This window comes from Alloalcanivorax xenomutans (assembly GCF_900217905.1).
Lineage (GTDB): Bacteria > Pseudomonadota > Gammaproteobacteria > Pseudomonadales > Alcanivoracaceae > Alloalcanivorax > Alloalcanivorax xenomutans.
On sequence record NZ_OBMO01000012.1, the window covers coordinates 115,344 to 172,518 of the forward strand.

The 57,175-nt window shown below is 61.8% G+C and carries 44 protein-coding genes, 1 tRNA gene and 1 pseudogene; 25 read left to right on the forward strand and 21 right to left on the reverse strand.

Annotation, left to right across the window (positions count from 1 at the left end; genetic code table 11):
- Window positions 1-48: 48 nt before the first annotated feature.
- From dusA to CRO06_RS11370, 3 genes are all read left to right on the forward strand, one after another.
- Window positions 49-1,038: a tRNA dihydrouridine(20/20a) synthase DusA gene (gene dusA / locus CRO06_RS11360; protein WP_097058467.1), complete on the forward strand. Its 990-nt coding sequence runs from the start codon at window positions 49-51 to the stop codon at window positions 1,036-1,038.
- A gap of 108 nt (window positions 1,039-1,146) precedes the next feature.
- Window positions 1,147-2,103: a transaldolase family protein gene (locus CRO06_RS11365; protein WP_022994258.1), complete on the forward strand. Its 957-nt coding sequence runs from the start codon at window positions 1,147-1,149 to the stop codon at window positions 2,101-2,103.
- Window positions 2,100-2,537: a tellurite resistance TerB family protein gene (locus CRO06_RS11370; protein WP_026949223.1), complete on the forward strand. Its 438-nt coding sequence runs from the start codon at window positions 2,100-2,102 to the stop codon at window positions 2,535-2,537. Before CRO06_RS11365 ends, CRO06_RS11370 begins: the two co-directional genes overlap by 4 nt.
- Window positions 2,538-2,550: 13 nt before the next feature.
- Here the strand turns inward: CRO06_RS11370 and CRO06_RS11375 are convergent, their stop codons facing one another.
- From CRO06_RS11375 to CRO06_RS11415, 9 genes are all read right to left on the reverse strand, one after another.
- On the reverse strand, window positions 2,551-3,549 hold the full coding sequence (locus CRO06_RS11375; protein ID WP_244902815.1) for an MlaA family lipoprotein: 999 nt from the start codon (window positions 3,547-3,549) through the stop codon (window positions 2,551-2,553).
- A 110-nt stretch (window positions 3,550-3,659) separates the two neighbouring features.
- A complete protein-coding gene (locus CRO06_RS11380) occupies window positions 3,660-4,418 on the reverse strand; it encodes an HvfC family RiPP maturation protein (protein WP_097058468.1) in 759 nt (252 codons plus the stop codon).
- Complete coding sequence (locus CRO06_RS11385) at window positions 4,415-5,278, reverse strand: HvfB family MNIO-type RiPP peptide maturase (RefSeq protein ID WP_097058469.1); 864 nt, start codon at window positions 5,276-5,278, stop codon at window positions 4,415-4,417. The genes CRO06_RS11380 and CRO06_RS11385 overlap by 4 nt, the downstream gene beginning before the upstream one ends.
- A 30-nt stretch (window positions 5,279-5,308) precedes the next feature.
- Entirely contained in the window at window positions 5,309-5,638 is a 330-nt protein-coding gene (locus tag CRO06_RS11390; protein WP_022994263.1) for an HvfA family oxazolone/thioamide-modified RiPP metallophore, read from the reverse strand.
- A 216-nt stretch (window positions 5,639-5,854) separates the two neighbouring features.
- The gene (locus CRO06_RS11395; protein ID WP_097058470.1) at window positions 5,855-6,625 is read right to left on the reverse strand and encodes an SDR family NAD(P)-dependent oxidoreductase; all 771 of its coding nucleotides are present in this window, start codon (window positions 6,623-6,625) and stop codon (window positions 5,855-5,857) included.
- Between the two features lie 59 nt (window positions 6,626-6,684).
- Complete coding sequence (locus CRO06_RS11400; RefSeq protein WP_097058471.1) at window positions 6,685-7,464, reverse strand: SDR family NAD(P)-dependent oxidoreductase; 780 nt, start codon at window positions 7,462-7,464, stop codon at window positions 6,685-6,687.
- Window positions 7,465-7,468: 4 nt separating this feature from the next.
- The gene (locus tag CRO06_RS11405) at window positions 7,469-8,719 is read right to left on the reverse strand and encodes an acyl-CoA dehydrogenase family protein (RefSeq protein WP_022994268.1); all 1,251 of its coding nucleotides are present in this window, start codon (window positions 8,717-8,719) and stop codon (window positions 7,469-7,471) included.
- Between the two features lie 21 nt (window positions 8,720-8,740).
- Complete coding sequence (locus CRO06_RS11410; RefSeq protein ID WP_022994269.1) at window positions 8,741-9,517, reverse strand: enoyl-CoA hydratase-related protein; 777 nt, start codon at window positions 9,515-9,517, stop codon at window positions 8,741-8,743.
- Between the two features lies 1 nt (window position 9,518).
- A complete protein-coding gene (locus tag CRO06_RS11415; RefSeq protein ID WP_097058472.1) occupies window positions 9,519-11,318 on the reverse strand; it encodes a class I adenylate-forming enzyme family protein in 1,800 nt (599 codons plus the stop codon).
- 318 nt (window positions 11,319-11,636) lie between these two features.
- Here CRO06_RS11415 and CRO06_RS11420 point away from each other — a divergent pair, with 318 nt between their 5' ends.
- The 3 genes from CRO06_RS11420 to CRO06_RS11430 all read left to right on the forward strand — a co-directional run bounded on the left by CRO06_RS11420 (window position 11,637) and on the right by CRO06_RS11430 (window position 16,603).
- On the forward strand, window positions 11,637-12,716 hold the full coding sequence (locus CRO06_RS11420; RefSeq protein WP_022994271.1) for a phosphotransferase family protein: 1,080 nt from the start codon (window positions 11,637-11,639) through the stop codon (window positions 12,714-12,716).
- 683 nt (window positions 12,717-13,399) lie between these two features.
- Window positions 13,400-14,596 carry a TAXI family TRAP transporter solute-binding subunit gene (locus CRO06_RS11425; RefSeq protein WP_022994272.1) on the forward strand — a complete coding sequence of 399 codons (1,197 nt, stop codon included), beginning with the start codon at window positions 13,400-13,402 and terminating at the stop codon, window positions 14,594-14,596.
- Window positions 14,597-14,677: 81 nt separating this feature from the next.
- Window positions 14,678-16,603: a TRAP transporter permease gene (locus CRO06_RS11430; RefSeq protein WP_055099946.1), complete on the forward strand. Its 1,926-nt coding sequence runs from the start codon at window positions 14,678-14,680 to the stop codon at window positions 16,601-16,603.
- A 173-nt stretch (window positions 16,604-16,776) separates the two neighbouring features.
- Here CRO06_RS11430 and CRO06_RS11435 read toward each other — a convergent pair whose 3' ends face one another.
- A complete protein-coding gene (locus CRO06_RS11435; RefSeq protein WP_097058473.1) occupies window positions 16,777-17,481 on the reverse strand; it encodes a TetR/AcrR family transcriptional regulator in 705 nt (234 codons plus the stop codon).
- A gap of 90 nt (window positions 17,482-17,571) precedes the next feature.
- Complete coding sequence (locus CRO06_RS11440) at window positions 17,572-19,035, reverse strand: NAD-dependent succinate-semialdehyde dehydrogenase (protein ID WP_097058474.1); 1,464 nt, start codon at window positions 19,033-19,035, stop codon at window positions 17,572-17,574.
- Between the two features lie 182 nt (window positions 19,036-19,217).
- Here CRO06_RS11440 and CRO06_RS11445 point away from each other — a divergent pair, with 182 nt between their 5' ends.
- Window positions 19,218-20,300, forward strand: coding sequence for an alcohol dehydrogenase (locus CRO06_RS11445; RefSeq protein WP_022994276.1), 1,083 nt, complete (start codon window positions 19,218-19,220; stop codon window positions 20,298-20,300).
- Window positions 20,301-20,351: 51 nt separating this feature from the next.
- On the opposite strand, the gene CRO06_RS11450 is transcribed toward CRO06_RS11445, so the two are convergent.
- From CRO06_RS11450 to CRO06_RS11460, 3 genes are all read right to left on the reverse strand, one after another.
- A complete protein-coding gene (locus tag CRO06_RS11450; protein WP_022994277.1) occupies window positions 20,352-21,482 on the reverse strand; it encodes a beta-ketoacyl-ACP synthase III in 1,131 nt (376 codons plus the stop codon).
- A 224-nt stretch (window positions 21,483-21,706) separates the two neighbouring features.
- On the reverse strand, window positions 21,707-25,570 hold the full coding sequence (hrpA, locus tag CRO06_RS11455) for an ATP-dependent RNA helicase HrpA (RefSeq protein ID WP_097058475.1): 3,864 nt from the start codon (window positions 25,568-25,570) through the stop codon (window positions 21,707-21,709).
- 178 nt (window positions 25,571-25,748) lie between these two features.
- Window positions 25,749-27,542 carry a M61 family metallopeptidase gene (locus CRO06_RS11460; protein ID WP_179746574.1) on the reverse strand — a complete coding sequence of 598 codons (1,794 nt, stop codon included), beginning with the start codon at window positions 27,540-27,542 and terminating at the stop codon, window positions 25,749-25,751.
- A 110-nt stretch (window positions 27,543-27,652) separates the two neighbouring features.
- Between CRO06_RS11460 and CRO06_RS11465 the strand changes: the two genes are divergently transcribed.
- A complete protein-coding gene (locus tag CRO06_RS11465) occupies window positions 27,653-28,561 on the forward strand; it encodes an alpha/beta fold hydrolase (protein ID WP_022994280.1) in 909 nt (302 codons plus the stop codon).
- 202 nt (window positions 28,562-28,763) lie between these two features.
- Here CRO06_RS11465 and CRO06_RS11470 read toward each other — a convergent pair whose 3' ends face one another.
- The 3 genes from CRO06_RS11470 to CRO06_RS11480 form a co-directional block, all read right to left on the reverse strand.
- The gene (locus tag CRO06_RS11470; protein WP_244902816.1) at window positions 28,764-30,833 is read right to left on the reverse strand and encodes an MltF family protein; all 2,070 of its coding nucleotides are present in this window, start codon (window positions 30,831-30,833) and stop codon (window positions 28,764-28,766) included.
- 214 nt (window positions 30,834-31,047) lie between these two features.
- The gene (locus CRO06_RS11475) at window positions 31,048-32,460 is read right to left on the reverse strand and encodes a thrombospondin type 3 repeat-containing protein (protein WP_097058477.1); all 1,413 of its coding nucleotides are present in this window, start codon (window positions 32,458-32,460) and stop codon (window positions 31,048-31,050) included.
- Window positions 32,461-32,479: 19 nt separating this feature from the next.
- Window positions 32,480-33,565 carry an OmpA family protein gene (locus tag CRO06_RS11480; protein ID WP_022994283.1) on the reverse strand — a complete coding sequence of 362 codons (1,086 nt, stop codon included), beginning with the start codon at window positions 33,563-33,565 and terminating at the stop codon, window positions 32,480-32,482.
- A gap of 274 nt (window positions 33,566-33,839) precedes the next feature.
- Here CRO06_RS11480 and CRO06_RS11485 point away from each other — a divergent pair, with 274 nt between their 5' ends.
- From CRO06_RS11485 to CRO06_RS11515, 7 genes are all read left to right on the forward strand, one after another.
- Entirely contained in the window at window positions 33,840-35,855 is a 2,016-nt protein-coding gene (locus tag CRO06_RS11485) for a neutral/alkaline non-lysosomal ceramidase N-terminal domain-containing protein (protein WP_097058478.1), read from the forward strand.
- A 49-nt stretch (window positions 35,856-35,904) separates the two neighbouring features.
- Window positions 35,905-36,555, forward strand: coding sequence for a hypothetical protein (locus tag CRO06_RS11490; RefSeq protein WP_143247740.1), 651 nt, complete (start codon window positions 35,905-35,907; stop codon window positions 36,553-36,555).
- Between the two features lie 46 nt (window positions 36,556-36,601).
- Window positions 36,602-37,234, forward strand: coding sequence for a peptide-methionine (S)-S-oxide reductase MsrA (msrA, locus tag CRO06_RS11495; RefSeq protein ID WP_022994286.1), 633 nt, complete (start codon window positions 36,602-36,604; stop codon window positions 37,232-37,234).
- 5 nt (window positions 37,235-37,239) lie between these two features.
- Entirely contained in the window at window positions 37,240-37,674 is a 435-nt protein-coding gene (gene msrB / locus CRO06_RS11500) for a peptide-methionine (R)-S-oxide reductase MsrB (protein WP_080531040.1), read from the forward strand.
- A gap of 249 nt (window positions 37,675-37,923) precedes the next feature.
- On the forward strand, window positions 37,924-39,186 hold the full coding sequence (locus tag CRO06_RS11505) for an MFS transporter (protein WP_022994291.1): 1,263 nt from the start codon (window positions 37,924-37,926) through the stop codon (window positions 39,184-39,186).
- A complete protein-coding gene (locus CRO06_RS11510; protein WP_080531042.1) occupies window positions 39,183-39,602 on the forward strand; it encodes a PaaI family thioesterase in 420 nt (139 codons plus the stop codon). Before CRO06_RS11505 ends, CRO06_RS11510 begins: the two co-directional genes overlap by 4 nt.
- Window positions 39,603-39,681: 79 nt before the next feature.
- Window positions 39,682-39,757, forward strand: a tRNA-Thr gene (locus tag CRO06_RS11515).
- A 100-nt stretch (window positions 39,758-39,857) separates the two neighbouring features.
- On the opposite strand, the gene CRO06_RS11520 is transcribed toward CRO06_RS11515, so the two are convergent.
- Both CRO06_RS11520 and CRO06_RS11525 read right to left on the reverse strand, forming a co-directional pair.
- On the reverse strand, window positions 39,858-40,550 hold the full coding sequence (locus CRO06_RS11520) for a hypothetical protein (protein ID WP_097058479.1): 693 nt from the start codon (window positions 40,548-40,550) through the stop codon (window positions 39,858-39,860).
- 209 nt (window positions 40,551-40,759) lie between these two features.
- Window positions 40,760-41,890 (reverse strand): DUF418 domain-containing protein, encoded by a 1,131-nt coding sequence (locus tag CRO06_RS11525; protein WP_097058480.1) that lies wholly within the window; start codon window positions 41,888-41,890, stop codon window positions 40,760-40,762.
- A gap of 104 nt (window positions 41,891-41,994) precedes the next feature.
- Between CRO06_RS11525 and CRO06_RS11530 the strand changes: the two genes are divergently transcribed.
- Window positions 41,995-42,573, forward strand: a complete 579-nt coding sequence (locus tag CRO06_RS11530; RefSeq protein ID WP_097058481.1) for a TetR/AcrR family transcriptional regulator — start codon at window positions 41,995-41,997, stop codon at window positions 42,571-42,573.
- Window positions 42,574-42,601: 28 nt separating this feature from the next.
- On the forward strand, window positions 42,602-43,405 hold the full coding sequence (locus CRO06_RS11535; RefSeq protein WP_097058482.1) for a hypothetical protein: 804 nt from the start codon (window positions 42,602-42,604) through the stop codon (window positions 43,403-43,405).
- A 257-nt stretch (window positions 43,406-43,662) separates the two neighbouring features.
- On the opposite strand, the gene CRO06_RS11540 is transcribed toward CRO06_RS11535, so the two are convergent.
- Window positions 43,663-44,112 (reverse strand): TraR/DksA family transcriptional regulator, encoded by a 450-nt coding sequence (locus tag CRO06_RS11540; protein ID WP_014994870.1) that lies wholly within the window; start codon window positions 44,110-44,112, stop codon window positions 43,663-43,665.
- A gap of 186 nt (window positions 44,113-44,298) precedes the next feature.
- Here CRO06_RS11540 and CRO06_RS11545 point away from each other — a divergent pair, with 186 nt between their 5' ends.
- The 4 genes from CRO06_RS11545 to CRO06_RS11560 are packed head-to-tail and all read left to right on the forward strand — an operon-like array spanning window position 44,299 to window position 50,987.
- Entirely contained in the window at window positions 44,299-46,251 is a 1,953-nt protein-coding gene (locus CRO06_RS11545) for a TonB-dependent receptor domain-containing protein (protein ID WP_244902817.1), read from the forward strand.
- A complete protein-coding gene (gene cobN / locus CRO06_RS11550) occupies window positions 46,251-50,171 on the forward strand; it encodes a cobaltochelatase subunit CobN (protein WP_097058483.1) in 3,921 nt (1,306 codons plus the stop codon). Before CRO06_RS11545 ends, cobN begins: the two co-directional genes overlap by 1 nt.
- Before the next feature lie 7 nt (window positions 50,172-50,178).
- Window positions 50,179-50,679, forward strand: coding sequence for a MotA/TolQ/ExbB proton channel family protein (locus CRO06_RS11555; protein WP_022994303.1), 501 nt, complete (start codon window positions 50,179-50,181; stop codon window positions 50,677-50,679).
- Entirely contained in the window at window positions 50,679-50,987 is a 309-nt protein-coding gene (locus tag CRO06_RS11560) for a DUF2149 domain-containing protein (RefSeq protein ID WP_022994304.1), read from the forward strand. The genes CRO06_RS11555 and CRO06_RS11560 overlap by 1 nt, the downstream gene beginning before the upstream one ends.
- 6 nt (window positions 50,988-50,993) lie before the next feature.
- Here CRO06_RS11560 and CRO06_RS11565 read toward each other — a convergent pair whose 3' ends face one another.
- Complete coding sequence (locus CRO06_RS11565; RefSeq protein WP_097058484.1) at window positions 50,994-51,809, reverse strand: DUF6694 family lipoprotein; 816 nt, start codon at window positions 51,807-51,809, stop codon at window positions 50,994-50,996.
- Window positions 51,810-52,119: 310 nt separating this feature from the next.
- Here CRO06_RS11565 and CRO06_RS11570 point away from each other — a divergent pair, with 310 nt between their 5' ends.
- The 4 genes and pseudogenes from CRO06_RS11570 to CRO06_RS11585 form a co-directional block, all read left to right on the forward strand.
- On the forward strand, window positions 52,120-53,073 hold the full coding sequence (locus CRO06_RS11570) for an endonuclease (RefSeq protein WP_097058485.1): 954 nt from the start codon (window positions 52,120-52,122) through the stop codon (window positions 53,071-53,073).
- Window positions 53,074-53,219: 146 nt separating this feature from the next.
- Window positions 53,220-53,960, forward strand: a complete 741-nt coding sequence (locus CRO06_RS11575; RefSeq protein WP_097058486.1) for a GntR family transcriptional regulator — start codon at window positions 53,220-53,222, stop codon at window positions 53,958-53,960.
- A complete protein-coding gene (gene leuA / locus CRO06_RS11580; protein ID WP_097058487.1) occupies window positions 53,957-55,669 on the forward strand; it encodes a 2-isopropylmalate synthase in 1,713 nt (570 codons plus the stop codon). Before CRO06_RS11575 ends, leuA begins: the two co-directional genes overlap by 4 nt.
- Window positions 55,670-56,479: 810 nt before the next feature.
- A pseudogene (locus CRO06_RS11585) lies at window positions 56,480-57,175 on the forward strand (aromatic hydrocarbon degradation protein); the annotation flags it as partial.

A 57,175-nucleotide genomic window follows, 5' to 3' on the forward strand; every position in this document is an offset into this window, starting at 1 on the left:
ACCGGCACCGTGCGATAATGCGCCCCCTGCAGTCGTTGCCACCGTCCCATGCCCACATCCCAACGCCTTGCCCCCGGTCCCGACCGGCGCCTTTCGGTGGCGCCGATGATGGACTACACCACCCGCGACTACCGTTATCTGGCACGGCTGATCAGCCGTCATACGCTGCTGTATACGGAAATGGTGGTGGCCCAGGCGGTGATCCATGGCGACCGCGAGCGGCTGCTGGGTTTTGACGACGCCGAGCACCCGGTGGCGGTGCAGCTCGGCGGCAGCGATCCGGCCCAGTTGGCGGAAGCCGCGCGGATCTGCGCCGACTACGGCTACGACGAGATCAATCTGAACGTGGGCTGTCCCTCGGACCGGGTGCAGCAAGGCAAGATTGGCGCGGTGCTGATGGCCGAGCCGGATCTGGTGGCCCGCTGCGTGGAGGCCATGGCCCGGGTCAGCCCGGTGCCGGTCACGGTGAAGACCCGCATTGGTATCGATGATCAGGACGACTATCCGTTCCTGCAACGCTTCGTCGCCCGCATGGACGCCGCCGGCTGCCGCAGCCTGACCATCCACGCCCGCAAGGCCATCCTCAGCGGCCTGTCGCCGAAGGAAAACCGGGAAATTCCCCCGCTGATCTATGAACGGGCCTATGCCATCAAGCAGGCCTTCCCACATCTTGAGATCATTCTCAACGGCGGCCTGCGCGATTTGCCTTCCGTGCTGCACCATCTGGATCAGGTGGATGGTCTGATGATAGGCCGGGAAGCCTACGGCAACCCCTGGTGCCTGGCCGGTCTGGACGCCACCGTGTTCGGTGATCCCGCGCCCCAACCGGATCGTCATCAGGTGGCACGGGCCTTCCTCTCTTATCTGGAGCAGCGCTACGCGGGAGGCTGTCATCCCAAGCACGTGCTGCGCCACGCCCTGAACCTGTTCCAGGGCCAGCCCGGAGCCCGCGCCTACCGCCGTCATCTGAGCGAGAACATGCACCAGGCGGATACCACCCCAAAGGTGTTCGAGGAAGCGCTGGCGCTGGTGGGTTAGGTCGGACGCCGGACGTCAGACATCGCCCCCTTTTCCCACTGGCAAGAACCTTCCTGGGTTCTTATGCTCTAAGCCTCACTCACTTGTTTTTGGTTAATGGGACGGATCATGGCGAATCAGCGGCAGCAACTGGAGCAATGGACCACCGTGGTGGCGGACACCGGCGATATGGAGATGATCGCCGCCCTGGCCCCCTGTGACGCCACCACCAACCCCTCTTTGCTGTTGGCGGCGGCGCGGGACAGCCGCTATCAGTCCCTGCTGACCCAGGCCCGGAGTCTGGCCACGGAGATGGGCCGTGGCCACGACCTGACCTGGTGCAGTGACGCCTACGCCTGTCTTGCCGGACAAGCGGTGCTGGAGCACGTTCCAGGGCTGGTTTCCACCGAGGTCGACGCCCGCCTGTCCTTTGACACCCGCGCCACGGTGGAGCGGGCTCGGCGGCTGATGGCGCTGTACCGGGAACTGGATGTGGACCCGGATCGCATCCTGATCAAAATCGCCGCCACCTGGGAAGGCATCGAGGCTGCCCGTATCCTCGAAGAGGAAGGTACCCGCTGCAATCTGACCCTGGTGTTCTCCCTGGCCCAGGCCCTGGCCGCCGCCGAAGCCGGCACCACGCTGATCTCCCCGTTCGTCGGCCGGATCCAGGACTGGCATGTCAAACGCGGCCTCGACATCCAGCACATCGACGACGATCCCGGCGTGCAGTCGGTATGCGGCATTTTCCGCACGCTCAAGGCTCGGGGACTGGAAACCATCGTCATGGGCGCCAGCTTCCGCAACGCCGATCAAATCCGCGCCCTGGCCGGCTGTGACCGTCTCACCATCAGCCCGGCCCTGCTGGAAACCCTGGCCGCCGACGAGAACCCGTTGACCCAGGCCCTGGACGCCGCCGACGTGGAACCGGACGAAGACTGGACACCGATCAGCGAGGCGGGCTTCCGCTGGGCGCTGAATCAGGACCCCATGGCCAACGACCTGCTCAGTGACGGCATCCGCCGCTTCGCCGCGGATCAGGTCGCACTGGAAACTCTGTTAAGCGAAGAGGAACGTGCCGCGTGAATTGGATTGCCCGCCTGTTCGAACCCCAGACCACCCGGGAACCGGTCACGGAACTGGATTTGCACCGGGCCGCCGCCGCCCTGCTGCTGGAAGTGGCGCGCACCGACGGCCGCATTGATGATCGCGAAAAACAAAGCCTGTTCAAGGCGGTGCGCCAACGCTGGCAATTGGACAGCGACGAACTGGAAGAGATTGTCGCCGAGCTGCATGAGCGGGTGGAAGGCGCCACCGATCTGTATGAATTCACCAGTCCGTTGCGCGAGCATTGGGGCCCGGAACCCCGGGCCCGTCTGATCGAGGACATGTGGGCCGTGGCCGCCGCCGATGGCAAGGTGGACGTGTACGAAGAGCATTTGATCCGCCGCGTGGCGGACCTGCTCTACGTGTCTCACGGCGATTACATTCGAGCCAAACTCGCTGCCACCGGCGAATAGTGACCCGCGCGGATCACCATTGCGGTTCTGATTCCGTCCCCTGTTCCTCCGCCGGCGCCGCTTGCCCTTCGGCCTTCGGCGCCGGTCCCGGCACCCGGCTCAGCCCTTCCCCCTTCATGCGCTGAGTGATGTAGAAATTGCGAAGGAAGGTGTAGCGGTCGCCGATAATGTTGCGCTCCAGGTCAAGCAGATCGGCGCGTAGATCCACCGCGTAAACCGCGCTGAAGATGAGACGGTCCGTGGTGTCTTCCAGCAAATAGTGAGACAGCCGCATATAGTCTTCCGGCCAGATAGTGGCGGCGTCCCGGACCGTGGACGGGCCGAACAGCGGCAATACCAGATAAGGACCGGAGTCCACGCCCCAACGCGCCAGCGTCAAGCCCAGATCGGTCTTGTGTTTCGGAATGTCCAGCTCCGACGCCACGTCGAACAGGCCGGCCAGCCCCAGCGTGGTATTCACCGAGAAGCGGCCGAAATTATCCCGCGCCTGTCCCCAGCGCCACTGGAGCACATTGTTCAAGCCGCTGCGGAAATCCTGCAGGTTGGCGAAAAAACGCGTGAAGGTATCGTCCAGCCATTGCGGAGTAATGAATCGATAGCCCTTGGCCGCCGGCTTCAGCGCGTAACGATCCACGAACTCATTGAAGCCGAACATTTTGCGGTTGAAGCCCTCCCAGGGATCGATCTCCTCCCAGTCCATGGCAGGGCCGGCAAAGGGATCATCCAGGTCACCGGAACCGGAGGCGGCCCAGTCATCGCCGCCGTCGCCCCAGCCATCATCCTCGGCCGGAGGGCTTTCCCCCCAATCGTCCCCGCCATCAACAGCGGTGGCATTGGCGGGCAAGGCGTCCGGAGCGTCATCAACGGTGTTTTCCACGGCGCCTTGTTCGGCATCAGCGGTACTCACCGCCTCCGGCGGCGCCAACGGCGCCCGGGCTTCGCTGTCATCCCGGGGCGTCTGCGCACACCCAACCACCAGGCCAGCGAAAGCCAGCAGAATCCATTTACGCACAAGCAATCCTCTGTTCGTTGGTGAGCGCATTATAGGCACGTCCGTGCTATCACTCCCAGGATCTGATCACAGCCCCTTCACCGGGAAGTCACATCGGCCAGGAGCCCGATTCAGCGTGCTCCCAGGATCACGTCCTTGCCGCGCAGTTGCTCCAACAACTCAACGGCGAAACCATGCAGCGCACTCTGGTCGGCAAAGTTCAACTCTTCCGCCAGTCTTGTCAACACAGCCTCGCCCTGCTCTTCAGGGCTGGCCTCAATCAATTGCAGCATGCGGGCGGTGGCGGGGTTCAGTTCGGTGAAGCGGACCCGATCGTCCCGATCCCGGTGAATAAGCAGCCACACCGGTTCCGCCAGGGGCCGGTCAGGACGATAATCCGGACCAATCCGGTGGACCGGGAAGCGATATCCCTGCAGTACATGCAAAGGATTGAGCACCGGCACCCCGGCGAGCAGATCGCCATCGGGATCATAGCCCCGCTGGGGAATCTCCTCGGTGGCGGTATCGAGGACCACCTCCATCCACTCGTAATGGGCCAGTTCCGCCAGATAAGGCGGGTCCTGGGGATCGGGCTGATACTCCCCGGCCAGGAAAGCAACGAATTCGCCGGGGATTTGCAGAAAATAGGGAGAATGGCTGCGGTGGCCATGAAAAAAAGCGCGCACCAGAGCCCGCCAGCGGTCTTCCGGCAAGACGCCGTGCAGGACCGGAAAGCCCTGGCTCAGGATGCCCTGCACATTATTGAAAAAGAGATCGCGGTATACCGCCAGCCGGCGATCCTCCAACCCCTCCGGTGCCGCGTGCCGGTCCGGGTCGCGCAGATGGGCGGCAAAACGCCGCTGCACGGCAACAAAATCCGGCTCGCTCATGCGGAGCTCCTGTCCGGCTTCCGGGCCTGATCTTCCACCTGCCGCTGGGTATCGCCGATACGGCTCAACTCCGCGAACAGGGTATCGTTGTCGGGAAAGTTGAAATCCCGCTCCAGCAACGTCGGCAGCACCCCAAAGCGTCGATAAGCGTGTTCCAGCAATGACCACACCGGCTCGATCACGGCGCTGCCGTGGGTATCCACCTTGAGATCCTCGGCCTCGTCGTAGTGACCGGCGATATGCACATAGCAGATCCGCTCGCCGGGCAGGCCATCAATGAAGCTGTACGGGTCGTAACCGTGGTTGATGCCGTTCACATAGGCGTTGTTGACGTCCAGCAACAGACCGCAATCGGCCTCCTCGAGCACCGCGCGAATGAACTCCAGCTCGGTCATCTCCGCGGGACCGCCGGGTGGCGTGTAATAACTGACGTGTTCAATACCAATGGGGCGTTCAAGAAAGTCCTGCACCCGCCGGATACGATCGGCGACGTAACGCACCGCCTCACCGGTAAACGGTATCGGCATCAGATCATAAAGATGGCCGCCGTCACTGCAGTAGCTCAAATGTTCGGTATAACAGCGGATTTGATGTTCATCGAGAAACCGTTTGACTGCGGCCAGCAGCTCGAAATCCAGCGGATGGGGTCCACCCAGGGACAGGCTCAGACCGTGGCAGACGAACGGGAAGCGTTCGGTGAAACGACGGAATTCCCGGCCCAGGCGACCGCCCATGGGGATCCAGTTTTCCGGCGCCACCTCCATGAACTGGAACGGCACGGTCTCGCATTGGGAAAGCGGGCCCATCAGGGCCCGCCGTAATCCCAGACCGGTCCCTTCGACCGGAGTAAGGGCTTTCATCACGGCACTCAGTCAGGCAGGGGTTGGAGATCAGGCGGCGCCGCCGCACTTGCCTTCGCCACACTTACCTTCGGCGCCTTTTTCCTTGTCCTCGCCACACTTGCCTTCGGCTTTCTTGTCACCGCCACAGCTGCCTTCCGCTTTCTTGCCGCCACAGCTGCCCTCGGCTTTTTTACCGCCGCAACGCCCTTCAGCGCCTTTCTCTCCGTGATTGTCAGCAAGTTGATAGCCGGCTCCGAGATCGGAGGCGGCGAAGGGATTTTCAACCGCCTGCGCGGTCACCGGCAGGGACATCGCCGATGCGACAAAGGCAGCGCCAACGGTGGCCGCCAAAGGATTGAGTTTATTGGTTTTAGCCATGTCATCTTCTCCTGATTCGCTGATGGGGTCGAAACACCACCGGGACCCGGAATGGTCCGGTTCATGATTTCGACACTATAGTGATGCACGGCGGGAGTAAACGTTACAGAGGGATATCAAAAAAGAGACATCGCCGGCAAGTCAGCTTCCCACGGAGGGACTCGCGGAGTCGCTGTGGGAAGCTGGCTTGCCAGCGAATGCAGGACACCGGTGGTCTTAAACCGGATTATTATAACGTCGGTTCAGCTTGCGCATACCACCGATCCAGCGGTCATAGTCCGCGGTTTTGTTGCGCATGTATTCCAGCACTTCCGGGTGCGGCAGAACCAGGAAGGTCTCCTCCTGGATCGCTTTCAGGCAAGCCCGCGCCACCGGTTCCGGCTCCATCATGCCATTGATACTGGCGACGCCATCTTCCTTGCCCTTGGTCATGGCGGTGCGCACCGCCTGCGGGCACAGCACCGATACCTTGATGCCGTCATCGCCATAGGTCAGCGCCAGCCATTCGGCCAGCCCCACGGCGGCGTGTTTGGTCACCGCGTAGGGAGCGGATCCCACCTGGGACAGCAGCCCGGCGGCGGAAGCGGTGTTTAGCAAATAGCCGCCGCCACGGGCGGTCATTCTCGGCACCAGGTGCCGCGCCGCGTAGACGTGGGCCATGACATTGATGTCCCAGATTCTCTGCCATACGTCGTTGCTCACTTCCGGCCCGCCACGGGTGGAGATGCCAGCGTTGGAGCAGAACAGATCGATCGGCCCTTCGTTGGCTTCCACCTCGTCGATCAATGCCTGGATCTCACTTTCCTCGGCGACATTGACCCGCCGGCCGATACCGCCGATGGCGTCGGCGGTGGCCTGGGCGCCTTCGCCGTCCAAGTCGGCGCAGATGACACGCTTGGCGCCGGCCTCGGCGAAACACTCCGCCAGCGCGCGGCCGATACCACCGGCGGCGCCGGTGACCACGACTATCCGGTCTTTAATTTCCATGCCTTTGCTCGCTGTTTGTTATCTGGAAAGGACCCGACCGGAATCGGGTCCACTCACCCTCAGGCCCACATATGCGTACCGCCACAGACGGTCAACGCCTGCCCCGTCATATAACGGCTGGCATCGGAGGCGAGGAACACCGACAGACCACTGAAATCCTCCGGCTCACCCAAACGGCGCAGAGGAATTTGCGAATTGGCGCGGGCTTCCGCTTCCGGGTTGTCCCACAGCGCCTTGGCGAAATCGGTGCGCACCAGGCCCGGACAAATGGCGTTGGCGCGAATACCTTGCGGTCCATATTCCAGCGCCAGGTTACGCACCAGGCCGATCAGCGCCAGTTTCGAGGTGCCGTACAAACCCAGCGTATCGGAAGGTTTGTAGGCGCCGACGCTGGCGGTGAACATCATCGAACCGCTGCCCTTGGCGACCATGTCCGGTGCCACCAGACGCGCCAGCCAGAGGTTGGCCTGCACGTTGGTTTTCATGGTTTTTTCGTAGGCGTCGTCGGGAATCTCGGAAATCTTGCCGTAGAAAATATTGACCCCGGCATTGCCGACCAGAATGTCCACCGGCCCGGCAAGCTGGTGGGTTTTCTCCACCAGCGCTTCCAGTTCTTCCTTGCGGCCGGCGTTGGCCGCCACCGCGTGCACCCGTTCCGCGCCCACCGCCTGATTGATATCAGCGGCGGCCTGGTCGAGAGTCTCCTGCTTGCGCGCGGAGATCACCACGGTGGCACCGTGGGCAGCGAGGGCTTGCGCCATCGCCTTGCCCATGCCCTTGGAGGCGCCGGTCATCAGCGCCACCTTGCCGCTCAGGTCGAACAGTGAGGTATCGACCATGGCATCAACCCCCGGATTGGTTGTAGCGGGTAACCTCGTTACGGGCGATGACGTTGTGATGCACTTCATCCGGGCCATCGGCGAAACGCAGAGTGCGCTGCTGCATATACATTTCGGACAGCGGAGACCATTGGCTGATACCGGTGGCACCATGGATCTGCATGGCCTGATCGATGATCTGGCAGCATTTCTCCGGCACCATCGCCTTGGCCATGGATACCCAGATACGCGCTTCCTTGTTACCCATCACGTCCATTGCCTTGGCCGCCTTGAGCACCATCATGCGCATTGCCTCGATTTCGATGCGGGCGCGGGAAATGGTTTCCATGTTCTTGCCCAGATCGATGATCTTCTTGCCGAACGCCTCGCGGTTCAGGCCACGTTCCATCATCAGATCCAGGGCCTTCTCCGCCGAACCGATGGAGCGCATGCAGTGGTGGATCCGGCCCGGGCCGAGACGGACCTGGGAGATCTCAAAGCCACGGCCTTCGCCCCACAGGATGTTTTCCTTCGGCACCCGCACGTTTTCCAGTTTGATGTGCATATGGCCGTGCGGCGCGTGGTCATGGCCGAACACGCACATCGGGCCGACAATGTTCACCCCGGGGGTGTCCATGGGCACCAGGATCTGCGACTGCTGACGGAACGTCGGCGCGTCGGGGCTGGTTTTGACCATACAGATCATGATCTTGCAGCGTGGATCGCCGGCGCCGGAAATGTAGTATTTCTCGCCGTTGATGACCCACTCATCACCGTCCAGCACCGCACTGGTTTCGATGTTGCGGGCATCGGAAGACGCCACTTTCGGTTCGGTCATGCCGAAACAGGAGCGAATCTCGCCATTGAGCAACGGCTTGAGCCATTTTTCTTTTTGCTCCGGAGTGCCCACGCGCTCGAGCACTTCCATGTTGCCGGTATCCGGGGCGGAACAGTTCAAAGTCTGGGACGCCAGCGGGTTTTTGCCCAGTTCGAAAGCAATGTAGGCGTAATCCAGGTTGGACAGGCCTTCCCCGGTTTCCGCGTTCGGCAGGAAGAAGTTCCACAGACCATTGGCCTTGGCCTTGCTTTTCGCTTCTTCCAGCAACTCCAGCTGCCCCGGCGCATAGCTGAAACGCTCGGCGCGGCCTTCGCCGAGACGGTGGTATTCCTCGGTGATCGGATCAACATTCTCACGAATATGTTTTTTCACCGCGTCCAGCAGCGGCTGCGCCTCTTCGGACATGGCGAGATTGTTCAGATTGGTATCGTTACCCATGGTTTTACTCCTCGATGTAATTCAGCGGTTCTTCCACTGCGGCGGGCGCTTTTCCACGAAGGCGTTGACGCCTTCCTTGAAGTCCTCGGTATGGCGCAAATCCTCGATCACCTCGCGACTGTACGCCAGACTTTCCCGCAGACGTTCCAGTTCATCCAGATGATTGAGAACCCGTTTGGTCGCCTTCACCGATGACGGCGATACGGCACAGATTTCCTCGGCCTTGGCCAGGGCCGCGTCCATCAGTTCATTTTGCGGATAGACCGCATTGACGAAGCCCAGCTCCTTGCCCTCGGCGGCGCTCGCCTGACGGCCGGACAGCATCATCTCCACCGCCTGTTTACGGCCGATCTGCCGACTCAGGCGCTGTACACCGCCGGCGGCGGCGAACAAACCGACCTTGACTTCCGGCAAAGCGAAGCGAGCGGTGTCGGCGGCAAGCAGAATGTCACAGCACAAGGCGGTTTCGAATCCTCCGCCCATGGCAAACCCGTTCACCGCGGCGATCAGCGGTTTTTCCAGATCGAAGCGCGTCGACAGGCCGGCGAACCCCGTGGGCGGTGGCGTGCCCTTGCCGCCCTGGGCGGTGTACTTGAGATCGTTACCGGCGGAAAACGCCTTGTCGCCGGCCCCGGTGAGTACCGCCACCCACAAATCATCGTCGGCGGCGAAGTCGTCCCATACTCGGGACATCTCATTGTGCATGGGCGCGTGCACGGCGTTATACACTTCCGGCCGGTTCATGGTGACGATCAGAATCGGGCCCCGGCGTTCGGTTTTGACAAATTCATAAGCCATGTCAGTTTCCTTGAGCGGCGGTCGCCGCCGTACTTTTGTTGGTATCAGACTTATCGGTATCGGAGTGGCCGCTATCCTGCATGGACAGGCAGGCGGCGCGAATCGCGCGCCGGTCGATCTTGTCGGTGGCGCCACGGGCCAACGGACCGCTCTGCCACCAGAACCGTTCCGGCACCTTGAAATGGGCAAGGTGTTCGGCGACGCAGGCTTTCAATTCCGCCTCGTCCACCGAGCCCTCCTGTTTCAATACCACCATGGCGCCGACGATCTCGCCCAGGCGCTCGTCCGGTACCGAGAACACGCAGGCTTCGGCGACCTCGGGGTGCTGATACAAGGCGTCTTCCACTTCCAGGCAGGCGATATTCTCACCGCCGCGAATGATGATGTCTTTTTTGCGGTCGACGATATAGACCAGCCCGTCTTCATTGGCGCGGGCCATGTCACCGGTGTACAGCCAGCCATCACGCATGGCCGCGGCGGTGGCTTCCGGCTGATTCAGATAACAACGCATGTTGGCGGCGCTGCGTACCAGCAACTCACCCACCTCGCCCGGCGGCAGCGGCCGATCCTGCTCATCGACGATGCGCATCTCCTGCAACGGCGGCGTCAGGCGGCCGGCCGCTTCCGGGTTCTCCACATAGGGGTCACCGGAAATAATGATGCCGAGCGCGTTGGTCTCGGTCATGCCCCAGCCGGAAGCAATGCTGGCCGCGGGAAAAGCACTGGCCAAACGTCCCACCTGGGCGGCCGGACGTTTGGCGCCACCACCACCGATGAATTCCAGCGACGGCAACGGTTGATTCAGACGCCGGGCGGCCTCCATCAATTCCGCGGACTGGGTCGGCACGCCGACGAAACGGGTCACCTGCTCGGCGTTGATGATGCGAATCGCCTCCTCGGGATCCCATTTGTACATCAGGTTCAGGGTGGCACCGGCGGCCAGCCCCTGAATCAGATTCGAATTCAGAGCGGTGACATGGAACAGCGGCGTCACCACCAGGGAACAGGGCGGCCGCGTCGGCACCGGCTGCTCCGGATCCATCAACGCCGGCAGTAACCGCAGCATGATCAATGAATAGACCGCCGACACCAGTCCCCGATGAGTCAGCACCACTCCTTTGGGACGGCCGGTGGAACCTGACGAATACAACACCGCGAAATCATCGTCGGTATCGATCGACACCGTCGGCCAGGACGCCTCCGGTACCCGCGCCAACAGATCCGAATAGTTGTGTTCACCCTCCACATCACGAACCGCGAACAGCGACAGCCCCAAGCGTTTCGAGAACGGCTCGATACGCTGGTAACGGTCGTGGTCGGCGAACACCACCCGGGCGCCACAATCCTCCAGCGCGAACGCCAGCTCCTCACCGGACCACCAGGCGTTCATCGGCACCACCACCGCGCCAACGGCGGTGATCGCCAATAGCAACAATGGAAATTCCGGATAGTTGCGCATGGCCAACGCCACTCGATCACCGGGCCGCACACCAAGCTCACTGAGGGCCCTGGCGAGCCGATTGACCTCGTTGACCAGACGCGGGTAGTCCCAGCGTTCGTCGCCATAGACCAGCACATCGCGGTCGCCATAAACCGTCTCCACCGATTGCAGCACCTCGCGCAAGTGCGCCGGCGCGTTGGCGAAAACCGGATACCGTTGTCCGCGAATGTCCGCTTCGGTAACGGCGAAACGTGGGTCCGTGCTGGTGATATGGTCCACCGCCTGCTCCAGAGTCAGCGCCGGCGTATCGGTACCCGGGGCCCCCTGGGCGACGGTCTGGTTATTGTCCCATCCTGACATTTTGTTGTTCTCTCTCTGCTCTCCCGGAGGGGCCCTTCCGCATCCCGCGGCCCGAAGGTCGCGGGCTGACGTTTGTCAGGGAAACGCTACGGCGGATGCGAAGGTGATGTCAAGCGCGACCCTTGTACCCGGCCGAAGAATCATCCGAATGCATTGACCCGGGCGCCGTCCGTTTCTAGTATCTCATCCTGACAAACGTCAGCCGTGATTGCCGGACCGGCGGCACGGTGCCGTTTGGTATCGAGACACAGGCGTTCAATCCCGATCGCCGTTCGATGCCTTATCGATTCAAAGGCTCCCTATTGGAAGGAAAGGGATATGAATAACAACGCCACCACCGCGGGCCCGCAGCTGGTCGCGCCCCTGCCCGCCCACCGCATCGACGCCGAAGCGCTGGCAAACTGGCTGCGCGACGCCTTGCCGGAGGCCGCCCAGGGCCTGACTGTCGAGCAATTCCAGGGCGGCATGTCCAACCCGACTTACCTGATCACCAGCGCCAGCGGCAAACGCTACGTATTGCGCAAGAAGCCCCCCGGCAAACTGCTGCCCAAGGCCCACGCGGTGGATCGCGAGCACGCGGTCATGCATGCGCTGGCCGATACCGGGGTGCCGGTGCCGCGCATGCTGGCCTACTGCGAGGATCCGGAAGTAATCGGCGCCGAGTTCTTCGTCATGGAGTTCGTGGAAGGCCGTATCATTCCACCGCCCTCCATGGACCCGGTGGCCCGGGAAGAGCGCCCGGCCATTGCTCATGCCCTGATCGACACTCTGGCGCAGCTGCATAGCGTGGACTGGAAGGCCGCCGGCCTTGAGCGTTTCGGACGGCCGGAAGGGTATCTCAAACGTCAGACCGCGCGCTGGGCGGGACAGTACGAAGGCGCCAAGGAAGCGCTGCCAGCGGACTTCGACTATTCACAGATGGACTGGCTGCGGGACTGGCTGCTGGAACATACCGATGTGAGCAACGAGACCGCCATCGTGCACGGCGATTTCCGGCTCGGAAACATGATCCTGCACCCTGAAGAGCCTCGCGTGATCGCGGTGCTGGACTGGGAATTGTCCACACTGGGCCACCCGTTGGCGGACCTCGCCTATCTGTGCATGCCCTACCACACCTCAGGCAGCGAGCCGGATGCCCGGGATCTGCTTGAAGCCGGTCTGCCGCCGGAACAACAATTGCTGGACCGCTATTGCGAACGCACCGGGCGGGACGGCATTCCGGAATGGCCGATTTTCATGGCGTTTTCCTGCTTCCGTAGCGCCGCCATTATTCAAGGGGTGGCGGCCCGCGCCGCCCAGGGCAATGTCAGCAGCGCCAGCGCCGATCCGGTCCGGGATGGCGCCCGGGCCCGCCGGGTGGCGGAAGTCGGCGCCCGGATAGCACGCTCACTCGGCTGATTCAGTAACCGACCATCACGCTCCGCGTGCCAACTCGCTGGCACGCACCACGCCACCCCCAAGGCCCGCTACCGGCCTTGGGGAGATGAAGTCAGAGCAACCACGTCATGCCGGACTTTATCCGGCATCTCCCGCTATATCTTCATCTCCCTGTCTCCCGCCGCCTTCTTCTCCGGAAAGCCTACAGCCCTCCACAGGGAGATCCCAAGTCAGGCCCCGGGATGGCCGGTGGTTTAAAAAAGCGTGTCACCCTTCGGGTCGTCGCTGCCGCGACGTCAAAAATCGCTCCCGGCGATTTTTTGTGACCACCGTCCATGGCAGTCACCCTTCGGGCCGTCGCTACCGCGACGTCAAAAATCGCTCCCGGCGATTTTTTAAAACAGGTAAACAAAGTCGACCTTCTTTTTAGTAGGTTTTTAATAAAACAGGGCTTTTATCGCTTGAAATTTCGATTATCGGCGGTTTAACCTGACATACGTCAGGCGGACAGCCCGAATCCGGGCCCGCGTAAAAAAGCCCTTTTAAAACAAGGTATTCATAGGAGCACACAGCCCCGGCAAACAACCGGCGACGGCCATCTCGGGAGAGCTCTCACAAACCGCCGGGCGCCATATACAAATAGCTCAATAAAATGCACTCGATCATTAAAAAGTGAACCATTAGAGAACAATAAGGAGTCACCGATGAAACAGCGTACCCTGAGCAGGGTGCTCGCCCCTGCCCTGTCCACCGCTTTACTGATATCCGGCGCGGCTTTCGCCGCCGAAGGCAGCGATTTCGAATGGCCCCGGCTGCTGGTGATCGGCACGGCGGGCACGTCTTCCGCCAGCTTCGCCTCCACCAATGGTTGGACCCCGATTCTGCAAAAGCAAACCGGCACCGTGGTTCGCGCCGTACCGGAAGATAACGAGTCCATGCGTTATCGACGGCTCACCGACCGGCGGGATATCGCCATCAGTTCCGTGTCCGCCGCCGAAATGCGTTTTCAGATCGAAGGCATTGGCGGCTATGCGACTACCAAACCGGTACCGCAACGGGTTCTCTGGCACCACAACGATACCCCCTGGGGTTATGTGGTCGCCGGTGACTCTGAACTGAAATCCCTGCAGGATCTCAAGAAAGGCGGCTATCGCGTGGCCAAAGGGATGTTTTCACCGCCGATGATCGCCGCCGTGACCGGTGCCCTGCCCGCTTTCATCGGCCTCTCCGAGGAGGAAGCGGAAAAGACCATTAAATACGTGCCAGCCAGCAGCTACGCGGAAAACTGCCGTTCCGTCGTGGAAGGCAAAGCGGATGTGGCGTACTGCGCCCCGGTCAGTTCCGTGTTGTCGGAGATGGAAGGTGCGCCCGGTGGTATCCGCTGGCTGCCCTTGAACCAGGACAACCAGGAAGGCTGGGACGGTTATCTGCAACATCGCCCCATGCTGATCCCCACCAAGATCGAACTGGGGGTCTCCACCGCCCGTGGCGTGGACGGTGCCACCTCCAACTTCGTCTACTCGGTACCGGCGGACGCGGATGAGGACTTCGCCTACCACATGGCCAAATGGTTCCATGAATCCTACGACGCTTATAAGGGCTCTCATCCCATGGCCGCGCGTATGTCGCTGGAGCAGTTCCGCGCCTATCTGGACCGCACCCCCTTGCCAATACATGAAGGCACGGTGAAATACCTGCGTGAAATTGGCGCCTGGACCGAACAGGACGACGCCTGGAACGAGGCCGCCAAAACCAAAATGGATCAGTGGGTCAAGGCACGCCAGGCGGCGATGGAAGAAGCCGCCAAGGCCGGTGTGAAAGCCGACTTCCAGAACCAGGCTTTCCTCGACATCCTGGACAAACACACCCAGGGCCTCGAAGGCTTCCGTTCCCGCCTGTAATGGCGCCCCGGCGTCGCGGCGATCCTTCGCCCGGCGCCGAACCGGCCATTTCCGTCCATCTCCTTACGCGAGCCGAACCTCATGAATCAGACCACTTCCCCGCCGGAAGACGCCACTCCGCCCTCCGAGGCCACGCGCCTCGGTGATTTGTATTCCTGGCAAAGTCTGTTGTTCGTACTGCTTGTCGTCGGTGGCCTGGCCATCGGCCTGGTGTACATCTTTGGTATCACCTGGAATGGCGAGCGCCTGTTGGAAGGCCAGTATTACTGGCTGTTCATAGGCCTGTTCGTCGCCGCCGCCTTCATTGCCCTGCCCGCCCGGCGCGGGCAAAACAAGGTCCCGTTCTACGATCTGATCGCCGCCGCCGTGGCACTGGGTATCAGTGTGTTCTTTTCCACCCATGCCTGGGACATGGTGCAGTCCGGCTGGAATCACATACCGATGGGCACGGTAATGTGGTTGTTGATGTTGGAAGTGGCCCGGCGCAGTGGCGGCCTGCCATTCCTTCTGGTGGTGGTATTGCTGGGCTTGTATCCATTGATCGCCGACCGGCTTCCCGGTCTGCTGATGGGCATTCCCTACGATTTTGATCGCATGATCGAGGCCCACATCTTCCGTGCCGAAGGCATGATGGGCATCACCACCAAGATCGTGGCGGAAATCATTCTTGGCTTTCTGGTGTTCGCTGGCGTGCTTATCGCCACCGGTGGCGGCGCTTTCTTTATCGATCTGGCCAACGCGGGTTTTGGCCGTTACCGTGGCGGACCGGCCAAGGTGTCCGTGGTCGCCAGCGCCTTCTTTGGCAGCCTCTCCGGCTCCATCTTCTCCAACATCGCCGGTACCGGATCGATCACCATCCCGACCATGAAAAAGGTCGGCTATCCCGCCCACTATGCCGGCGCCATTGAAGCCTGTGCTTCCACTGGCGGCGTGCTCATGCCTCCGGTCATGGGAGCCATCGCCTTCGTCATGGCGATTACCATCGGCGTGGACTACGCCACCGTCATGGTGGCGGCGATCATTCCTTCCCTGCTGTTCTATTTCGGCTTGCTGTTACAGGTGGACGCCTACGCCGCCCGGACCGGTCTGAAAGGCGTACCCCGCGAGCAATTACCGTCAGCCCGGGAAGTGCTGAAACGGGGCTGGCCGTTTATTTCGGTATTGGTGTTTCTGATCTGGGGCCTGCTCTACATGCGCTGGGAATATTATGCGCCCTGGTACGCCTGCGTACTCATGGTGGCGCTCTCCTTCCTGCAGAAGGAGACCCGCATGACACCCAGACGGCTGTATGAAACCCTGAGGCAGATCGGCATCCTGGTGACGCAAACCGCCGCCATCATTCTACCGATCGCCTTCGTGGTCAGCGCGCTCACCATCACCGGCGTCACCGGCGCTCTCACCTCGGGCCTGGTCAGTCTCGGTGGCGGCAATATTTTTCTGATTATTTTCTTTGGTGTTCTGGCCTGCTTCGTCATGGGCATGGCTGGCCTGGCCATCGTTGCCTATATCTTCCTGGCGGTGACGCTGGCGCCGGCGATCATCGACGTTGGCGGCCTCAACACCATCGCGGTGCACTTCTTCATCGTCTACTACGCCATGCTGTCGGTGATCACACCGCCGGTGGGTGCCGCCGCGTTCCTTGCCGCCACCATCGCCGGCGGCAAACCGATGCAGACCTCCTTCACCGCCATGCGCCTGGGCGTGGTGATCTACTTCGTGCCCCTGTTCTTCCTGTTTCAACCGGCACTGGTCCTGCAGGGCGATCTGACGCCGCTGATCTACGTGCTACCTTCGATTATCGTCGGCATCATGCTGATCTCGGGGGGCCTGGAAGGCTATCTGCTGGGTGCGGGCCGGGTGCGTCCCTGGTTGCGCTTTCCGTTGATCGCGGCGGGTTTCGCTTTCAGCTTCCCAGGACTGATGACCACCATTATCGGTGGGCTCGCCTCGGCGGCGCTGGCCGCGCTGGTCTGGAACGATAATCGTCGACAGGCCCAGACCGCGTAATTCACCACAGCCAGAACCAAAGCGCCCGCGGCGTTCTTGCCGCGGGCACGGAAGGAGCCACGCACGCCATTCGCCAGCAGGCCGGCTCCCACAGATCATGCTACGAAGCCGCTGTGGGAGCTTGTCCGGGCGGCGGGCCGCTGCAAGCGGTGCTGCGTTGATTGGTGTCAGCGTCAGGCGCTGTCCTTGCCAGACGGATTGCCCGCCGGATTCTCCCGCGCCAACTGGTCCAGCATGGCCGCCACCCCCGCGGACACCGTACGCAGGATGACCTCGTCATCCACATCCTTGTTGAGCCAATCCCGCATGGGCGCGAAAGCACCGAGAAAAATAATCAGGTTCGCCAGCACTTCCGCGCGGGGATCCCCCTCGGACAATCGCGCCCGTTGCCGCAGACGCGCCGCCAGCCCTTCAATTACCGCCCGGTCACGAGCGCGCATGGCACGCCGGTCATCTTCCTGCAGGTACGGCACCGAACGGTAGATCAGCAGAGTCCCCCGGCGCTTCTTGGTCCAGGTGTCGTGCAGATAGTCCGCCACCGTGTCCGCGAACGGCGTGTCGCCGCCATGATCCAGACGTTCGGCCAGGGTCGGCACATCCGGACGGAACCACAGCTTGTTCAGCAACCGCCGCAGAATGTCGTTTTTATTGGCGATGTAATCGTAAATACTGGCCTGATTGACACCGGAGCGGGCACAAATATCGCGAATCGTGGTGGAGGCGAATCCCTTCTCCAGAAACAGCTCCAGAGCGGCATCGCAAATCTGATTGCGGCGCGTCTCAATCAGTGTCGTATCCTGAACGCCATCAACCACGGCTTCCGCCAACTGCTCGCCGTTCGAGGTCTGCTTCGCGCCCCGTTTTTTATCCGCTGACAAGCGTTTTCTCCAAAAGAAATGAGGGTTTTTCGAGGTTAGCACAGCGCCCCGGGAGGCGGAAGAAACAGTGTCGGGCAAGCCGCCACGCCTCTACAACCCGGCCAGACACAAGTAACGGATTTCCAGGAATTCATCGATGCCATACACCGAGCCTTCACGGCCAATACCCGATTCCTTGACGCCACCGAAGGGAACCGTCTCTGACACGAAACGCGGCGTGTTCACGCCGACCATGCCGTATTCGAGCTGCTCATTAAGCCGGAAAATCCGCCCCAGATCCCGGGTGTAGGCATAAGCCGCCAGGCCATAAGGGGTTTCGTTGGCGAGCCGGATCACCTCCTCTTCGTCACTGAACCGATATACAGGTGCCACCGGGCCGAAGATTTCGGTATTGAACACCTTCATTGCCGGAGTCACGTCACCCAGCACGGTCAACTGATAGAAGGTTCCTCCCAGACCGGCATCACCACCACCGCCGGTCACCACCGTGGCGCCCGATGAAACCGCGTCGTCCACCAAAGCCGAAACTTTTTCAAACGCCGCCGGGTTGATCAGTGGCCCCTGGGTCACGCCCTCCCTGGTCCCCTCGCCCAACGCCAGGGTTCCCACCGCCCGGGCAAGCCGTTCCAGGAAAGCATCGTAGACGCGCTCGTGCACCATGATGCGATTGGCGCAGATGCAGGTCTGACCAGTGTTATAGAATTTGATGGCGATGGCGCCACGCACCGCCTCGTCCAGATCCGCGTCTTCAAATACCAGGAACGGCGCGTTGCCGCCCAGTTCCAGGCTCACTTTCTTCACCGTGGCCGCGCACTGGGCCATCAGCAATTTGCCCACCGCGGTGGAGCCGGTAAACGACAGCTTGCGCACCTGCGGATTGGAAGTCAGCTCTCCGCCCACTTCCGCGCCATGGGCAGCGGTAACCACATTGAAAACGCCCGCCGGCACCCCGGCCCGCTCCGCCAGCGTGGCCAAGGCCAATGCCGACAGCGGCGTGTCCTCGGCGGGCTTGAGCACCACGGTACAGCCAGCCGCGAGAGCCGGCGCCACTTTGCGGGTAACCATGGAGGACGGGAAATTCCATGGGGTAATCGCCGCCACCACACCGACAGGGTGGCGCGTTGACCACTCACGGCGGCTGTTGTCCGCCGGCGACAGAATGTCCCCCATCACCCGCATCGCTTCCGCCGCGAACCAATCGACGAAATTGGCGCCGGAAAGCACCTCCGCCCGGGCTTCCGCCAATGGTTTGCCCTGCTCCAGGGTAAGCAGCAAAGCCAGGTCGTCGGCATTATCAACGATCTCCTGGTACCAGCGGCGCAGAATCAGCATGCGTTCCCGGGCCGAACGGCGGCGCCAGTCCTTGAAGGCGACGGCCGCCACTTCCACCGCGGCACGGGCATCAACGGCCCCCATATCCGGCACCTGAGCCAGCACCTCGCCACTGGCCGGATTCCTGACCTCGAAAGTAAGGCCGGAGCGCGCGTCGCACCAGACACCATCGATCAGTGACTGGTAACGCAGCAAAGTCGAGTCCTGAAGTTCCGCGGACATAGCCGTCTCCGTAAGTAAGGGTTGGTCAAGCCGACCTGAAGCGGGGTAAGCAAAATCGTCTTCACGGACGATGTCCCTTCCCGTCAACTTGCTTTATACGATATACAGCATACAAACACCCTGTCGGTGCGGCCAACCCGCATGACCGGCCCGCAATGACGTTACCTACAAGGACGCCTGCCATGACTGCAGAACAACAAAACGGTGTATCGGACAGTCGCCGCTTCGAATTCCAGGAGTTCGGCGGTCCGATCGCACCGCAAACCTACCAACTCCCCGCCCCCGCCAGCGACGAAGTGTTGCTCAAGGTCAACTACTGTGGCGTCTGCCATAGTGACGTTCACCTTCACGATGGCTATTTCGAATTGGGCGGCGACAAACGCCTCAACTTCGCCATGCCGCTACCGCTTACTCTGGGCCACGAGGTGATCGGCACCGTGGTGGCGGTGGGCGACCAGGTCACCGGCGTCAAACCCGGCGACCAACGTCTGATCTACCCATGGATCGGCTGCGGCAAATGCGGTGCCTGCCAGAAAGGCGAGGAAAACCTGTGTGTCACCCCGGCTCACCTGGGCGTGAACAAACCCGGCGGCTACGCCGATCACATCGTCGTGCCCCATTCCCGCTATCTTCTCGACATCAGCGGCCTCAACCCCGGCGACGCCGCCACCCTGGCCTGCTCCGGGCTGACCACCTTCTCCGCCATCAACAAAGTGCTGCCGCTGGCGGATGACCAGTGGATCGTGGTGATCGGCTGCGGCGGCCTTGGCCAGATGGCTCTGCGCATCCTCCAGGCCATGGGCATCGGCAATGTGATCGGTATCGATCTGTCCGAGGAGAAACGCAAGCTGGCGCATGAAAGTGGCGCCCGCCACAGCTTCGACCCGAACACACCGAAACTGAATCGGGTGGTGGCGGAAACCTGCCCGGGCACGGTGCAGGCGGCCCTGGACTTCGTCGGCAATGAGCAGACCGCCCAATTAGCGTTGAGCCTGCTGGGCAAGGGTGGCAAATACGTACCGGTGGGTTTGCACGGCGGCGAATTGCGTTATCCGCTGCCGATCATCACCAATAAAGCAGTGAGCATCATCGGCTCTTATGTGGGTACGCTGAAGGAATTGGAGGACCTGGTGGCTTTCGCCAAGGAGAAGAACCTGCCGCCCATCCACATCGAGCATCGCCCGTTGGAGAGCGCCGCTCAAGCCGTGGAAGATCTGGAAAAAGGCCAGGTGGCGGGCCGGGTGATTCTGGACGCGGGCAACTGACTCGGCTTGCCCCTCTCCCCCTTCAGGGAGAGGGGCAAGCCGCCTCGCCATTTACTTCACCCGTTTGACCACCACGCTGCCAATGGAATAACCGGCGCCAAAGGAGCAAATCACCCCTTTGCTGTCCACCGGCAGGTCGGCATTATATTTGTGGAAAGCAATGATGGAGCCGGCGGAACTGGTGTTGGCGTACTCGTCCAGGATCACCGGCGCTTCCTCTTCGCTGGGATCACGCCCCAGCACCCGGCGGGCGATGAACTGGTTCATGCTCAAATTGGCCTGGTGCAGCCACATCCTGCGCAGCTCTTCCACCGGCAGATCCAGATCGTTCAAATGACCGCTGATCTGCTCGGCCACCATGGGGCAGACTTCCTTGAATACCTTGCGGCCTTCCTGGCGGAACAGTTTGTCGCGGGCGCCGATGCCGGACGGGTCGGCCCGATTCAGGAAACCAAAGTTGTTGCGGATGTTATTGGAGAATTTGGTTTGCAGGCGGGTGCCGAGAATCTCCCAGCGGTTGTCGCTGGTGGCGTCCTCGGCCCGCTCCACGATCACCGCGGTGGCCACATCACCAAAGATGAAATGACAGTCGCGATCCTGCCAGGCCAGGTGACCGGAACAAATCTCCGGATTGACCATCAGCACGCGCCGGGCGGAGCCATTGCGCACCGCGTCCACCGCCGCCTGGATACCGAAGGTGGCGCTGGAACAGGCCACGTTCATGTCATAGCCCCAGCCATGTTCCATGCCCAATGCCTGCTGCACTTCCACCGCCATGGCCGGATAGGCACGCTGCATATTGGAACAGGCCACCAGCACGGCATCCAGATCGTCGGCTGTCAAGTTGGCGTTTTCCAGTGCCTGCCGGGCGGCGTTGACGGCGATCTCCGCCTGCACCGACAACTCGTCATCGGACCGCTCGGGAATGTTCGGACACAGCCTTTCGGGATCCAGCACGCCTTCCTTGTCCAGCACATAACGCTGTTTGATGCCGGAGGCTTTCTCGATGAAACCGGTACTCGAAGGGCTCAGAGCCTCCAGTTCACCGGCCTCGATGGCGGCGGCGTTGCTCTCGTTATAGAGCTGCACGTATTGGTTGAACGACGCCACCAACTCGTCGTTACTAATGGACTGCTGCGGGGTCCACAGCCCGGTTCCGCTGATCACTACGGATTGGGTCACTAACCTGTCCTCTCTGCAAAGGCGCACCGGGCGCCGCGACAGTAAATGATGTCATTATCCGGATTCAGCCCCGTGGGCGCAAAACCGATGTTTCGAAAGCGGGTTGATTACTCTCCCATCCGGGAACTTCGGACTATTCGCGGCCAAGGCCGCTTCCCACAAATTGCGCTACGCAGCCGCTGTGGGAAGCTTGCTTGCAAGCGAATGGGCTTCAGGGGGCCCATTCAGCAGGCTTCCCACTGCCGGTTCAAACGCTTGGCCGACACTGGCATACGGGTCCCCAGCGGCTGCGCGAACAGGCTGACCCGATATTCCTCCAGCATCCAGCGAAACAGCGCCAGAGGCTCAGGCAGGCGCCAGTGCGGCGTTTCCCCGGCCCGGCGGCTGAACTTTTCCCAGAATGCCTCCAGTTCCGCCACCTGCGCCCGGTCACGCCCCAACTGCCCGCCCATCTTGTCCAAACGTTGCTCGATGGCGCTCAGATAGCGAGGGTACTCCGACAGCCACTCAGCGGGCACGGACAACAGAAAATCCGTTTCGAACAGAGCCGAAAGCTGCGTCTTCAAATCCCGGTGGGCATGGGCCCAGGCCAATGGAAAGCCCTTTTCCAGCCGCGTCATGATGCCACGATAGCAGGCGAACACCTCGCCCCAATGGCGAACAGCGCGTTCCGCCGCCGGGACGAAGTCGCCGCGACCGGAGTCCAGGCGATGACGAAACGCGCTCTGATCGCGGACCGGCTCGGCATGAAAGTGAAAATGGTCCGCGGCGGTCCGCAACAATACGTGTTCCAGCGCCTGCCGCGCCATGGCACTTTTTTCACTTTTCAGTTTTTGCCAGCCAATCGCCGCGCCAGCCTGCCGTTTCAGAGACTTGATCTGATCCGGCAGACGCAGCAGGGCCAGGCGTGCACAGCCATAACCATGGCGCCAGGCGGCCTCGTCAGCGTCATCGAAATGGTCCAGTCGGACCCGGTCTTCCAGATCCCGCAGTCCCGGGTAACGGCGCAGCACAATACCGCCGCGCTGCTGCTCGCTGCACCGCGGCACCTCGCCGAAATCCCACTCCCGGCTTTCCTGGGGCGTTTCCTCTTCAATCGCTTCGCTGTGCGCCGGTGTCCGCCCCTGCAGGCGCTGGCGCAGATCCGCCGGATCACGGCCTTCCACCACCACTTGATCGCCGTCCATCACACGCAAATTCATGCGCAAATAATCCGGCAGCTGATCCTCGCGCCATTCTTCCTGCTCCACCCGCACACCGGTCATACGTTGCAATTCCCGCGTCATCGCCGGCAGCAGGGGCTGATCCGGCGTCAACGCCTCCATCAACGCATCGACGTAATCCGGCACCGGCACGAAATGCCGGCGGCGCGCCTTGGGCAGGCCGCGCAGCAGCGCCTCCAGCTTATCCCGCAGCAGCCCGGGTACCAGCCACGCCAGCCGCTCTTCCGGGATCTGGTTCAATGCCGCCAGTGGCACCACCAGCGTGACGCCATCGCGCTGCCCGGTGGGGTCGAAGCTGTACTCCAGCGGCAGGTGCATGGCTTCCACCACCAACTCATCAGGGAAAGCGTCGCGCTGCCATTGCGGCGTGCGGGAGAGCAGCACATCGTCGTCCATGATCAGAGCCTGACGTTCCGCCTCTGAAGCGTGCTTGCGGTACCAGGTTTCCAGGTGAGTGAGGGTATAAAGCGAATCCGGCAACCGGCGGTCATAGAACTCGAAGCGCGTCTGCTCATCGGCGAGAATGTCACGGCGGCGCAGTTTGTGCTCCATCTCCTCCAGCGCTTCCAACCGCTCCCGGTTGGTCTTGACGAAGGCCGGCTCACGGCTGAACTGCCCCGCCACCAGCCCTTCGCGAATCATCAATTCCCGCGCCAGCTCCGGTTCCATCGGCCCGTAGTGCACCCGGCGCCCGGAGGCCAAAATCAGCCCGAACAGATTGACCTGCTCCCGTGCCATCACGCAGCCGCGCCGTTTTGACCAGTGCGGCTCATAATACTGCCGTTTCACCAGATGGCCGGCTTCCGCCTCGATCCAGCCCGGTTCCACCCTGGCCACGCAACGGGCGAACAGGCGGCTGGTTTCCACCTGCTCCGCCGCCATCAGCCAGCGCGCTCCGTTCTTCTTGCCGGCGGCTTTGCTCAGCGCCGAACCGGGCCAGACCAGCGGCTTACGGTTACGGGTGGAGAGCCACTCGCCCTCCTCGCCTCGCATCATCACGTTACCGAGCAAGCCGGCGAGTAAAGAGCGGTGGATCGCTTCGTATTCCGCCGGGCTGTCATTGAGTGTCCAACCCTCCTGTTTCGCCAGCAGCAGCAATTGACGATGCGTGTCCCGCCATTCGCGCATCCGTGACGGCGCCAGAAAAGTCTTCTTGAGCAGTTTCTCGAACTGGCCGCGACTGAGTTCCTCGCGCTGCTGTTCCGCCCACTGCCAGAGGTTCCAGAACCAGAGGAAATCCGATTCCTTATCCTGGAACGGCTGGTGAGCCTGATCCGCCTGTTGTTGTTTTTCGCGTGGACGCTCACGCGGATCCTGCACTGCCAGCGCGGCGACGATCGGCAGCACCTCGCGCAGCGCCTTTTTCTCCGCTGCCGCTACCAGCATGCGCGCCAGGGTCGGATCCAGCGGGAAACGGGCCAGCTGCTTGCCCAGAGAGGTGGGCCGGCGCTCGCTATCCAGCGCGCCCAGCTCTTCCAGCAGGCGATAACCGTCGCGGATGAAGCGGCCGTCCGGCGGCTCCATGAACGGGAAGTCCTCCACCCGGCCCAGCCCCAGATCCGCCATCTGCAAGATCACCGCCGCCAGGTTGGTGCGCTGGATTTCCGGGTCGGTGAACGCCGGGCGATTGATGAAATCGTCCTCGCTGTACAAGCGGTAAGCAATCCCCGGCATGATGCGGCCGCTGCGGCCGGAGCGCTGGTCGGCGCTGGCCTGGGATACCGGTTCCACCGGCAGACGCTGAACCTTGGAGTGAACGCTGTAACGGCTGATGCGTGCGGTCCCGGCGTCAATCACGTAACGGATGCCCGGCACCGTCAGCGAGGTTTCCGCCACATTGGTGCTCAGCACGATACGGCGGCCACGGTGCGGAGAAAATACCCGTTGCTGCTCGGCGGCGCTCAACCGGGCGTATAGCGGCAGCAACTCAGTGTCACGGAAATCGCAACGCTTGAGATGATGGTGTACATCGCGGATTTCCCGTTCGCCGCTGAGAAACACCAGCACGTCGCGAGCCACCGGGCGGCCATCCCGACGCTCCTCGCTGTCGATCCGCCGCAACACTTCTTCCACCTGCCAGCCCAGTTCCCGTTCCCCTTCCGGCGGGCAGTATCGAATATCCACCGGATAGGTGCGCCCGGACACCTCGAACACCGGCGCGCCGTTAAAATGATCGGCGAAACGGCGATGGTCGATGGTGGCCGAGGTGATGATCACCTTCAGATCCGGGCGGCGCGGCAGCAGTTGCTTCAGATAGCCGAGCAGGAAATCGATATTGAGGCTGCGTTCATGGGCCTCATCGATGATCAGCGTGTCGTACTGGCGCAGTTGCCGGTCATGCTGAATCTCACTGAGCAGCATGCCGTCGGTCATCAGTTTGATCAGACTGTCCGCGCCAACCTGTTCGGCGAACCGGACCTTGTAGCCGACCAGCCCGCCCACCCGGGTATCGAGTTCCTCGGCCAGACGCGCGGCCACGGACCGGGCCGCCAGACGACGGGGTTGAGTGTGGCCGATGTAGCCGTCCACGCCCCGCCCCAGTTGCAGACAGATTTTCGGCAGTTGGGTGGTCTTGCCGGAACCGGTTTCGCCGGCCACCACCACCACCTGATGATCCTGAATCGCCTCGGCCAGTTCCTCACGGTGATGCACCACCGGCAGGTCCGGCCAGCGCAACTCGGACACCAACGAGGCACGCCGTTGACGCTCCGCCACCGAGGTCTCGATCGCCGCCGCCACCTTGGCCCGCGCCGCGTCATTGGGACGGCGGCGCAAGCCTTCCAGGCGCTTGCGCAAACGGCCGCGATCGGCACCGCGCGCTTCCTCAAGACGACGCTGTAAATCCTTCAGGGAAAGGTCAGTCATAATTCATGAATTCGGAGAGAGATCGCGGTCCTTTTCGGTATGAAAAGGACCGCCGGTGTCTCACGGTCGAGGGCCCATTCGCTTGCAAGGCAAGCTCCCACAGCGGCCTTGTAGCTAGCTCTGAATAGGTCAATGGCCTACGGAGCGTGATTTCTTTTCACTGTTCACTATTAACCCTTCACTGCTGTCCCAGCAGCCACGCCCGCCCCTTGTCGGTGAGCCCGCCCTGGGCCAGGGTCAGGTAAGCGGTGGAGGCTTCCGATGGCGCCAGGGTGACACGAAAACGCAGCAGCTCGTCGCGGCGGAACACGTGAACCTCCACCACCTCGCCTTCCTGATAACCCTGCAAACGGCCGTCCAGGCCGGCGGCGTCGGTTTTGATGCCGTCCACGGCGATGATCACGTCGCCGGCGGAAAGCCCCGCGGCCATCGCCGCGCCTTGCTCGTACACCATCTGCACCCGCGCGCCGAGCGGGTCGGCGGCGGCACGCAGGCCAAGATGCACCGGCGCCGGGCCTTTGGCCGGCTTACCACCGTTGTCACCATGGCCACCGGCGGGCCGCCAATGCAACACCACCCCGCGCGCCGCCAACAACGGCGCCAGAGGCAGGTCCTCGGTGCTGTACAGCGCCAGTTGGAAGAACTCATCCAGGCTCTCGCCCAACAGTTCCTCGGCCAGGGCCTGAATGCCCTGCTCGGGCACGCCGCCGCTGCCCTCGCCGTAGCGTTGCCACAACGCACGCATCAGATGATCCAGCGTCACCTGCTCGTTACTGCGTTCACGCAGGGTCAGGTCCAGCGCCAGAGCCACCAAGGAGCCCTTGGCGTAATAGCTGACGATGGCATTGGGCGCGTTCTCGTCCTGCTTATAGAAGCGTGTCCAGGCATCGAAACTGGACTCGGTCACGGTCTGCTTGAGCCGCCCCTGGCCGCGCTGCACCCGGGTCAGGGTCTGGCCGACCAGCTCCAGATAGCTCTCCGGCGAAATCAGACCGGTGCGCGCCAGAGCCAGATCATCGTAGTAACTGGTGATACCCTCGAACGCCCACAGCAGTTCGGTATGCACCTCCTGGCTCAGATCAAAAGGCGTGAACGCCTCCGGTTTGATCCGCTTGATGTTCCAGGTGTGGAAGTATTCGTGGCTGCACAGTCCCAGATAGCCGCGGTAACCGTCACGCACCTGCCGGGGCCCGTCGGTGGGCAATGGCAAATCACCGCGCGGACTCATCAGGCTGGTGGAGTTGCGATGCTCAAGACCGCCATAACCGTCGGTCACCATAGTCATGAACAGATACCGGTCCACCGGCGCCGGTTCACCGAACAGCTTGATATGATGCTCGCAGATCGGCTTCAGGTCCCGGCACAGACGCTCCAGGTCAACACGGAAACGGCCGGTGAGCACTACATCGTGGGGCACGCCACAGGCCTCGAAGCGGGCGTGCTCAAAGTGTCCCATCTCCACAGGATAGTCAATCAGCGCGTCATAGTTGTCCGCCTGGAACACACCAAAATCCAGCTCCGCGCCGGACAGCCGCGGCATGCCCGTGGCCAGGCGCCAGGTGGCGAACTCCGCTCCCGCTGGCGCCACGATGGTCACCTCGCAAGGCTGATCCTCGTGGCCCATGGCCGCCAGGAACACACAGGGGCCATTGAAGTAGCCATGGGTGGTATCCAGATGGGCGCCGCGCACCGATAAATCCCACGCATAAACCCGGTACGTCACGGTCACCGGACCGTCCACCGGCGGCAATTGCCAGGTCTGCTTGTCGATCTTGGCCACCGCCAGCGGCCGGTCGCCGGCCCGGGCGTCCAGCGACACCACATGCCGGGCGAAATCCCGGATCATATAGCTGCCGGGAATCCACGACGGCATGGTCAGGGCCTGGCCTTCCGGCGTCGGCCGGTCCACGGTCAGGGTGATTTCAAAAATATGGGCCTGCGGATGGACCGGGCAAATCTGATAGCGAATCAAGGTTGCTCCCGAATAGCGAAACAAGGACGGCGGGAAAACCTCATGATACAGGCCCGTCTTGACGAAACCAAAGGGATGCCGCATGTTCGTGCCACTTACAGGGGGTCACCATGTCCAAACAACTGTTGTCCATCACCGCCATCGACAATCATGTCATCGGGGTCCATCACTGGCCGGCGCAGGATGCCGCCGGCACACTGGTCTGGCTGCACGGCATGGCGGAACATGGCGGCCGCTACGGCGCCCTGGGGGAAACCCTGAGTGAACACGGTTGGAACCTGTATTGCCCGGACCATCGCGGTCACGGCACCAGCATCGACGACAACGCGCCTCGGGGACACTTCGCCGATGAGGACGGTTGGGACAAGGTCATCGGTGATATTCTGCAGGTGCTGGAACACGTGAAGCCGGACCGGGGGCCGCTGGTGCTGGGCGGGCACAGCATGGGCTCATTCCTGGCCCTGGCCGCCGCCGAACAGGCCGCGGAGCAACTGGGCGGCCTGGTGTTGTGCGGCAGTGACAGCCATTCCCCGTGGTTTTACCGTGCCATGACGCTATTGATGGGCTGGCAGCGCCGCCGCCATGGCGCTCGTGGCCACAGTCCCCTGGTGCACAAGATGACCTTCCAGACCTGGGCCGCCAGCATCGCCGATGCCCGCACCGAGTTCGATTGGCTCAGCACCGACCAGGATCAGGTGGACGCCTACATCGCTGATCCCGCCTGCGGCTTCGAATGCACCACCAGCACCTGGCTGGCGCTGATCTCGGCGCTGGCGCAAATCCAGTCCGGCGAGCAACTGGCGCGCCTGCCCTCCCTGCTGCCAATACTGCTGCTGGGCGGCCGTCAGGACCCGATGAGCAATAAAGGAAAAGGCATGGACCGCCTGGAACATATCCTGAAACGCCGCCACCAGCACCTGGAACGGCTCGACTGCCCTTCCGGCCGCCACGAAATCCTCAACGACTACTGCGCCCCGGAAGTGCGGCAGACGCTGCTGCAGTGGCTGGCCAACCTGTAATAGTGAACAGTGAATAGTTAATAGCTCGCGGCATACGCCGATGCGATCTGAAATCAAAGAGACCGCGTTCAAACCATGGGAATGGCGTCTTTGCTCTTAAAGAAGCAAGTCCATGGTCGCGATGCAAAGTTGCTGGTACGCAAATGATATTTGCGGATACGCATTTCTATCTTTTCGCTATTAACTATTAACTGTTCACTATTCACTGCTTTTCTGTTGCGCTCAAATACCCCAGGTAGCGGGCGCGGATATCGCGCACGTATTGCACGGTTTCCTGGCCCCGCACATAGCCGTAGCGGGCCTGACGGGCGTAGCGAGGGTGGGACAGCAGCGCCATGGCCTCCTCCACATTGCCAAACCAGCGATCGGGATCCTTGCCAAGCCGCTGGGCCAAACGGCGCGCGTCTTCCACATGGCCGAACCCGGCGTTGTAGGCGGCCAGTCCGAAGTAGGTTTTTTCCGCCAGATCCAGACGAGCCGGGAAACGCCCCTCCAGCCAGTCCAGGTAAGCGACGCCAGCGCCAATGCCCTCGGCCGGGTCGGTCAGGTTCTGGTAGCCCAGTTGGCGGGCGGTCAGCGGCATCACCTGCATCAGCCCTTCGGCGCCGGAAAACGACCGCGTTAGCGGATCAAAATGGCTTTCCTGATACATCTGGGCGGTGATCATCAGCCAGTCGAAACCGTGCTTGAGCGCATGCTCGCGCACCAGGTCATCGTAGGGCGAGATCGGCTTGCCCGGCTCCACCCTTTCCGCGGAGTGGGAAGCGCGTGCGGGCTCAGCCAGGAAATAGCGATCAAAAGTGGCACGATACAACTGCCCGTCGCGCACCCGTTTAATGTAGTCATTCAGTTGATGGCGCAGTTGCGGCTGATTCTCCCGCACCCCCCAGGCGATCTGCCGGGGTTGTCGCAGGGTCCACAGCACTTTCAGGTCATCCCGGTAACCCTGTTCCATCGCCACCAGGTGACTGTCGGCCATGGTCAGATCCAGCTCCCCTTTGGCCACCCGGTCCATTAAGATTTCGCTGGATACGTTCTGGCGCACCTCGATTTCCACGCCGATGCCGTCGTTCTGTAACGCGCGCAGCGTTTCCACGAAGGCGCTTCCGGCCGCCACTGTCACCTTTCGCCCGGCAAGCTCCGACAGATCCTCGAAGGGCGACGCCGAGGCCGGCCCGACGATTTGCTCCCGCACCTCCAGATAAGGCTCGGAGTAATGCCATCCCTTTCCGCGCCGCGCCGGCGTCACACTCATGGACGCGGCGATCACATCCCCCTCCCCGTTTTCCAGAGCCGCCAGCATCCCTGCCGGGCTGTCACGCACGATCATGCTCAGGCGCAGGTCATAACGCTGGGCGAAGTCGCGGATCAGATCGTAGTCGAATCCCATCAGTTCGCCCCGCCACATGAAGTAGCTGGCCGGGTTGTTAGAGGTGATCACCCGCAGCACGCCGCTATTGAGGATGGCGGGCCAGTCACGGCTCTCATGGTCCTGTTGTGACGCCTTGATACGATGCGCGACGATGTAACGGTTCACCGCTTCACGCAGGTCCGGGCTGCTTTTGCGGACCGCCCAGGCAATCGCCCGCCGTGGCTGCACCACCGGGCCGGCGCGCAGCTCCGGATAATCAATGGACAAGGCCTTGAATAACGGCTCATCCATGATCACCGCGTCATACTGACCGTGCATTATGCCGCGCAGCAGCTCGTCCTCGGACAACTCTCCGCTGACCCGGTCCACTTCAACATTGTCATGGCGGCGAGCGAGATTCCGGGCGGTTTCCAGGTAGGCGGTGCCGCGCGGCGCGGCGATGGTGAGCGGTCCCAGGTCCGCTAGTGCCGTGCCGACCCGATCCGTCGGCAGTACCAGTATTTCCCGCACCACGGCCAGCGGCGTGCAGAACGACAGCCGCTCGCGACGCCGGTCGGTACGGCTGTAATGGGTAACGATAAGGTCCGCCTGGCCGGCATTGAGCATCACCGATAACTCGGCGAAATCATCCGCGTACACCCAGCGTGGCTGCAATCCCAATGATTCGGCCAGGGCTTCCGCTTCACGACGGTATTCGCTGGTGGGCACGCCCTCCCAGACGAATTCCTCCTCGGCATCGAAGCGTGGTGCCAACAGCCGCAATACGCCGTGCTCGCGAATATCCGCCAAATCACCGGTTTCGGTGTAATTACGAAAGGGACCATCGGTGGGATCAGAACACGCCGCGAGCCCCAGCAAACAAAGCCATAGACAGAACCATACGCGCCCTGCTCGGTGCATCCCGCTCTCCCACCACCGTTACCGTCACCCGGAAACATCACGTCATTGTTAAGTGAGCAAGTATCGCCGATACCAGGATCCGGATCACACCGTGGTCCGGAAACAAGTTGGCATTTTACGTCTTTTTTCGGAAAGGCGGACGCCAGCCAGGAACGGCAAAAAAAAGGGGCGCTTTCGCGCCCCATCAGTTCGCCTGAAAGGAGAAAGTTATGGATCAGAGAGCCGGATCAGTACCGGCGCAAACACGGTGAATCCTCAGGGAGTCATTCACATTGAGCAAACCCGCATAGCGCAGTCGAACCCGGTTGAACTCCAGCGACGGGTCCAGTTGGGTGGACAGGAAGCGCTGGCTGCCGTCACCGGTACCAAAGCCCAACAGTTCCAGACCCAGCAGACCGCCACCCGCGGTGGTTTCCGCCACTTCCGTATCGTTATTGAAGAACGTCAAGGTGACGAAGTTACCCAACAGACTCAGGTTAAGCAGCGGTGAGTTAGGTTTGGAAACCACGAAGCCGGCACGGTTGACCCCGGAGATGACCGGACCATCGTAAACCAATGCATCAGCACCACCGTAAATCAAAGCCGCCGTCACATTCAAAGTGGCGAAGGAGTTGTCCTGACCATCGATCATATTGCCCGCGTCAGAGATACCGCAGCTGATGCAAATGCCCACGGCGGAACCGTCCGCCAGGAACCCGTCGCTGGCCAGCAGCGGCTGATAGTTACTGACATCATTACAGGTGAACCCAGCGTCGTCACACACGTCGCCGATGCCATCACCGTCACTGTCGGCCTGATCCGCGTTGGGAATGGTGGGACAGTTGTCCTGGTCATCGGGGATGCCGTCACCATCGGTGTCGGTGGGATCATCCACCGGGCAGCCGTTGTTGCTGGCGGGACCGGCTACGTCCGGGCAGTCGTCATGACCGTTTTCCACGCCGTCACCGTCGCGGTCGTCATCACAGACATCGCCGATACCGTCCTGGTCAAGATCCGCCTGGTCGGTGTTGGGCACGATCGGGCAGTTGTCCTGCTCGTCGGGCACATCGTCACCGTCCTTGTCACCGGTGCAGGCATCGCCTACGCCGTCACCATCGGTGTCCAGCTGATCGTGGTTGGCCACGTAGGGGCAGTTGTCTTCCCCATTGGGAATGCCGTCACCGTCGATGTCGTCATCACAAGCGTCGCCAATGCCATCGTTATCGATGTCCGACTGGGTCGGGTTGGGCGTATTCGGGCAGTTATCCTCGCCGTCGTCGAAGCCGTCACCGTCGTCATCGTTGTTGGCATCGCAGGCATCGCCGATACCGTCATCGTCGGAGTCCAACTGATTTTGGTTCGGCACCCAGGGACAGTTGTCGTCATCGTTGTCCACTTCGTCACCATCGATATCGTCATCACAGACGTCACCGATGCCATCGCCGTCCTCATCACGCTGATCATTGTTGGGCATTTGCGGACAGTTATCCTCATTATTGGGGATACCGTCGTTATCGTCGTCCTGGACGTTGGGGGTGGGGTCACCTCCACCGCCACTGCTACCACCACTGGCTTTACAGCCGTACAGGCCGCCGAGGCCGAGCACGGCCACCAGCAGCAGCAGGCTGATCGTTTTTAAACGTGACATCTCGAGATCCCTCCTCTTACTACTCAGTCACATGGAATTCAACGCGGCGGTTCATAGCGCGACCGGACGCGGAGTCGTTATCAGCAATGGGCTGGCTTTCGCCGTAACCGCGGGCCGTGACACGGCTGCTATCCACGCCTTCGCGAACCAGATAGTTGCGTACCGAATCGGCACGGCGCTGGGACAGGCCTTCGTTGTACTGGGCGGAACCAACGCTGTCGGTATGGCCGGCCACTTCCACGCGGATATTGTTGTTTTCCGCGGTCAGCGAGCGGGCAATGCGTGACACCAGCGGACGGGAGGAAGCGGTGAGTTCAGCGGAATCGAACTCGAAGTTGATGTTGTTGAAGGTAACGGTCTGGTTAACCAGCAGACAGCCTTTGCCATCCACCTTGGCACCCGGCATGGTATCCGGACACTGATCCAGGTTATCCGGCACGCCGTCGCCATCGGAATCGATCACCGGCTGTTGCACTGCTACCTGCTTGGTTTCCACCCGGGTTTTTTCCACCACCTTGGTGTAACCCATCGGCACTTCCAGACCCACGGAATAGCGGTAATCACCGAAGCCGCCGTCGCCAGCGGAGTCACCGGTGCCGTCGAAATCGTTGTACAGATAACGGGCTTCGGCGCGGACCTTCAGGCCGTTGTTGAACAGCGGCCCGGTCACCGCGCCCAGACCGGCGTTGGCGTGGAAGTCCCAGCCATCGTCATCGTCGATGTAGACGTCGTTGTAGATACCACCAACGGCCATCACCAGATAAGGGGTGAAACCAGTGCGGTCACCCAGGGTGAAGGCCAGACCGGTGGTTACCGGGTATTGATAGAAGTCCTGGCCGTTGTCGACATTGGACTCGAGACCGTAGGCACCGGCCTCGGACTCCCACCAAACGTGATCATGCAGCTTGCGACCGTAGAAAATGGTGCCGCCCGCCCCGCGATCACCAGCCTGCCAATCCTCATCCACATCGATGTAGTGCGCCATGCCACCGATGTACTGGTTGGGTTTTGCCTGTTCTACGTATTCACGTTCCTGAGCCACGGCGGCATGGCTGGCCAAAGCCACGGCCATGCCCAGCGTGGACAGCTTCCAGATTGCTTTCATCGTCTTTCCCCCTCGGGTGTCAACGGGTTACAGTGCAATCATTGGAATAACTGTGGGCTTTAAAAAAAACAGAGATCCGGTGAAAACCGGTTGGAATAGTGTTGAGAATTTCTCTGCCCCATTTCACAACATCACAAAGTCGTATCGGTTTGTGTCGTTATGTACGCTACCTGGCTGAGGTGTTGCTTTAGGAGTAAGTCGCAGGTATCTTTGGGACTTTCGTGCCAAGAAAAATGATAATCACGCCGAGGCGGTTTCCCCGCTCCCCCGCGCCATGATCTTTCGTCCGTCACGCCGCTTGCTGACCTTGCCCCGGCTCGTGCTGCTGGTGTTGCTGATCGCCCTTGGCCTGCTGATTCACACCGCCTGGCCCTTTTTGTTCTACCCCGCCACCACCCTGAGCTTTAATATCCCGGCACCGCGGCCCTCCACCGTCCAGGACGGCAATCTGGCCGGCGTGGCGGAAGTGGACATTACCCCCGCCATCGGCCTGCCCAAGTTCGGCTACTCCGCCTGGGCCCGTAGCGCCGACGGCTTCCGCACCCGCCTGAAAGCACGGGCCTTTTATCTGCATGGCGCCGGTCAGACCCCGATGGCTCTGGTGCAATTGGATTTGGGGGCCGGATCACTGCCGCTCCAGTACGCGGTGGCGGAACGTATCGCCGCCGCCACCGACATTCCCGCTCACGCCCTCAGCCTGCTGGTCACCCATACCCATTCCGGGCCCGGCCAATACCTGGGCAGTGACTTTTACAATGTGTTTGGCAGTCAAAGCCCCGGTTTTGATCCGGTGCTGTTCGACTTTCTTGCCAAACGCATCAGCCAGGCGGTGATCGAAGCCTATCGCACGCGCCGGCCGGCCCGTTTCGCCAGCGGGCAAAGCGAGGTGTGGGGGCTGACCCGCAACCGCTCCCTGGGGGCCTGGGCCCGCAATCACCGGCTCCCGGAACAACAATGGACCGAAGAACGGGCATTGGAGGCGATAAACCCGCGCATGAGCCAGCTGCGTATCGACCTGATGGCCGATGATGGCCGCTATTATCCGGCCGGCGCCCTGACCCTGTTTTCCATCCACGGCACCGCCATCCCCGCCTTTACCCGCCCCTACCATGCCGACGTCTGGCACTGGCTGGCGCAAGGCATCGAACCCGCCGGGAAGCCGTTGCCCTGGCGCTTCGTGCACGGCACCGTCCAGGCCACCCATGGCGACAACAATCCGGCCTGGACGGCGGGGTTGCGCGGTGATCGCGAAGCCCGCCGAATCGGCACCGCCTTGGGGGAACAGGCCAACACCCTGTTCCATCAGCTCGGACATGAGCTGCGGGACGACCTGCATACCGCGGTGGCCAGCCGGGAACTGGACCTGCTCAAGCTCGACGAGGAACAGCGCCACGGCCTGTGTCAGCGCCCTATCATCGGCGCCGCCGTGGCCGGGGCCGCCAACGGCGATGAAGTGTTTCCGATCTCCTATTTGCCCTACCTGAAGGAAGGGTGGCCGCGCACCGTATTCACCGATGGGTGCCAGGGCGTGAAGCAATGGATGTTGTCCAAGCTGCAACTGGCTCTGGCGCCGGCCCGCTACCCTCACCGGGCCCTGTTCCAGGTGCTGCGGATCAACGATTTGGTGCTGGTGGCCCTGCCCTGGGAAATCACTCTGGAAAGTGGCAACCGGATCCGGGCGGCGGTCAGCGCGACCCTTCCGGATCCGGGCTGGACCGTGGCGATCAGCAGCCTGGCTAATGGCTATTTTGGCTACGCCACCACCGAAGCGGAGTACGGTGCTCAATATTACGAGGGCGGACACACCCTCTACGGCCCCCACACCGTGGATTTTCTCAGTGCCCAAAGCGCCCGCCTCAGCAACGACCTGTTCCAGCAAGGCAATCAAAACCAGCATCCGGGCCAGGCTACATTCGTACTGCGCAGTCACCGCTACTGGCCCGAGCCACCGCCTGAGCGCACCTGGTCCCGGCAATGGCAGGGCGAGGCCCGTTATATGACGGGCGACGCCACCCACGAGCCTTACTGGCGCTGGCGTTTTCGCGGTGAGCCGGCGGCGGCGCTACCACTGCACCTGCCACTGATGGCGGTGGTGGACGAAGCCAGCGGCAAGGTGTTGGTGGACGATGACAGCGGCGACCTGCAGCTGTTGCTGGTGGAAGATCAGGGTGTGGACGGCGCGCTCTATGAAGTGCGCTGGCACACACCGTCAAAACCCGGTCATCCCGGGGACAGAGCCCTTCACATTCTCGCCGGTGCGGCGCCACGTTTGGTGTCCCCGATCTTCTGAAGCGGCTACACTGACGTTATCTTAGTAGGCGCCCATAGGAGAGTGTTCGGTGAGTTTCCCTCGGTCCCGATTGTCACGTTTTCTCTTCCAGGCCCGGCGCTGGATCGCCGCGCCCACCGCCGCGCTGATGCTGGCCGGTTGCGCCAGCACCACTGAAATCACCACCCGCCACAGCAATGACGAAGGCACCGCGCCGGCGCGCTCCCTGCTGCTGGTGGCACAAAGCCCGGAGCCGGCCACTCGCCGCGTCTGGGAAGAAGTGTGCCAGCCCATTTTCCAAAGCAATGCGCTGTCCGTGCATCTGGCCCATCAGGTACGGCCAGTGTGGTATGAAGATGGCGGCAAACAGGCTTTGCTGCGCTGGCTGCGCGATCAGCCCTACGATCGTGCCCTGATCGTCGACCTGACCGCCCTGCTGCTGTCGCCGCCTCGCATGACCGAGTCCCGGGACCTCAATCCGATGAACAGCGATATGCGACAGGAACCGACCTGGCAGATTGGTATCGGCGGCAAACTGGAAAAGCCCAAGGAGCCGGACGCGCAGCAGAGTTATGAAGCGGAGTTTTTCGACAAAAGCGGCCGCCCGCTGTGGACCGGCGTGGCACGGACCCATGAAGCCAATAACCGCAAGGCCATCGCGCGCAGTCAGTGCCGCGCTCTGCATCAGGTATTGACGGAGCGCGGCCTGATCCCCAAATAAGTGCTGGAGCCAATCCATCACGAGGATGCGAACGAGGAGTCCCGCAATGAGCGCAGTCATTCCCGGAACCAGTCTGGCCCTGCACCCGGAACGCTTCCCCGACCCCGCCGAGGACCTGCCACGGGATCAGGACCCGGGTCGCGCGATCCTCGCTGGCGGCTGTTTCTGGTGTACGGAGGCGGTGTTTTTGCAATTGGAGGGAGTCCATTCGGTCACCTCCGGCTACGCCGGCGGCGACGCCGAACACGCCAACTACGAAGCGGTTTGCACCGGCCGCACCGGCCACGCCGAAGCCATCGAGATCCGCTACGATCCGGCCGTGATCCGCTACGGCGAATTGCTCAAACTGTTCTTCGCCGTGGCCCACGACCCCACGCAAAAGGACCGGCAGGGCAACGACCGCGGCCCGCAATACCGCTCCGCGATCTTCTATCAAAGCGAGCCGGAACGGCAGGCCGCCGCCGCTTACATTCACCAACTCAATCAGGCCGGCGCCTTCATCGCGCCTATCGTCACCACCCTGGAGCCGCTGGACACTTTCTATCCGGCGGAGGATTACCACCAGGATTTTGCACGGCGTCACCCCACCCAGCCGTACATCACCCACGTGGCGCATCCGAAAGTGGAAAAACTGCGAACGGCCTTTCCCGACACCCTCAAAACCCCGGAGGCTGACTGAACATCATGAGTGAGCGTCTATCCCCGAGCGGCCACGATCTGACACCGCTGACCGACCAGGAAAAACAGCAACGAGCCGCCGCCCTCACCCCGGAAGAACAGCGCATCCTGCTCAATCAGGGCACCGAGCCGCCGTTCTGCGGCGGCCTGCTGGACAATAAGGAAGACGGAGTCTACCACTGCAAGCTGTGTGACCTGCCACTGTTCCACTCCGCCACCAAGTTCGATTCCGGCACCGGCTGGCCGAGCTTTTATCAGCCGGTGGACGGCGCCCATATCCGCCGCCTGGAAGACCACAGCCACGGCATGATCCGCACCGAGATCCGCTGCGCCCGCTGCGATGGTCATTTGGGGCACGTGTTCCCGGACGGTCCGCCGCCCACCGGCGAGCGGCACTGCCTGAACTCGGCGTCATTGGTGTTCAAAGTCACCGAAGTATAATTCGCTAACACCGGGCCACGAAGCCGCTGTGGGAGCTTGCCTGCAAGCGAATCTGCCGAAGTGCAAAGTACCCTTCGCTTGCAGGCAAGCTCCCACAGCGGCTTCGTAGCGACGGACCGCGATCTTCCATGTTTAGTTTTACTATGCCCCCAGCCTTAGAAAATCCCGTTTGTCTGCAAACGGGCCCTGCCCCAATATGGAACACGGCCTGATCAACCGGTCCGCAGCCCAATAACAAAGGAGTCCGTTGTGCCCACGCCAACCCCAACGCCGCCTTCCCGCCTTTTTCCCGGCTGGTATGTGGTCGGTGGTGCTTTCGCCGTTACCTTCCTCGGCTTCGGCAGTGCCTATACCTTCAGTGCCTTCGTCGACGCGCTGCAAACCGATTTCCAGGCCTCCCGAGGCTCCGTGTCCCTGGTTTTTTCCCTGGCCGGCTTTCTCTATTTTGCCCTGGGCATCATCAGCGGCCCCCTCGCGGACCGCTGGGGCTCGCGAACCATGGCGATTATCGGCATGCTGTTCACCGGCGCCGGCTTGATGCTGGCCGGTCTGGCCCGCAACCTGATGGAGGTGTATCTGGCCTACGGGCTCGGTGTCGGACTTGGTGTCGGTTTTTCCTATGTGCCGGCGGTGGGCGCGGTACAGCGCTGGTTCTCCCGGCGCCGGGGCTTCGCTTCCGGACTGGCGGTGAGTGGTATCGGCGTCGGCACCCTGTTCATGCCACCCATCGCCGCGCTGCTGATCGAATCCCTGGGTTGGCGTCAGAGTTACCTGCTGATCGGCGCCGTCACTCTGGCCCTCGGTCTGGTCCTGTCGCTGCTGATCCGGAACGACCCGCGTGACCACGGGCTCTATCCCGATGGCGACCCGGCTCCGCCGCCGGGCACCGTCTCCGACGGCATGCAGGTCGGCGAGGCGATCCGCTCGAAACGGTTCCTGTTGCTGTACGCGGCGGGGTTGATTGCTTCCTTCGGTCTGTTCGTACCGTTCGTGCACCTGGTGCCGTATGCCCGTGATCATGGTATTGATTCCGCCTCCGCCGCCCTGCTGCTCGGCGCCGTCGGCGTCGGCAGCACCGCCGGCCGTTTTCTGCTGGGCAGCCTGGCGGACAAATGGGGCCGTCAGGTCACCCTGATGGCCATGTTCATGGGCATGGCGCTGTCTTTACTGATCTGGTTGTTTTCCCGGGACTTCTGGGGACTGTCGTTATTCGGCTTCGTGTTTGGCGTGTTCTATGGCGGCTTCGTGGCTCTGATACCGGCTCTGGCCATGGATTATTTCGGCGGCCGTCACATCAGCAGTATCATCGGTGTGCTCTACACCAGCGTTGCTCTGGGGACTCTGATTGGCCCCACCGCCGCCGGCTACATCTTCGATCTGAGCCACAGTTACACGGTGCCCATCCTTGCCAGTATCGCCACCAATATCCTCGCCGCCGCGATTATGACCCGGATCCCGAAGGTGCGATCCGTGCCATCCTGTTCAACACCTGCTTTGGAAAAAGAAACATGAGCGAAAACCAGAATGACCAGATCAGCCAACGCCAGGCCGGCTTCCTGCCCGGCTACATGGGACTGGAATGGGACACCGCCGAGCCCGGCCTGATACGCGGGCACTTCACCGTGGCCCGTCACCACCTGGCCCCCAACGGCTATCTGCATGCCGCCTCGGTGATCGCCCTGGCTGACTCCGCCTGCGGTTTCGGCTGCCAGACCTCGCTACCGGAAGGCGCCGTCAGCTTCACCACCGTGGAATTGAAAAGCAACTTCATCGGTACCGCCCGCGAAGGCGTGGTGACCTGTGAAGCCAAGGCCGTCCACTTGGGCCGCACCACGCAATTGTGGGACGCGGAAGTGCGTCACCAGGACAGTGGCAAGGTCATCGCGTTGTTCCGCTGCACACAGATGGTGCTTTACCCGAAACCATGAACCACCCGGGGAAGCCTTGTCGGCCTCCCCTTGCCTCCACCTCCATTCCTGCTAAACTACCGCGCCGTTACAGGTCCATGCCGGAATAGCTCAGTCGGTAGAGCAACTGATTCGTAATCAGTAGGTCGGAGGTTCGATTCCTCTTTCCGGCACCATCTTCCGGCACCATCCCTCCCTCCTTGGCGGTCCACTTCAGTCCCGACTCCCTTGATTCGAGTATCAGTGATATCACCTGGACGCCGATGATGATCCGTGTCAGGCGGCGCTGTCCCTGTGCTTTTGGTGTCGACGCTGCCAGTCGTTCAGATCATCCATGAGCGCCGCCTCCAAAGCTTGTGCCGGGGCTCTTGTGGCCGCCAGCGCATCGCGTTGCTCACGGTATACCGAGGACAGGGCTTCCGTGGGGATGTCGTTCCCTTCCTCGTTCATCCGCCGCCGCAGCGCCGAAAAGAGGGCCGGCTCCGGAGTCCGAGTCAGCAAACGCTCGCGGTCGGCATCCTCGATGGCGTGCTCCTCGGCCCAGAACATCACCGCGTCCCGCCAGACCGCGGAGTACGGAGCGTACTCGAAAGTGAAGCGCCGATCCGCTTGCGGACGCCCCAGCACATCCGGGTTACGTGCCACGGAGAAGGCCGGAATCCAGTCGTCTCCGGACGCATAAAAGGCGGCGGTGAGGCCATGAACACCCAGGCCGCGTCCCGGCCGTGTGTCGGGGTGATCGCTGGTCACGAATCGCTGATAGTGCCGTTCCCGTTTCTCGATTTTCCATTCCAGGTCCATCCCCACGGCGCTTAACCACTGGTATTGGACCCATAGGTTGGATTTATCCTGGGATGACGCTGTCCGGGTGGAAAACGTCGCTTTTCTGGTATGACCGTCGATACGGGCCGTCACCAGGAACCCAACGAAACCGCGCGGGTGTTCGCCTGGGGCAAAATACTCAATCATTGACGTGATGGTCCTCGTTTCGCCGCCCACCGGGATCACACCGGCCCTGGCGACAGATTGACGATTCAACCGCGTCCCAGCGAATCAAACCTCCTTTACCGTAAACGGTAGTGTAGTGCATCTTTGGCCATCTTTACGTTCCCTTTAAAGCCCCATTTACGTTTTTACACGCTTTTTTCACATCAAATGGAACCGAACCCAGCGGCCGGTCACGGCGTGCCGCCGTACGTCCAGGCTCGCAACAGCGCCTCAAGAGGGCCGCGTTCAAACCGTTTCGCCAGGACACTGACAATCGCCATCGACATCACCGCCACCGCGATGGCGACGAAGAACAGCGCGCCCTGCCCCATCGTCCCGAACAGCCCCAGTCCGTAGCCGCCGAACACGGCACCGGCGAGAATACCTTGCAGCACATACACTGAAAGCGAGTTACGCCCCGCCCTCATCAACCAGTCTGGCAGCGTGTACCGCTCGGTCAGTTTCAGCAGCAGTCCCAGATAAGCGGCGGAAAGCAGTGGAGCGCCAAGCACCAGGACGACCAGGCCGGCCAGCGAGTGCAGGCCCTGCTCAGGGGGAATCACCCAACTCATGGCGGCGGCGTAGTAGAGATTGAAGGTAACGCCGAAGAAAATCAGCCAGGGCAGCCCTTTGTTCAGGGAGACACGCCCCCGGTTCAACGGCGTTTCAAAGAAGCCGCTCTTGGCCGCGGCAAGACCGGAAGCAAAGGCCGCGAACGCCAACGGCCCCTGGAACAGCAACAGAAACGCGAATGTCCCTGGCCAATCAAGCCAGCGGGTCCGAGTCGCCTCCCAATATCCCCCACCCAATGTCGTGCCCGAGGATAATGTGTCCGGCAGCAATATTCCCAGAGTGGTCAACGACACCACACCCAGCGGCACCATGGTCAGCGCGATGCGTATCAGCGTGACCGGGTCGCGCTGACGCAGAGGCCAGATCACCAGGCCCAGCAAAGCGTAGAGCAACAGGATATCCCCATTGAAAACCAAGACCGCGTGAAGTACGCCAAGTACCGCCAGGCCCGACAAGCGCCGGGCGTAGCGACGATTGAAGGAGACGCCCTTTTTTTGAGCGGATTGCGCTTGCTGATGCAGGGACCAGCCGAACAAGAAAGAAAACAGCAAGAAAAATTTCGCCTGAAAGAGCCCCTCCACCAGAAAGGCCGCCACCTGATCCAAGGCGGCTGACGGCGGGACCAGACTGGCTTCCACCGGCAACGCCATGAACGGCACGTTGACGATGCAGATGCCCATCAACGCGGTCACGCGTACCGCGTCCGGATGGGGATTACGTCCGGATGACCGGTGTCCTGAGGATGGCATGGATGTGGGCCGTGGTTGTGAAAACACGATTAGGGTCTCGATTTTGAGCGATTGTTCAATTAATATTGAGCGTATGTTCAACTCTGTCAAGACGGGAGAGAAAAATGAGCACCCGAAAATCCCGGGAACGTCAGGCGACGTTGATTGACGCGACCATCGAGGTACTCGTCGAAAGTGGGCTGACGGCCGCGACGACACGGGCGGTCACTCAGAGGGCCGGTGTCGGCACCGGGCTGCTCAATCACTACTTTCGCTGGCCCGAGTTGCGTGCCGCGGCCTGGCAAGCCCTGTTCGAGGAAGTGGCCAAGGATCAATTCGAACAGGAGCAGACACCACAAATCGTCATGGAACGTTACTTCCGAGAGGCCTTTGTCGAGGCCGCTCGTCCCTATTGGCGGCTGTGGATCGAAGCCACCGAACTGGCGGCGAGCGACAAGCCGATGAGAAACGCTTTGAAGTCCATCCAGGCGCGTATGCAGGACGGCTTGGCCAGGGTGCTCAGCGACGGCTGTGAGTCCGGCTCATGGCGACTGCCGGATCCCGAGGCAAGCGCGCTTCGACTGGGTGCTCTTTACGATGGCCTGGCCGGGCTGTTGATCTCTGGTATCAGCCCGGTAAGCCCCGATTCGGCGGAAAAGCACTTGCGCAAGGCGTTCGCTCTGGAATGTGGCGCGGAGCAGTGAAAGGGATTCGACCGTGGGGAGAACGAGAATGACCAGGATGGGAAAAGTGCTTTGGGCCGCGTATATGGGAATGTGCTCCGCCTCCGTCGCGGCGGCGGAACGGGACAGCGTGCGTTACTCGGTACTCTCCGACGACAAATACCTCGGTGAGATTGTTCATTTGGAAGAACGGTCCGGTACAGAGAACAGCAAGGATAAAGTGATCTCGGTCAGTGGCGACCTGTCCCTCTCCGGATGGTGGGGAAGCTGGTCACGCAAGTATCAGATACGAAGTCGCCTGCGGAATCACAAACCTGTCAGTCTGGATATGAAGCTCTTCAAAAACGGGAAGGGATTCTACATTCACGGGGAAGAATATGAAGGGCAGTTGTGGGTGACCGCGTCCGAAGTCAAGAGCGGCCGGCAAAGAGAGGATGAGCAGGTCGTCGACGTATCGTTCTCCATCTTGACCGAGTTCTTCCCTGAGCTGGGCTTCCTCTCCGTGTTCGGCGGCGAGGACTCGGATCAGGGCATCATGGTGCCGTTGACCAGCTTCGACGTGGTCGATGAAGCCTTGCCGGATTACATTCACGATCACGATTACCGGTTCAATGAGACCGCCGTAAGAGTTTTTGAACCCGAGAACATGGAGATTCTGACTTACACCCTGACCGCCCGCGGCGAAAAATACATCGACCTCGCCGGCACACGCTACCGATGCCAGGAAGTGGAAATCCATAATCGGGATAAAAGCAGCGTGTATTGGATCGCGCGGAAAAATGGTCAGGCGCTTCTGGTTCAGGAGACCGGCACCGACAAAGAGGGCCACTATCAAGTCACGCTGATGAAATAGCCGCCCGCCTGCCCGCCGTTGGGGCCGGCTCATCTCTCCTTAAAGGATGGAAGAGACCACGGACCGCGCCCCGGTTTCCAGCAACTGCCTCTGGTTTTCCCCATGCTCCCGCATCAGATAACGCAGCACATCGATGCCTTGCTACCGGCCCTTGTCGCGCTCTCGATGATCGAGAATGGCCCGAATGCGGCCCCGCTTGAGGCGGTAGTGAACGACGGCGATCAACGAGAGGCCGAATCAAGAGGAATTTGCTCCGATCACGAACGGTGATGAACGTAATGCCGTTCCCGGCTTTCCTGGCGTGCTTTCACGTCGATGGAATACTCCGCCGTCGGCCTGGCCAGCAGCCGCTCGATACCGATCGGTTCGCCGCTTTCCAGGCAGTAACCATAATCGCCGGTAGCCAGCCGCCGTAAGGCGCCATCCACTTTTTTCAGCAACCCGATGTTGCGCTCAATGGTCCTCAACAGATAGCGCCGATCTTCCTCCGCACTGGCCAGGTCGAAGTCGTCCGGTTGCCGCTCATCGGACTGCAACGCCAGGCGGTAAGTGGCCAGATCCACTTCAATCTTCTCTCTCATCGCCAGCAAACGCTGCCGGAAGAACATCTGTTGGCGCCGGTTCATGTAGTCCCGTTTGGGCATCCGCCGCAGCGCCGCTTCCGTCGGCGGCTGGTCCATGGAAGACGTGGCGGTGGCATCAGACATGAGGCACTCCTGTTCAGGAAGGATGGTGTTGGTTTCTCAATTGTTATGATATAACATAAATTAAATTGAGATCCGGAACCACCCTTGGAACCGGTCCACCGTGCTCTTTCCTCGGGGGAGGAACAGAGCCTTTTGCCGCCGTCATTCTTTTTTGGCGCCACCTGGCGCCCTTCTCGTGAGGCTCCGATGTTTCCACGTTCGCTGGTATCCCTTGTGCCGCTCTCCGCCATTGTCACCGCCAACCCGGCCTTCGGCGAGGAGTCCACGCCGCGCCATCAAACCGCCACATTGCCGGCCATCGTGGTCACCGCCACGGCCTCGGAACGGAACGAAGCGGATACCCCCGCCAGCGTATCGGTGATCGATGGCGATGATCTGCGCCAACGGCCCGTTCACGATCTCTCCGATGCGGTCCGGGGTGCCGTCGGTATCGACGTGGAGAGCGTCGGTCTGGGCAGGCGCGGCATCTCGATCCGGGGCATGAGTTCCGAACACACCCTGGTGCTGATCGACGGACAACGCATCAACAACTCCGCCTCCGCCATCGCCCACTCGGACTTCGAGTTGGGCTGGATGCCGGTGGAAGCGATTGAGCGGGTGGAAGTGGTCCGTGGCCCGATGTCGTCGCTATACGGCTCGGAAGCACTGGGCGGCGTGGTCAACATCATCTCCCGTTCCGCCACCGACCAATGGCAGGGCTCGTTCGGCAGCCAGGCCCTGATCAGCGATCACGGCCTGGACGGCAATCACTACAAAGGCGGCTTCTATGCCGGCGGGCCGCTGCTACCGGGCACATTGGGCGTTAACGTCTGGGGTGAATACCGCCGTCGCGACGCCCTGCTCGACGCCGCCGACCCCGAACTCACCGCCCTGGACGAACAACGCGCCACTAGTGGCCATGTGGGTTTGACCTGGACACCGGATCCCTATCAGCGTGTCGATCTCTCCGTGGACGCCGGCAACGAGACTCTGGAAGGCGTTCGCGGCAGCAGCCGAGCCAGCCCCTACCAATCCGACAATGACGTGCAGCGCCGCCGTTATTCTCTCTCCCACCGGGGCGATTGGGGCTGGGGCAACAGTCAGGTCCGCCTCTATCGCGGCACCCTGGATCGTGAGACTTACCGCAGTGACGGCGCGGATACCACCGGCCCCAACCGGTTCACCGACACCGTGCTGGACGGGCGCGTGGGCTGGATCGCCGGCGGCATGCACAAACTCACCGTCGGCAGCGAAGTCCGGCGTGAGGAACTGGAAGATCCCAATATCAACCGCAAGGGCAAGGACGACCTGACTCACTACGCCGCCTTTGCCCAGGACGAGATTGTTCTCGGTGAACAATGGGAGCTGGTGCTCGGCAGCCGCTTTGATCATCACCAGGACTTCGGCTGGGAAACCAGCCCGCGTGCCTATCTGATGTTCCATGCCAGCGACCAGCTGACTTTCAAGGCCGGCGCCGGCCACGGCTTCAAGGCACCGACCCTGAAACAACTGTCGCCGGAATTCGAATCCCGTGCCGCCATGGGCGGACGCGGTATCATTCGTGGCAACCCGGACCTGGAACCGGAAACCAATCGTTCTTTTGAACTGGGCGCCACGCTGAATCAGGAGCGCTGGTCCGCTGGCGCCACCCTGTTCCACAACGACGTGCGCAACCTGATCGAAACCGTGCGCCAGCCGACCTGCTTCGAGCCCGGTTATGTCTGTCTGGAATACGACAACATCGCCAAGGCGCGCCTGCGCGGACTGGAGTTGACCGCCGCGTTGGATCTGCTCGAACGCTGGCGGCTGGAAGCCAACTACACCTATCTGGACGCCCGCGACCGTACCAACGACGAACGCCTGGCCGACCGTTCCCGGCACCGCGCCAACACCACGCTCATCTGGCGGACCACCGACCGGATCAGCACCCGTGTCCGCGCCGAGTACGTCGGTTCCCAGTATCGTTCCGAAACCGAGCGCGACCGGCCGGATCACACCTTGTTGTACAGCTATGTGGACTACGCCTTCAGCCCCGGGATCAGCCTGCACGCCGGTGTCGAAAACCTCACCGACGAGCGCCTGGCCAATGATGACCCGGATCTCCACGACCATGCCGACGAAGGGCGGCGCTATTTTGTCGGCCTGACGGCCACATTCTGATGAGCGCACAGCCCCTGCACTATTTCCGGTTGCTCCTGACCTGCCTGCTGATCAGCCTGTCAGGAGCGGCCGCCGCGACCGCCGAGCCATTGATACAGGTCTTTCACAACGATTTCGTGTCGGCGGAAAAATTTCAGCAGCTGCGAACCTTCGCCAAACAGGAAGGCATGGCGCTGCGGCACCTGAACGTGGAGACCAGCACAGCGGCCACACTGCGGCAAGCGGTACGCTCCGCCGCGCTGATCGTCCTGGACGTACCGCGCCCGAATGATCGCGTGATGGTGACGCAAAAGCTGAACGTCATTCCGGAGTACGGCGAACGCCCCCGCTTGATCATCGGTGGTGGCCGGCCCGACTGGGAACAGTTACAGCCCCGCCACGGCAACGTCCTGAGCGCCTTGTACGCCGCCGGAGGCGAGCACAACTTCCGTCGTTTCTTTGCTCTGGCCAAAACGTCGCAAGGCGCCGCCCCCGCCCCATCGCATCTGCTCGAGGCCCCCGAAGCCTTGCCCGGCAACGGCTTCTACCACCCGCGCGCGCGCCGTGTTTTCGAGCACATTGACGACTATCTTGGCTGGCATGACACACAGCGGCAGAGCCGGCCCGAAGGCCGGGTGGCGTTCCTGATTCACCGGGGCGTGGTCTCCGACCTGCTCACCCGCGAAGTGGATACCCTGATCGCCCGCAGCGAAGCCGCCGGTCTGCTACCGATCGTATTCTGGTTCGACGCCGCCGGTTCGGAAGGGCTGAGCGACGCCCTCGGCAACGGGAAGGTGGATGTCCTGGTCAACCTCACTCACCTGCGTGACGGTAAGGCGCGCCGCCGGGATTTCCTCGCACTGGACATTCCGGTGATCCAGACATTGCGGTTCCGTGACGGGGAAGCCAGCGACTGGCCCGACGCCAAAAGCGGTGTGGCTCCACGTACTACCGCCGTGTTTCTGGCTACCCCCGAAGGCTGGGGCATCAGCGATCCCACCGTGCTTTCCGCCACCACCGGCGGCGTGGACGATCTGTTGCCCGAACAAGCCGACGCGCTGATCGCCAAACTGCGCAGTCTGGTGGCACTGCGCCATACACCGGCGGCGGACAAGAAACTGGCGCTGATGTACTGGAATTACCCGGCTGGCGAGAAGAACCTGGGCGCATCGAACCTCAACCTTCCACGCAGTATTGTGTCCATTCAGACTGCCCTGACCGAGGCGGGATACTCGGTGGGTGAACCAGTGACCGAGCAGCAGGTGATCGCCGCCGGCCAGCGCATGCTCGGCGCTCTGTACGGCACGGTATCGCTGGACGAGTTGCTGGCCGAGGACATGGCCGCGCTGTTCCCCGTGGACGAATACCAGCAGTGGCTGGCGCGGTTGCCGTCATCACGTCGAGCCGAACTGAAGCGCGGCGGTGAACCCGAACGCCATGACGCTGTGCGGGAGGTGAACGGCAAGCTCTATTTTGTCATTCCACGCTGGCGGCTCGGACGGCTGCTGGTGATGCCGCAAATGCCGCGCACCGGAGATCCATCGGCACATTACCATGACACCGACAGCATCCCCGATCCTCTCTATATGGCCGCCTATTTGTATTTGCAACGGCAATACCAGGCCAACGCGCTGATCCATCTGGGCACCCACGGCACCCAGGAATGGCTGCCCGGCAAGGACCGAGGTCTCGCCTCCAGCGATTACCCCTGGCTGGCGGTGGGCGATCTGCCGGTGTTTTATCCCTACATTCAGGACAACGTCGGCGAAGCCATCCAGGCCAAGCGCCGTGGCCGCGCCGTCACCATCAGCCATCAGACACCGCCGTTCGCGCCGGCCGGGCTGTACGACCAGCTACGTGACCTGCACCATCTGATTCATGAATATCAGCAACTGGATCCCGGCATGGTGCGTGAGCAAGTCAGTGCGCGTATCCGTGAAGCCACCATCGACGCGCACTTGCATGAAGATCTGGGCTGGACGGCGCAACAGACCGAGCAGGACTTCGCCACTTTCCTGCAACAGCTGCACGATCATCTGCACGAGCTGGCGCGCGCCGCCATGCCGCTGGGGCTGCATACCTTTGGCGAACCCGCCAAGGACGAACATCGCATCAGCACTGTCATGCAACAGCTCGGCGAGCCGTTCTACACCGCCCTGGGAACGGACCATGAAGAACTGTTCGCCGTCGACCAGGATGACTTGAGCACCACTCTCCCCTATCAAACGGTGCGTCGTTTCCTCGACCCCGAAGCCTCGCGGGATACACCCGATGACCTCGCGGACTTTGCCGGTCGAGCGCGGCAACTGAATCAGCACTTGATCAATACCCAAGAGAATGAAGCGCTGCTGGCCGGGCTGGAGGGCCGCTTCGTGCGGCCCGGCTCCGGTGGTGATCCGATCCGCAATCCGGACGTGGCCAGCGGCCGTAATCTGTACGCCTTCGAAGCCGACAAGATCCCGGCCCGGGCCGCCTACGACGCCGCCGGCACCGCCTATACACAACTGGTGCAGGCCTTCCGCGCCGAGCATGATGGCGCCTGGCCGCGCAAGCTGGCGTTCAGCCTGTGGGCTTCGGAAGCGATTCGTCATCTCGGCGTGACCGAAGCACAAATCCTGCACGCGCTGGGCCTGCGGCCGGTCTGGGACAGCGCCGGCCGGGTCACCGAGCTGGAGATCATTCCCGCCGCGGAACTGGGGCGCCCCAGGACCGACGTGGTGGTGCAGGTCACCGGCGTTTATCGCGATCAATTCGACAGCTTCATGCGGCTGCTCGACGACGCGCTGACACGGCTGGCCAAGCTGGACGAACCCGGCAATCCAATCGCCATCAACAACCGGCGCATCGCCGCCGCTTTGCGGCAACAGGGCCTGCCGGACGCCGAAGCGGAAGCCGCCGCGCGCCATCGGCTGTTCGGCAATGCCCCTGGCGAGTACGGCACCGGTGTGCCCGATCTGGCCCTGCGTTCCACCGAGTGGGAAGACGACGACGTCCTGGCACGGCAATTCCTCGCCAGCAGCCGCCACGCTTACGGTGGCCAAAGCTGGGGGGACAGTCCCGGGACGGCCAACCTGCTGGCCGAGCAACTGCGCGGCACCGAGGCGGCGATCATGTCACGCTCGTCGAACCTGCACGGCGTGCTGTCCACCGACCATCCCTTTGAATTTCTTGGCGGCTTGTCGTCGGCCATTCGTCATCTGGACGGCAAGGCGCCGCAGTTATTGATCTCCGACTTGCGCGGCGGCGCCGTCAACACCACCGGCCTGGAACGCTTCCTCGCCAACGAATTGCGCGTGCGTTACCTCAACCCGCAATGGATCGGCGCCATGCAGCAGGAAGGTTACGCCGGCACCCTGCAGGTCCTCAACGCCACCAACAATCTGTTCGGCTGGCAGGTGATGGATCCCAACACCGTGCGCGACGACCAGTGGCAGTCACTGTTCGATACCTACGTGACCGACAGCCGTGAACTGGGCACCAACGAGTGGTTCGAGCAGCACAATCCCACCGCCCAGGCGCAAATGCTGGAACGCATGGCCGAGGCCATCCGCAAGGGCTACTGGGACGCTTCCGAGCAAACCCGCCGTCAACTGGCGCAACGCTGGCAAACCCTGTCGGAACAGTTTGAAGCGGACAGCGGCGCCGAGGTGACCCGCCGCTTCATCGCCGACATGGCACGGGGCTTCGGGCTTGATGGCGGCGCCAAACCGGACACGGCCGCTGCCCCCAACCCGGCGCAGCCGTCGCCGTCCAACCAGTCCGATGCACCGCAGGCGGTTCAAGGGCGGGTCATGGAGGCGGTCGCCGCTGAGTCCCCGGACGACGCTCCCCGCCTGTTGTGGGCGCTAACACTGATGGGGCTTCTGATCGGCGCCGGCGCCCTGTGGCAGGCCCGTGGCCAACGTGCACCGCGGTTACTTTCCCGGAAAATCGAATCCTGAGAATCTCATGACCTTTTTTGCTGACATCGAAACCCTGCTTTACGCCGTCTCCCGTATTTTTCTGGCACCGGTTCTGGCCCTGATCGCCCTCGCCCTGGGCTATGCCCTGGTGATGCTCGGCGCCTTCCTGGTGGAAACGTGGCAACGCCGCCGTGGTGATCATACCGGGAAGCTGTTCGCGTTCGCCCGGCGGCATGACATGACGCCGCACAGCGATGATCTGGAATTATGGATCCTGCATCGGCTGGAGTGGCTGCGCATCGTCTCACGCACCGCCCCCATGCTCGGACTGATCGCCACCATGATTCCCATGGGACCGGCACTGCTGGCGCTTGGCAACAACGACGCGGAAAGCGTCGGCCGCAATATGGTCGCCGCGTTTTCCGCCGTGATCCTGGCTTTGATCGCAGCCAGTCTGTGTTTCTTCATGCTCACCGTGCGCCGCCGCTGGCTGCTGCAGGACCTGCGCGAACTGGAAAAACAGCGGCAACGGGAAGGTGAACTCTGATGCGTTTTATTGATGACGAAGACGCCGATGATCCGATGCTGTCGGTAATCAACCTGATCGACCTGTTTCTGGTGATCATCGGCATATTGATGGTGACCATCGCACAGAACCCGCTGAATCCGTTCTCGCGGGACAAGGTGGTGGTAGTGGAAAACCCGGGCGAGGCCGACATGCGCATCACCATCAAGGATGGGCAGGAACTGACGCGCTACGAATCCAACGGCGAAGTCGGCCAGGGCCAGGGATCACGGGCCGGTGTCACCTACCGCCTAGATGACGGGCGCATGATCTACGTACCGGAGGACTGAAGCGGGCTACTCCGTCCGGTACTGTTCCTTCAGCTCCGCCAGACGCTGGCCCGCGGTATCGCTGAACTCGTGGTCATCAAAAAGCGGCTCCCCTTCCGCGCCATCCAGTCCCACCACGGCAACGCTGAACTGCGCGTCTTCGGGGACATCCGGATCGCCCCAGGGACCAAAACGGCTCGGTGACAGGCTCCAGGTGGCTTTTTCTCCCGGCTCCAAACCACCGGGAATCTCGTAGCTGAAATCGTCCTCGAACCAGGGCACGCTGCGATCCGGGCTGATGAAACGCCCCTGGAAGTGCGCCCGGGACACCGGCTTATCGGTACCGTTCACCACCGACAGCTCAATGACCGGTTCCTTGCCGAACATCTTGCGGTCCTTCATGAAGAAATTGGCCGAGGCCACCTGAAATCGGGACAAGGCCGCCCGCTCCCGATCCGCTTTGGCTTTCTCCGCCTCCAGGGCTTTGATTTCTTCCTCCGCCTTGTCCCTGCGGGCCTGTTCCCGGGCCTGCCGAATGCGATCCGCCTGGGCGATCACCGCCTTGGCGGTCTTGCCATTCAGGGCGAGCCGCAAAATCTCTTGCACATCATCGGGATCGCCTTCCACGGAGGCAGCGAAATTCGTTTTATCGGAGACGATCACTTGCAGCGCTTGCTCGAAGCGGTCGGCCTGCTCCGGCGGCAAGCCATCACGGACCCGGGCGATGGACGTTTGCAACGTCTGTTCAGAGCCGCCATCAATGGTGGGCTCGGAGCAGGCGGTCAGTGCCACCGTGGCGACAGCCACCAGCAGAGCGCCACGGCATCTGGATATTCCTTTCATAGAACCTCCGTGATCAGTGCAGGCCGGACTATAGCACCCCCTTGTGAACACGAACCATACCGGGCGCACAAGTATCGCAGACCCGCTTGCCGATCTAAGCAAGCCGCCGTAGGAGCTAGCCCTGCAAGCGAATAGCCCAACGCTGGAAGGCCTGGCCGCCAGCAAGGCAAGCTCCCACAGCGGCTTCGTGGCTCCTTCTGATCGCGCTCTTACATTGTCATGTTCCCCTTTCCCCAGTCGATCAAATCGCTATACTGCGCGCCGCTCACTTCACGCCGTTCCCACACTGTAAAACAAGGCTTTTTTGTTAATGGCATTATTGAAACGCGGACTCCTTGCTCTCTTTGTTTGTCTTTTCACCGTGTCGGCGCTGGCCGCGCCACAACACTTCGCCGAAGCAAAAAAAGAACTGCGCGATCATGTCTACAACGATCGCAATCTGGTCGGTGACGCCTACTGCCAGTGCACCTGGGACTGGACCGGCCGCACCGGTGGCCGGGTACATCTGCGGGAATGCGGTTACCAGGTGCGCGCCCAGGCCAACCGGGCCGCGCGCATCGAATGGGAGCATATCGTTCCCGCCTCCAACTTCGGCCGTCAGCGCCAGTGCTGGCAAAATGGCGGGCGCCGCAACTGCGTATCGGAAGATCCCCTGTTCCGTGTGATGGAAGCGGACATGCACAACCTCACCCCGGTGGTGGGCGAGGTCAACGGCGATCGCAGCAACTACAACTTCGGACCGGTTCGGAACGTGGCCGCTCAATATGGCGCCTGTGATTTCAAGGTCGATTTCAAACACCGCACCGCGCAACCGCCACCGGCACTGCGCGGCCAGGTCGCCCGCGTCTATTTCTACATGGCCGACCGTTATGACCTGCGCCTGAGCAAACAGCAACAACGGCTCTTGATGGCCTGGGACCGCGGCCATCCGGTATCCGCCTGGGAGCGCCAGCGGGACCGGCGCATCGCCGCCATCATGGGGCACTCCAATCCGTTCGTTACCGGCGAGCGAAGCTGGACGCTGAACCATCGCAACAGCCGCGAGGGGCTGGTCTCCGTCGTGGCCGATGCCAGTCGGACACCAGCCAGCACCGAAAGCACCCGATCCGCGGGCCCCATTCATGGCAACCGCAACAGCAAGGTCTACCATCTGCCCCAGGGCTGCCCCAGCTATAACGCCATGAAACCCAGCAACCGGGTGAACTTCGACAGCGAAGCCGCCGCCCGCGCCGCCGGCTACCGCAAGGCCGGCAACTGCCGCTGACTAAGCGGCTTCGTAGCATGATCCGTAGGAGCCAGTCGGGGCGGCGCTCCGCTTGCCAGCTAACGCAAAACACTCCCCATCTATTTACAGCACCGCCTTACCGTCATACTCTAAATTGGATCCAGGATCCAATTTAGAGGTGCACAGTGCCCCGCAAACCCATTCCCACGCTCTCCGATGTCTTCACGCCCACCGAGACCCCGGCCCATCTGGCACGGGACGTGATCGAAAGCGCGCTGCGCGAAGCGATCATGGACGGCCGCATCCCGCCGGAAACCCCGCTGCGCCAGGAAGAGATCGCCGCCCTGTTCGGCGTCAGCCGCATGCCGGTGCGTGAAGCGCTGCGCCGGCTGGAGTCCCAGGGGCTGCTGCACATCCAGCCCTACAAAGGTGCCGTGGTAACCGCACTGATCAACCAGGACGCCATGGATGCCTACGGCGTGCGCCTGCTGTTGGAACCGGAAGCCTTGCGTCTATCGCTACCGCATCTGAGCGACACCGACCTGGCCGACGCCTCCGCTCGTCTGGCCTCCCTGCGAAGCGCCAGGGACAGCGCCACCCTCGCCCGCCTCAACCGGGAGTTCCATATGGCGCTCTACCGGCGGGCCGGCAACGCCCGTCTGCTGTATCTGATCGAGCAGGAACTGGAGCAGGAAGAGCGCTTCTTGCGCTTCCATCTTTCCGCCATGGGCACCGGCCACCAGGCCCGCGATGATCACGAAGCCCTGCTCGATGCCGCGCGAAGTGGCGATGAGAGCCGTGCCCTGGCACTGCTACGTCGCCATCTGAGCCAGGCCGAACAAGCCATCCGTCACTACCTGGCGGATCAGGACAACCCGGAGTCACCAGCGGGTGATGCCCCCCGAACAGCAGGAGAACCGAAATGATGTTGAAGGACCCGTCCAGCAAATACCGCCCCTTCCAGACCGTCCAACTGCCGGATCGCCAGTGGCCCGACCGGGTTCAGCGGCACCCGCCGGTCTGGTGCAGCGTGGACATGCGCGACGGCAACCAGGCGTTGATCGATCCCATGAGTCTGGAGCGCAAGCGGCGCTTCTTCGATCTGCTGGTACGCACCGGTTTCAAGGAAATCGAGGTGGGCTTCCCGGCGGCCTCGCAGATCGATTACGACTACGTGCGCGAGCTGATCGAGACCAACGCTATCCCCGACGACGTCACCATCCAGGTGATGACCCAGGCCCGGGAGGATCTCATCGAGCGCACATTCGAGGCGCTGCAAGGCGTGCCTCGCGCCATCGTCCACGTCTATAACGCCACCGCGCCAGTGTTTCGTGAAGTGGTGTTCAATGTGGACCGCCAGGGCTGCATCGACATCGCCACCCACGCCACCCGGCGGATCCGGGAACAGATGGCGCGCTATCCGGACACCGACTGGACCTTCCAGTACTCCCCGGAGACCTTCTGCTTCACCGAGCAGGATTTCGCTCTGGAAATCTGCGAGGCGGTCATGGACGTAATGGCACCCACGCCACGGCACAAAATGATCCTCAACCTGCCCACCACCGTGGAGGTCGCCACCGCCAACGTGTTCGCCGATCAGATCGAGTGGTTCTGCCGTCACCTCTCCCGGCGGGACAGCGTCATCATCAGCGTGCACCCGCACAACGACCGTGGCACCGGCGTTTCCAGCGCGGAACTGGCATTACTGGCCGGCGCCGAGCGGGTCGAGGGCACCTTGTTCGGCAACGGCGAACGCACCGGCAATCTGGACCTGCTCAACCTGGCCATGAACCTGTACGCCGCCGGCGTCAGCCCGGGCCTGGATTTCTCCGACATCCACCACACCCAGCGGGAAGTGGAATATTGCAACCAGTTGCCGGTGCATCCGCGTCACCCCTATTCCGGTGATCTGGTTTTCACCGCCTTCTCCGGCTCTCACCAGGACGCCATCAAAAAAGGCTTCGCCGCCCGCGCCAACAATCCGCAAGGATTTTGGGAAGTGCCCTATCTGCCGGTGGACCCGGCGGACCTGGGACGCAGCTATGAAGCGGTGATCCGCGTCAACAGCCAATCCGGCAAAGGCGGCGTGGCTTATCTGATGGAACAGCACGGCATCACTCTGCCTCGCCGTCTGCAAATGGAGTTCAGTACCGCGGTGCAACTGATCGCCGATCAAACCGGCCGCGAAATCACCGGCGACATGATTCTCGAGTGCTTCCGCAAGGAGTACCTGTTCGAAGCAGCCCCTCTGGCGCTGCGGGATCCGGTGGTGACCACCGCCGACGGCCAGGCCCGTCTGCGTGGCACCCTGCAAACGCCGGAAGGCGAATTCACCCTGCAAGGCAGCGGCAATGGACCATTATCAGCATTGGTGGATGCCTGCGCCCGGTTGGGGCTGGCCTGCGACATCGCCGACTACCACCAGCACTCCGCCGGGGACGGCGCCGACTCGGAAGCGTACGCCTACGTGGAAATCCGGGTGGGCACCCGGCAGCTGTTCGGCGTCGCCCGGGACCAGAATGTGCTCACCGCTTCCCTTCAAGCCCTGATCCGCGCCCTCAACCGCGCGATAGGCAAAGGATGGCTGGCCATGGAAAGCCGCCAAAATGTGACACGCATAACACTAACAGACTGATTTATAGGCATTTTACACACAGTTACCATCACTTATGAGAGAGTGGGGTCCTCGCTGGCGACCAAGGATTCGGTCACACCCGCCCCCAACGGGTGCCAATCAGTGAGACCCCTTCTTTCAGGTATTGAAAGCATGGCCGTTCTAATCCCCCCCCCCCCAAGAACGGCCATCTCTTTTTTCCCCTTCTCCTGCTTACGCTATGAAGCCCCTGTAGGTGCTTGATCCACTCGCAGCAAACCAGCTTCCCACGGATCGTGCTACGAAGCCGCTGCGGGAGCTGCCTTGGCGGCGAATACAGCGCGAATTCATCTCTCCAGAATCAATCGCCCCCGCCATCGCCCCACAATTCGTGCACATCCGTTTACTTTTTGGTTATAAACCTCTTCCTTACAAATACATCCTTGCATTTCCTTAAAAGAAAAACGGCCCAATAAGAATATTGATGGCCAACTTTCCTGTCCCCTTTTTTTGTACCTCCGGTGCAGATTGGTAGCACTGTCTTTTTCTCAATCAAAAATTGCTTTTGCAAACGTCCCAAGCACCTTCTCTTTCCCCTTTAAAAATCACTGTAAATTGTGCTCTTAGCTTTTAAATGGCGCAGAAGATAAAGGTCAAATCCTTGATTTTTAAAGGATTATTTTTTCCCTTCGAGTCCCTGTTTGAAACTTTAGTGCCAACTTGTTACGTGCCCCCATTCTTATGGGGTACTCTCCATTGAACCGGAGAAGCCGCCCGGGGATGGGCAAGCGCCGGCCTCTCGAAAAATAAAACATCACTACGATAAGAAGATAATCAGGAGGATTGTCAGCAATGACACTAAGCCCCGTATTGAACCGTGGCCTCGGTGCCGCGGCGCTGTTGCTTGCCCCGGCGATCGCTTGCGCGAACATGGGTAACCTGGGCACCACCTACGGCGTCATGCCCAGCGATGTCGCCACCGTCCAGGCCCTCTCCATGTTCAACACCCAGGTCTCCACCGCCTACTACAACCCGGCCTTCCTCGCCCGCGACACCCGTGGCGAAATGACCGCCGGACTCATGCACGCCGACCCCAACCTCAAGGCCGACAGCCAGAACCACGGCAAATACAAGGTCCAGGACGATCCCGCACAGCAAATCCTCCTCGGCCTGCGCACCGACCTCTCCGACATCGCCGAACTCGGCCAGCCCCTGGTCCTCGGCCTGCTGCTCGGCTCCGAAAAATACTCCCAGGAACTGATGGCCTTCACTTCCCAGACCGCCCCCTATGGCCAGTACTTCAGCCATGGCCGCGAGCCCCTGTTCCTCTCCCTGGGCATCGGCACCAACATCTGGCGCGGTCTCGCCATCGGTTTCGCCACCCGCGTCACCCTCCACTCCGACGCCAAGCTGGTCGCCCACACCGACCTCTCCGGCAACACCCAGTACGAGGCCCTCGACGTCACCGCCAAGCCGGTACTGCGGCCCATCCTCAGCATGAGCCTCGACTGGAAGGAGACCTTCTGCCCCGACGCCGACTGCTGGTAC

Excerpts from the sequence above, each read along its gene's own strand:
- CRO06_RS11475 (WP_097058477.1), bottom strand. The coding sequence starts at position 32,460 with ATGTCACGTTTAAAAACGATCAGCCTGCTGCTGCTGGTGGCCGTGCTC.
- CRO06_RS11425 (WP_022994272.1), top strand. The coding sequence starts at position 13,400 with ATGAAACAGCGTACCCTGAGCAGGGTGCTCGCCCCTGCCCTGTCCACC.
- msrB (WP_080531040.1), top strand. The coding sequence starts at position 37,240 with ATGAGTGAGCGTCTATCCCCGAGCGGCCACGATCTGACACCGCTGACC.
- CRO06_RS11405 (WP_022994268.1), bottom strand. The coding sequence starts at position 8,719 with ATGGGTAACGATACCAATCTGAACAATCTCGCCATGTCCGAAGAGGCG.
- CRO06_RS11570 (WP_097058485.1), top strand. The coding sequence starts at position 52,120 with ATGGCATTATTGAAACGCGGACTCCTTGCTCTCTTTGTTTGTCTTTTC.
- CRO06_RS11410 (WP_022994269.1), bottom strand. The coding sequence starts at position 9,517 with ATGGCTTATGAATTTGTCAAAACCGAACGCCGGGGCCCGATTCTGATC.
- CRO06_RS11520 (WP_097058479.1), bottom strand. The coding sequence starts at position 40,550 with ATGATTGAGTATTTTGCCCCAGGCGAACACCCGCGCGGTTTCGTTGGG.
- CRO06_RS11540 (WP_014994870.1), bottom strand. The coding sequence starts at position 44,112 with ATGTCTGATGCCACCGCCACGTCTTCCATGGACCAGCCGCCGACGGAA.
- CRO06_RS11415 (WP_097058472.1), bottom strand. The coding sequence starts at position 11,318 with ATGTCAGGATGGGACAATAACCAGACCGTCGCCCAGGGGGCCCCGGGT.
- CRO06_RS11445 (WP_022994276.1), top strand. The coding sequence starts at position 19,218 with ATGACTGCAGAACAACAAAACGGTGTATCGGACAGTCGCCGCTTCGAA.
- CRO06_RS11545 (WP_244902817.1), top strand. The coding sequence starts at position 44,299 with ATGTTTCCACGTTCGCTGGTATCCCTTGTGCCGCTCTCCGCCATTGTC.
- CRO06_RS11440 (WP_097058474.1), bottom strand. The coding sequence starts at position 19,035 with ATGTCCGCGGAACTTCAGGACTCGACTTTGCTGCGTTACCAGTCACTG.
- CRO06_RS11380 (WP_097058468.1), bottom strand. The coding sequence starts at position 4,418 with ATGAGCGAGCCGGATTTTGTTGCCGTGCAGCGGCGTTTTGCCGCCCAT.
- CRO06_RS11510 (WP_080531042.1), top strand. The coding sequence starts at position 39,183 with ATGAGCGAAAACCAGAATGACCAGATCAGCCAACGCCAGGCCGGCTTC.
- CRO06_RS11555 (WP_022994303.1), top strand. The coding sequence starts at position 50,179 with ATGACCTTTTTTGCTGACATCGAAACCCTGCTTTACGCCGTCTCCCGT.
- CRO06_RS11535 (WP_097058482.1), top strand. The coding sequence starts at position 42,602 with ATGACCAGGATGGGAAAAGTGCTTTGGGCCGCGTATATGGGAATGTGC.
- msrA (WP_022994286.1), top strand. The coding sequence starts at position 36,602 with ATGAGCGCAGTCATTCCCGGAACCAGTCTGGCCCTGCACCCGGAACGC.
- CRO06_RS11525 (WP_097058480.1), bottom strand. The coding sequence starts at position 41,890 with ATGCCATCCTCAGGACACCGGTCATCCGGACGTAATCCCCATCCGGAC.
- CRO06_RS11480 (WP_022994283.1), bottom strand. The coding sequence starts at position 33,565 with ATGAAAGCAATCTGGAAGCTGTCCACGCTGGGCATGGCCGTGGCTTTG.
- CRO06_RS11365 (WP_022994258.1), top strand. The coding sequence starts at position 1,147 with ATGGCGAATCAGCGGCAGCAACTGGAGCAATGGACCACCGTGGTGGCG.
- CRO06_RS11390 (WP_022994263.1), bottom strand. The coding sequence starts at position 5,638 with ATGGCTAAAACCAATAAACTCAATCCTTTGGCGGCCACCGTTGGCGCT.
- CRO06_RS11485 (WP_097058478.1), top strand. The coding sequence starts at position 33,840 with ATGATCTTTCGTCCGTCACGCCGCTTGCTGACCTTGCCCCGGCTCGTG.
- CRO06_RS11465 (WP_022994280.1), top strand. The coding sequence starts at position 27,653 with ATGTCCAAACAACTGTTGTCCATCACCGCCATCGACAATCATGTCATC.
- cobN (WP_097058483.1), top strand. The coding sequence starts at position 46,251 with ATGAGCGCACAGCCCCTGCACTATTTCCGGTTGCTCCTGACCTGCCTG.
- CRO06_RS11470 (WP_244902816.1), bottom strand. The coding sequence starts at position 30,833 with ATGCACCGAGCAGGGCGCGTATGGTTCTGTCTATGGCTTTGTTTGCTG.
- CRO06_RS11430 (WP_055099946.1), top strand. The coding sequence starts at position 14,678 with ATGAATCAGACCACTTCCCCGCCGGAAGACGCCACTCCGCCCTCCGAG.
- CRO06_RS11560 (WP_022994304.1), top strand. The coding sequence starts at position 50,679 with ATGCGTTTTATTGATGACGAAGACGCCGATGATCCGATGCTGTCGGTA.
- leuA (WP_097058487.1), top strand. The coding sequence starts at position 53,957 with ATGATGTTGAAGGACCCGTCCAGCAAATACCGCCCCTTCCAGACCGTC.
- CRO06_RS11565 (WP_097058484.1), bottom strand. The coding sequence starts at position 51,809 with ATGAAAGGAATATCCAGATGCCGTGGCGCTCTGCTGGTGGCTGTCGCC.
- CRO06_RS11385 (WP_097058469.1), bottom strand. The coding sequence starts at position 5,278 with ATGAAAGCCCTTACTCCGGTCGAAGGGACCGGTCTGGGATTACGGCGG.
- dusA (WP_097058467.1), top strand. The coding sequence starts at position 49 with ATGCCCACATCCCAACGCCTTGCCCCCGGTCCCGACCGGCGCCTTTCG.
- CRO06_RS11395 (WP_097058470.1), bottom strand. The coding sequence starts at position 6,625 with ATGGAAATTAAAGACCGGATAGTCGTGGTCACCGGCGCCGCCGGTGGT.
- CRO06_RS11420 (WP_022994271.1), top strand. The coding sequence starts at position 11,637 with ATGAATAACAACGCCACCACCGCGGGCCCGCAGCTGGTCGCGCCCCTG.
- hrpA (WP_097058475.1), bottom strand. The coding sequence starts at position 25,570 with ATGACTGACCTTTCCCTGAAGGATTTACAGCGTCGTCTTGAGGAAGCG.
- CRO06_RS11400 (WP_097058471.1), bottom strand. The coding sequence starts at position 7,464 with ATGGTCGATACCTCACTGTTCGACCTGAGCGGCAAGGTGGCGCTGATG.
- CRO06_RS11530 (WP_097058481.1), top strand. The coding sequence starts at position 41,995 with ATGAGCACCCGAAAATCCCGGGAACGTCAGGCGACGTTGATTGACGCG.